The sequence below is a fragment of the Paenibacillus sp. FSL H3-0457 genome (assembly GCF_037981725.1).
GTDB classification, from domain to species: domain Bacteria; phylum Bacillota; class Bacilli; order Paenibacillales; family Paenibacillaceae; genus Paenibacillus; species Paenibacillus amylolyticus.
Map to the genome: position 1 here is coordinate 1 of NZ_CP150283.1, position 57,671 is coordinate 57,671.

General features: G+C 47.0%; 53 protein-coding genes, 3 rRNA genes and 1 riboswitch (1 of these 57 running past the window's edge). Of the genes, 52 read left to right on the forward strand and 4 right to left on the reverse strand.

The annotated features are described in order from the left end of the window. The 6 genes from dnaA (at position 1) to gyrB (ending at position 6,353) form a co-directional block, all read left to right on the forward strand. Positions 1-1,347, forward strand: coding sequence for a chromosomal replication initiator protein DnaA (gene dnaA, locus MHH25_RS00005; protein WP_036611990.1), 1,347 nt, complete (start codon positions 1-3; stop codon positions 1,345-1,347). A 220-nt stretch (positions 1,348-1,567) separates the two neighbouring features. Continuing rightward, a complete protein-coding gene (dnaN, locus tag MHH25_RS00010) occupies positions 1,568-2,710 on the forward strand; it encodes a DNA polymerase III subunit beta (protein ID WP_017691408.1) in 1,143 nt (380 codons plus the stop codon). A gap of 16 nt (positions 2,711-2,726) precedes the next feature. Further along, positions 2,727-2,942, forward strand: coding sequence for a S4 domain-containing protein YaaA (yaaA, locus tag MHH25_RS00015; protein WP_036611994.1), 216 nt, complete (start codon positions 2,727-2,729; stop codon positions 2,940-2,942). 57 nt (positions 2,943-2,999) lie between these two features. Then, the gene (gene recF, locus MHH25_RS00020) at positions 3,000-4,112 is read left to right on the forward strand and encodes a DNA replication/repair protein RecF (RefSeq protein ID WP_017691406.1); all 1,113 of its coding nucleotides are present in this window, start codon (positions 3,000-3,002) and stop codon (positions 4,110-4,112) included. A gap of 14 nt (positions 4,113-4,126) precedes the next feature. Continuing rightward, the gene (locus MHH25_RS00025) at positions 4,127-4,375 is read left to right on the forward strand and encodes an extracellular matrix/biofilm biosynthesis regulator RemA family protein (RefSeq protein WP_017691405.1); all 249 of its coding nucleotides are present in this window, start codon (positions 4,127-4,129) and stop codon (positions 4,373-4,375) included. Positions 4,376-4,442: 67 nt separating this feature from the next. Then, positions 4,443-6,353 (forward strand): DNA topoisomerase (ATP-hydrolyzing) subunit B, encoded by a 1,911-nt coding sequence (gene gyrB, locus MHH25_RS00030; RefSeq protein WP_036611997.1) that lies wholly within the window; start codon positions 4,443-4,445, stop codon positions 6,351-6,353. Between the two features lie 93 nt (positions 6,354-6,446). Here gyrB and MHH25_RS00035 read toward each other — a convergent pair whose 3' ends face one another. Beyond that, on the reverse strand, positions 6,447-7,394 hold the full coding sequence (locus MHH25_RS00035) for a YheC/YheD family protein (RefSeq protein ID WP_340018837.1): 948 nt from the start codon (positions 7,392-7,394) through the stop codon (positions 6,447-6,449). Positions 7,395-7,821: 427 nt separating this feature from the next. Between MHH25_RS00035 and gyrA the strand changes: the two genes are divergently transcribed. From gyrA to MHH25_RS00065, 6 genes are all read left to right on the forward strand, one after another. Then, the gene (gene gyrA, locus MHH25_RS00040; protein WP_074092904.1) at positions 7,822-10,386 is read left to right on the forward strand and encodes a DNA gyrase subunit A; all 2,565 of its coding nucleotides are present in this window, start codon (positions 7,822-7,824) and stop codon (positions 10,384-10,386) included. A 222-nt stretch (positions 10,387-10,608) separates the two neighbouring features. After that, a complete protein-coding gene (locus MHH25_RS00045; RefSeq protein ID WP_340018838.1) occupies positions 10,609-11,727 on the forward strand; it encodes an HD-GYP domain-containing protein in 1,119 nt (372 codons plus the stop codon). A 466-nt stretch (positions 11,728-12,193) separates the two neighbouring features. Next, a 16S ribosomal RNA gene (locus tag MHH25_RS00050) occupies positions 12,194-13,746 on the forward strand. A gap of 308 nt (positions 13,747-14,054) precedes the next feature. Next, positions 14,055-16,980, forward strand: a 23S ribosomal RNA gene (locus MHH25_RS00055). A gap of 79 nt (positions 16,981-17,059) precedes the next feature. After that, positions 17,060-17,176 (forward strand): 5S ribosomal RNA (gene rrf / locus MHH25_RS00060). Together the 16S, 23S and 5S rRNA genes form the textbook arrangement of a ribosomal RNA operon. Positions 17,177-17,388: 212 nt before the next feature. Then, positions 17,389-17,829: a hypothetical protein gene (locus tag MHH25_RS00065; protein ID WP_017691399.1), complete on the forward strand. Its 441-nt coding sequence runs from the start codon at positions 17,389-17,391 to the stop codon at positions 17,827-17,829. A gap of 642 nt (positions 17,830-18,471) precedes the next feature. Here the strand turns inward: MHH25_RS00065 and MHH25_RS00070 are convergent. Then, complete coding sequence (locus MHH25_RS00070; protein ID WP_036606136.1) at positions 18,472-18,996, reverse strand: hypothetical protein; 525 nt, start codon at positions 18,994-18,996, stop codon at positions 18,472-18,474. A gap of 499 nt (positions 18,997-19,495) precedes the next feature. Between MHH25_RS00070 and MHH25_RS00075 the strand changes: the two genes are divergently transcribed. The 12 genes from MHH25_RS00075 to rsmI all read left to right on the forward strand — a co-directional run bounded on the left by MHH25_RS00075 (position 19,496) and on the right by rsmI (position 29,467). Continuing rightward, entirely contained in the window at positions 19,496-19,681 is a 186-nt protein-coding gene (locus tag MHH25_RS00075; RefSeq protein ID WP_017691396.1) for a sigma factor G inhibitor Gin, read from the forward strand. Positions 19,682-19,939: 258 nt separating this feature from the next. Then, entirely contained in the window at positions 19,940-21,769 is a 1,830-nt protein-coding gene (locus tag MHH25_RS00080) for an aminotransferase class I/II-fold pyridoxal phosphate-dependent enzyme (protein ID WP_340018839.1), read from the forward strand. A 509-nt stretch (positions 21,770-22,278) separates the two neighbouring features. After that, on the forward strand, positions 22,279-22,707 hold the full coding sequence (locus MHH25_RS00085) for a CidA/LrgA family protein (protein ID WP_340018840.1): 429 nt from the start codon (positions 22,279-22,281) through the stop codon (positions 22,705-22,707). After that, the gene (locus MHH25_RS00090) at positions 22,677-23,369 is read left to right on the forward strand and encodes an LrgB family protein (protein ID WP_051449580.1); all 693 of its coding nucleotides are present in this window, start codon (positions 22,677-22,679) and stop codon (positions 23,367-23,369) included. The genes MHH25_RS00085 and MHH25_RS00090 overlap by 31 nt, the downstream gene beginning before the upstream one ends. 217 nt (positions 23,370-23,586) lie before the next feature. Next, the gene (tmk, locus tag MHH25_RS00095) at positions 23,587-24,234 is read left to right on the forward strand and encodes a dTMP kinase (protein ID WP_017691392.1); all 648 of its coding nucleotides are present in this window, start codon (positions 23,587-23,589) and stop codon (positions 24,232-24,234) included. A gap of 61 nt (positions 24,235-24,295) precedes the next feature. Beyond that, positions 24,296-24,625 (forward strand): cyclic-di-AMP receptor, encoded by a 330-nt coding sequence (locus tag MHH25_RS00100; RefSeq protein WP_017691391.1) that lies wholly within the window; start codon positions 24,296-24,298, stop codon positions 24,623-24,625. A 342-nt stretch (positions 24,626-24,967) separates the two neighbouring features. Next, positions 24,968-25,411: a YaaR family protein gene (locus MHH25_RS00105; RefSeq protein ID WP_017691389.1), complete on the forward strand. Its 444-nt coding sequence runs from the start codon at positions 24,968-24,970 to the stop codon at positions 25,409-25,411. 9 nt (positions 25,412-25,420) lie between these two features. Then, complete coding sequence (gene holB, locus MHH25_RS00110; RefSeq protein ID WP_036606132.1) at positions 25,421-26,392, forward strand: DNA polymerase III subunit delta'; 972 nt, start codon at positions 25,421-25,423, stop codon at positions 26,390-26,392. Positions 26,393-26,509: 117 nt separating this feature from the next. Next, entirely contained in the window at positions 26,510-27,310 is an 801-nt protein-coding gene (locus MHH25_RS00115) for a stage 0 sporulation family protein (protein ID WP_017691387.1), read from the forward strand. A 28-nt stretch (positions 27,311-27,338) separates the two neighbouring features. Then, positions 27,339-27,707 (forward strand): DNA replication initiation control protein YabA, encoded by a 369-nt coding sequence (gene yabA, locus MHH25_RS00120; RefSeq protein WP_017691386.1) that lies wholly within the window; start codon positions 27,339-27,341, stop codon positions 27,705-27,707. A 95-nt stretch (positions 27,708-27,802) separates the two neighbouring features. Further along, positions 27,803-28,582 carry a tRNA1(Val) (adenine(37)-N6)-methyltransferase gene (locus tag MHH25_RS00125; protein ID WP_074092913.1) on the forward strand — a complete coding sequence of 260 codons (780 nt, stop codon included), beginning with the start codon at positions 27,803-27,805 and terminating at the stop codon, positions 28,580-28,582. Next, the gene (gene rsmI, locus MHH25_RS00130) at positions 28,583-29,467 is read left to right on the forward strand and encodes a 16S rRNA (cytidine(1402)-2'-O)-methyltransferase (protein ID WP_036668474.1); all 885 of its coding nucleotides are present in this window, start codon (positions 28,583-28,585) and stop codon (positions 29,465-29,467) included. 282 nt (positions 29,468-29,749) lie between these two features. Here rsmI and MHH25_RS00135 read toward each other — a convergent pair whose 3' ends face one another. Next, positions 29,750-30,004: an AbrB/MazE/SpoVT family DNA-binding domain-containing protein gene (locus tag MHH25_RS00135; RefSeq protein ID WP_024633700.1), complete on the reverse strand. Its 255-nt coding sequence runs from the start codon at positions 30,002-30,004 to the stop codon at positions 29,750-29,752. Between the two features lie 317 nt (positions 30,005-30,321). Between MHH25_RS00135 and MHH25_RS00140 the strand changes: the two genes are divergently transcribed. From MHH25_RS00140 to MHH25_RS00205, 14 genes are all read left to right on the forward strand, one after another. Beyond that, positions 30,322-31,599 carry an HD domain-containing protein gene (locus MHH25_RS00140; protein ID WP_036606129.1) on the forward strand — a complete coding sequence of 426 codons (1,278 nt, stop codon included), beginning with the start codon at positions 30,322-30,324 and terminating at the stop codon, positions 31,597-31,599. A 333-nt stretch (positions 31,600-31,932) separates the two neighbouring features. Continuing rightward, positions 31,933-32,703, forward strand: coding sequence for a TatD family hydrolase (locus MHH25_RS00145; protein WP_179087975.1), 771 nt, complete (start codon positions 31,933-31,935; stop codon positions 32,701-32,703). Positions 32,704-32,944: 241 nt separating this feature from the next. Then, positions 32,945-33,198, forward strand: a riboswitch (cyclic di-AMP (ydaO/yuaA leader). Positions 33,199-33,471: 273 nt separating this feature from the next. Beyond that, positions 33,472-34,656: a ubiquitin-like domain-containing protein gene (locus tag MHH25_RS00150; RefSeq protein ID WP_340018841.1), complete on the forward strand. Its 1,185-nt coding sequence runs from the start codon at positions 33,472-33,474 to the stop codon at positions 34,654-34,656. A 155-nt stretch (positions 34,657-34,811) separates the two neighbouring features. Further along, positions 34,812-35,357, forward strand: coding sequence for a ribonuclease M5 (rnmV, locus tag MHH25_RS00155; RefSeq protein WP_017691379.1), 546 nt, complete (start codon positions 34,812-34,814; stop codon positions 35,355-35,357). A gap of 4 nt (positions 35,358-35,361) precedes the next feature. Next, on the forward strand, positions 35,362-36,264 hold the full coding sequence (gene rsmA / locus MHH25_RS00160; RefSeq protein WP_340018842.1) for a 16S rRNA (adenine(1518)-N(6)/adenine(1519)-N(6))-dimethyltransferase RsmA: 903 nt from the start codon (positions 35,362-35,364) through the stop codon (positions 36,262-36,264). 59 nt (positions 36,265-36,323) lie between these two features. After that, the gene (yabG, locus tag MHH25_RS00165; RefSeq protein ID WP_017691377.1) at positions 36,324-37,220 is read left to right on the forward strand and encodes a sporulation peptidase YabG; all 897 of its coding nucleotides are present in this window, start codon (positions 36,324-36,326) and stop codon (positions 37,218-37,220) included. A gap of 153 nt (positions 37,221-37,373) precedes the next feature. Then, on the forward strand, positions 37,374-37,649 hold the full coding sequence (locus MHH25_RS00170) for a Veg family protein (RefSeq protein WP_017691376.1): 276 nt from the start codon (positions 37,374-37,376) through the stop codon (positions 37,647-37,649). A gap of 257 nt (positions 37,650-37,906) precedes the next feature. Then, the gene (locus MHH25_RS00175; protein WP_017691375.1) at positions 37,907-38,083 is read left to right on the forward strand and encodes a small, acid-soluble spore protein, alpha/beta type; all 177 of its coding nucleotides are present in this window, start codon (positions 37,907-37,909) and stop codon (positions 38,081-38,083) included. Between the two features lie 149 nt (positions 38,084-38,232). Next, complete coding sequence (gene ispE / locus MHH25_RS00180) at positions 38,233-39,087, forward strand: 4-(cytidine 5'-diphospho)-2-C-methyl-D-erythritol kinase (protein WP_339196306.1); 855 nt, start codon at positions 38,233-38,235, stop codon at positions 39,085-39,087. 97 nt (positions 39,088-39,184) lie between these two features. Further along, complete coding sequence (gene purR / locus MHH25_RS00185) at positions 39,185-40,012, forward strand: pur operon repressor (protein ID WP_017691373.1); 828 nt, start codon at positions 39,185-39,187, stop codon at positions 40,010-40,012. 188 nt (positions 40,013-40,200) lie between these two features. Then, positions 40,201-40,485, forward strand: a complete 285-nt coding sequence (gene spoVG / locus MHH25_RS00190; RefSeq protein WP_017691372.1) for a septation regulator SpoVG — start codon at positions 40,201-40,203, stop codon at positions 40,483-40,485. A gap of 83 nt (positions 40,486-40,568) precedes the next feature. Continuing rightward, positions 40,569-40,763: a hypothetical protein gene (locus MHH25_RS00195; protein ID WP_133120450.1), complete on the forward strand. Its 195-nt coding sequence runs from the start codon at positions 40,569-40,571 to the stop codon at positions 40,761-40,763. Positions 40,764-40,831: 68 nt separating this feature from the next. Then, on the forward strand, positions 40,832-42,232 hold the full coding sequence (gene glmU, locus MHH25_RS00200) for a bifunctional UDP-N-acetylglucosamine diphosphorylase/glucosamine-1-phosphate N-acetyltransferase GlmU (protein WP_076320276.1): 1,401 nt from the start codon (positions 40,832-40,834) through the stop codon (positions 42,230-42,232). 101 nt (positions 42,233-42,333) lie between these two features. After that, positions 42,334-43,287, forward strand: coding sequence for a ribose-phosphate diphosphokinase (locus MHH25_RS00205; RefSeq protein WP_017691370.1), 954 nt, complete (start codon positions 42,334-42,336; stop codon positions 43,285-43,287). 206 nt (positions 43,288-43,493) lie between these two features. Here the strand turns inward: MHH25_RS00205 and MHH25_RS00210 are convergent, their stop codons facing one another. Further along, positions 43,494-43,694 carry a hypothetical protein gene (locus MHH25_RS00210; protein ID WP_024633712.1) on the reverse strand — a complete coding sequence of 67 codons (201 nt, stop codon included), beginning with the start codon at positions 43,692-43,694 and terminating at the stop codon, positions 43,494-43,496. Positions 43,695-43,833: 139 nt separating this feature from the next. Between MHH25_RS00210 and pth the strand changes: the two genes are divergently transcribed. The 14 genes from pth to spoIIE form a co-directional block, all read left to right on the forward strand. Further along, positions 43,834-44,394: an aminoacyl-tRNA hydrolase gene (gene pth / locus MHH25_RS00215; protein ID WP_036606126.1), complete on the forward strand. Its 561-nt coding sequence runs from the start codon at positions 43,834-43,836 to the stop codon at positions 44,392-44,394. A gap of 97 nt (positions 44,395-44,491) precedes the next feature. Further along, a complete protein-coding gene (locus MHH25_RS00220) occupies positions 44,492-44,722 on the forward strand; it encodes an anti-sigma-F factor Fin family protein (RefSeq protein WP_017691368.1) in 231 nt (76 codons plus the stop codon). Positions 44,723-44,994: 272 nt separating this feature from the next. Further along, complete coding sequence (gene mfd, locus MHH25_RS00225) at positions 44,995-48,522, forward strand: transcription-repair coupling factor (protein WP_036668468.1); 3,528 nt, start codon at positions 44,995-44,997, stop codon at positions 48,520-48,522. Further along, complete coding sequence (locus MHH25_RS00230) at positions 48,506-49,666, forward strand: peptidylprolyl isomerase (protein WP_036668467.1); 1,161 nt, start codon at positions 48,506-48,508, stop codon at positions 49,664-49,666. Before mfd ends, MHH25_RS00230 begins: the two co-directional genes overlap by 17 nt. A 330-nt stretch (positions 49,667-49,996) precedes the next feature. After that, positions 49,997-50,539, forward strand: coding sequence for a stage V sporulation protein T (gene spoVT / locus MHH25_RS00235; RefSeq protein ID WP_036606123.1), 543 nt, complete (start codon positions 49,997-49,999; stop codon positions 50,537-50,539). Between the two features lie 166 nt (positions 50,540-50,705). Next, positions 50,706-52,454, forward strand: a complete 1,749-nt coding sequence (locus MHH25_RS00240) for a polysaccharide biosynthesis protein (protein WP_340018843.1) — start codon at positions 50,706-50,708, stop codon at positions 52,452-52,454. Positions 52,455-52,603: 149 nt separating this feature from the next. Beyond that, positions 52,604-54,097, forward strand: a complete 1,494-nt coding sequence (mazG, locus tag MHH25_RS00245) for a nucleoside triphosphate pyrophosphohydrolase (protein WP_340018844.1) — start codon at positions 52,604-52,606, stop codon at positions 54,095-54,097. Positions 54,098-54,407: 310 nt separating this feature from the next. Further along, positions 54,408-54,680, forward strand: a complete 273-nt coding sequence (locus MHH25_RS00250) for an HU family DNA-binding protein (RefSeq protein WP_017691362.1) — start codon at positions 54,408-54,410, stop codon at positions 54,678-54,680. Continuing rightward, the gene (locus tag MHH25_RS00255) at positions 54,680-54,958 is read left to right on the forward strand and encodes an RNA-binding S4 domain-containing protein (RefSeq protein WP_017691361.1); all 279 of its coding nucleotides are present in this window, start codon (positions 54,680-54,682) and stop codon (positions 54,956-54,958) included. Before MHH25_RS00250 ends, MHH25_RS00255 begins: the two co-directional genes overlap by 1 nt. A 172-nt stretch (positions 54,959-55,130) precedes the next feature. Continuing rightward, complete coding sequence (yabP, locus tag MHH25_RS00260; RefSeq protein ID WP_036606119.1) at positions 55,131-55,415, forward strand: sporulation protein YabP; 285 nt, start codon at positions 55,131-55,133, stop codon at positions 55,413-55,415. Next, positions 55,412-55,981, forward strand: a complete 570-nt coding sequence (gene yabQ, locus MHH25_RS00265) for a spore cortex biosynthesis protein YabQ (protein WP_017691359.1) — start codon at positions 55,412-55,414, stop codon at positions 55,979-55,981. The genes yabP and yabQ overlap by 4 nt, the downstream gene beginning before the upstream one ends. An 11-nt stretch (positions 55,982-55,992) precedes the next feature. Next, positions 55,993-56,328, forward strand: a complete 336-nt coding sequence (locus tag MHH25_RS00270; protein WP_017691358.1) for a septum formation initiator family protein — start codon at positions 55,993-55,995, stop codon at positions 56,326-56,328. Between the two features lie 198 nt (positions 56,329-56,526). Continuing rightward, positions 56,527-57,057: a S1 domain-containing RNA-binding protein gene (locus MHH25_RS00275; RefSeq protein ID WP_017691357.1), complete on the forward strand. Its 531-nt coding sequence runs from the start codon at positions 56,527-56,529 to the stop codon at positions 57,055-57,057. 473 nt (positions 57,058-57,530) lie between these two features. Further along, positions 57,531-57,671 carry the start of a stage II sporulation protein E gene (gene spoIIE / locus MHH25_RS00280; protein WP_340018845.1) on the forward strand. It continues 2,367 nt past the right edge of the window, so 141 of the gene's 2,508 nt are visible here — the first part of the coding sequence; it begins with the start codon at positions 57,531-57,533; the stop codon falls past the right edge of the window.

The following is a 57,671-nucleotide window of genomic DNA, read 5'->3' on the forward strand; positions in this document are numbered from 1 at the left end:
GTGGACAGCCATACTTCTGATTTATGGCAGCAAATTTTATCAATCATACAAAACAAACTCAGCAAACCCAGCTTTGACACCTGGTTCAAAGCAACCAAAGCCACCAAGCTGAATGACCGTTCAATCGTCATTTCCGCACCAACCACGTTTGCCGTCGAATGGCTGGAGAGCCGTTACACCAAATTGGTTGGCTCGACGGTATACGAGTTGCTTGGCAAGCAAGTCGATGTGAAATTTGTCATCGAAGAGAACAAGCCTGCTGAACCGGACCCGCAACTGCCGGCTCCAACGCCTACAGTTGTACAGGAAGAAGCCGTACTCAGCATGCTGAATCCGAAATATACGTTCGATACATTTGTCATCGGGCCGGGCAACCGTTTTGCCCATGCCGCATCGCTGGCGGTCGCTGAAGCGCCCGCCAAAGCTTACAATCCTCTCTTTCTGTATGGAGGAGTAGGTCTCGGTAAAACTCACTTGATGCATGCGATCGGACATTATGTTCTGGAGCATGATCCGGGCAGCAAAGTCGTTTATTTGTCGTCTGAGAAATTCACGAACGAATTCATTAACTCGATCCGTGACAACCGCGGGGAGAGCTTCCGTAACAAATACCGGAGCGTCGACATTTTGCTCATTGATGATATTCAGTTCTTGGCGGGAAAAGAATCAACACAAGAGGAATTTTTCCATACGTTTAATGCGCTGCATGAGGAACGGAAGCAGATTATCATCTCCAGCGACAGACCACCGAAGGAAATTCCGACATTGGAAGAACGGCTTCGTTCTCGCTTTGAATGGGGGTTAATCACGGATATCCAGCCTCCAGATTTGGAGACAAGGATCGCAATTTTGCGGAAAAAGGCACGTGCGGAAAACTTGGATATTCCGAATGAAGCGATGATGTACATTGCCAACCAGATTGACACCAACATCCGTGAACTGGAGGGCGCCCTGATTCGGGTCGTTGCTTATTCTTCACTGACTAATCAAGATGTAACCACTCATCTGGCAGCTGAAGCACTGAAGGATATTATTCCTTCCAGTCGTCCCAAAATGATCACTATTCATGACATCCAACAAAAGGTCGGCGAGTATTATAGCCTTAAGCTTGAAGATTTCAAAGCACGGAAACGTACCAAGGCAGTTGCTTTTCCAAGACAGATTGCCATGTATCTCTCTCGTGAACTGACAGACTTTTCTCTGCCCAAAATTGGGGAAGCATTCGGAGGACGAGATCACACCACTGTCATACATGCTCACGAAAAAATCTCCCAAGCGATTAAAAACGATCAGGATCTCTATAAAGTTATCAACAACTTAACCGAAAAAATAAAGAATCCAACCTGAACAAGTCCCAAGCCTATGCACAACGTATACACATGTGGATAGGCTTGGGTGTACGGGTTTATACCCACTTATCCACATATTCAGTGCCCCTATTACTATTATTACTAAAAAGATCTTAAAGATATCATCTCCAAAATAGCCATTTCGGAGCTTAGCCTTCGGCCTTTGAAAAACACCTTTTAACACCCCAACACCCAAAAAAACAGCTAGGAGTGAAACCATGAAAATCAGCATAATGAAAAACTACTTAAACGATTCCATACAGCAAGTATCCAAAGCGATCTCAAGCCGTACGACGATTCCGATCCTGAGCGGTATTAAATTCGACGTCAATCATCAAGGTGTAACGTTGACAGCAAGTGACACCGATATATCCATTCAATCCTTCATCCCGCTTGAAGATGGAGATAAAAGCGTAGTTCAGGTAGATCAACCCGGCAGTGTAGTTTTGCCAGCCAAGTTTTTTGTGGAGATCATCAAGAAGCTGCCATCACAGGAAGTGCACATGGAAGTCAAAGAGAACTTCAACACCTTTATCTCCGCAGGTGCTACCGAAATTCAACTGGTAGGTCTGGATCCGGAAGAATTCCCGGTACTGCCAAGCATCGAAGAAAACCAAACCGTCTCCATTCCAGGAGATTTGCTGAAAAATATGATCAAACAAACGGTCTTCTCCATTTCCACACATGAGACTACTCCAATCCTGACAGGTGTACTCTGGAGTTTGGGTGACAACGAATTGAAATTTGTGGCAACAGACCGTCATCGTCTTGCTACTCGATCAGCAATGCTGGATAATGCAGAAGGTATCCGCTTTAACAACGTGGTCATTTCCGGTAAAACGCTGAACGAGCTCAGCAAAATTGTTCCGGATCAAAATACCCTTGTGGATATCGTTGTTGCAGATAACCAGGTTCTGTTCAAAATCGACCGTGTATTGTTCTACTCCCGTATTTTGGACGGAACATATCCGGATACTTCTAGAATTATTCCAACGTCATACAAAACAGAACTTGTTTTAGATACAAAAAAATTAAGTGAATCCATTGACCGGGCTTATTTGCTGTCGCGTGAAGAGAAAACAAACATCGTGCGTATGCAAACGATGGATTCGGGATCCGTTGAAATTTCTTCAAGCTCTTCCGAGCTAGGTAAAGTAAGAGAAGAAATCGAACCTGCCGAGTTTACAGGAGATCCGTTAAAAATCTCGTTCAACTCTAAATACATGCTGGATGTGCTGAAAGTTGTTGAAAGTGAGCAACTGATGATCGCTTTTACAGGAGTCATGAGTCCAATCATCTTGAAACCGCTGGATGACAGTCACAGCCTTTACGTGATATTGCCATATCGGACGACCAACTAACGAAAGGAAGATCATAGTGAACCAAGTTACGATTCGTACGGAATATATTAAGCTTGATCAATTTTTGAAACTGGCTGATTGCATCCCAACTGGAGGTATGGCCAAAGCTCTGCTTCAGGAAGGACTTGTACGTGTGAATAAAGAGCCTGAGGAACGCCGGGGACGTAAGTTATACCCTGGGGATATCGTTGAAGTGGACGGAGAAGGCACATTCGAAGTTGCTGCAGAATAAGAAGACCAGTTCGATCCTGCTGCCTCCTGACGGACGGGATAAAAGGGAGGTTACCGCGTGTTTGTGAACAGCATTGATCTGCAGAATTTCCGCAATTATGAACATCTGAGACTGGATTCTTTTGGTCCCGTAAACTTGTTGATCGGGCAAAATGCCCAAGGCAAGACCAATCTTGCAGAGGCGATTTTTGTACTTGCACTCACCAAGAGCCACCGTACATCCCGTGATAAGGAGTTAATCCGTTTCGGTGAGGAACGTGCCAGACTTGCAGCAGAGGTCGACAAAAAGTACGGATCGGTCAAGCTTGAACTATCTTTGTCGCAACAAGGCAAAAAAGCAAAGATTAACGGCCTGGAGCAGCGCAAGTTAAGTGATTTTGTCGGAGCGCTCAATGTGGTGATGTTTGCACCGGAGGATCTGGAGATTGTAAAAGGCACACCGGGGGTCCGCCGCCGGTTTCTTGACATGGAGATTGGACAGGTTGCACCTGGCTACCTGTACCACCTGCAGCAATACCAAAAAGTGCTCGTCCAACGAAATAATTTGCTTAAGCAGTTATGGGGAAAAGGGGCATCGGCCCAGACCATGCTTGAGGTGTGGAACGAACAACTGGTCGAGCATGGTGTTAAAATCGTCAAAAAAAGGAAACAATTCATAAAGAAACTGCAAAAGTGGGCAGAAACGATTCATCAGGGGATCACCGGAGGCGGAGAAGTCTTGCGGCTGGCCTACCTTCCTTCCTTCAGCGAAGCCGCTGAGGAAGATGAAGCTGTCTTAATGGACCAATTTATGATAAAATTATCACAAATGAAAGAGCAGGAGATTCGCCGAGGCACAACCCTTAGTGGGCCGCATCGGGATGACCTGTCCTTTTTCATTAACGATCGGGAAGTACAAACATATGGCTCGCAGGGGCAGCAGCGCACAACGGCGTTGTCCCTTAAACTTGCGGAAATTGAACTGATTCATGAAGAAATCGGAGAATATCCAGTTCTGTTGCTGGATGATGTTCTGTCCGAGCTGGACCCTTTTCGCCAGACGCAGCTGATCGAAACGTTCCAGAGCAAGGTGCAAACCTTTATTACGGCTACGGGGATCGAGAGCCTGAACGTTGACAAGCTCAAAGATGCCAGTATTTATCACGTTCATGCCGGACAGGTTGAACGCTAAGGAGTGAGGGGCTTATGTACATTCATCTGGGCGGTGAGAAGATCATCCGTTCTTCCGAATTGGTCGCTATTTTTGATATATCGATTGAAAAATCCTCAAAGATCTCCAAGCAGTATGTCACGCATGCCGAGCAGGAAAAAACAGTGGAACACATCGGCGAAGAGGAAGCAAAGTCCATTGTGGTGACCAAAAACATTGTGTACTACTCGCCTATTTCCTCAGCCACGCTGAAAAAGCGGGCTCACATTTTTCCGGATCTCTAGCGTTGTGTGGCATAAAATTAGTTAACGCATATTTACGATATTGAATCTATAGAAGTAGGTGAAAGGCATGTCTATGAATCAACCGTCATATGATGCGAATGAAATTCAGGTCCTTGAAGGATTGGAAGCCGTACGGAAGCGTCCGGGCATGTATATCGGTTCCACCAGTTCCAAGGGCCTGCATCATCTGGTCTGGGAAGTAGTGGACAACAGTATTGACGAAGCGCTTGCAGGTTACTGCGACCACATTGAGGTCAGTATCCATGAAGACAATAGCGTGACTGTAGTCGATAACGGACGGGGTATTCCTGTCGGCGAACATACCAAAATGAAACGTCCTGCACTTGAGGTAGTTATGACTGTCCTCCATGCAGGGGGAAAATTTGGCGGCGGCGGATATAAAGTATCCGGTGGTTTGCATGGTGTTGGTGTGTCCGTTGTGAATGCACTCTCTGAAAAAGTGGTTGTAACGGTTAAACGTGAGGGACATATCTATCAACAGGAATATCGCCGTGGAGCTCCACAGTATGACCTGAAAGTGATCGGTACAACCGACGAAACAGGAACAACGGTTAGATTCCATCCAGATCCTGAAATTTTCACGGAAACAAGAGTGTTCGAATATGACATCTTGCTTGCCCGGATTCGTGAGCTGGCATTCCTGAACAAGGGCATCGGTCTTACATTGACGGATGAGCGTACAGGTGCAACCAACTCGTTCATGTACGAAGGCGGCATTATCGAATACGTCTCCTACCTGAACCAGAAGCGCGAAGTCCTGCATGAGAATCCAATTTACGTCGAAGGTTCCAGAGATAACATTCAGGTGGAAGTTGCCCTGCAATACAATGACAACTACACCGAGAATATCTATTCCTTCGCGAACAATATCAACACGCATGAGGGCGGAACGCACGAATCAGGTTTCAAGAGTGCCCTTACACGGATCATCAACGACTATGCTCGTAAGGCGGGTGTAATCAAGGACAGCACGGGGAACCTTTCCGGAGATGACGTGCGTGAAGGCTTGACAGCTATTATTTCGGTCAAGATTCCGGAACCGCAATTTGAAGGACAGACAAAGACCAAGCTGGGCAACAGCGAAGTGCGTGGGATTGTCGAATCCTTGTTTGCCGAGAAGCTGCAGGAGTTCCTGGAAGAGAATCCTTCCGTATCCCGTCGCATTTTGGAAAAAGGTCTGCAAGCAGCACGTGCGCGTGAAGCTGCCCGTAAAGCCCGTGAACTGACACGTCGTAAAGGTGCACTGGAAGTGAGCTCACTTCCAGGTAAACTGGCAGACTGTTCATCCAAGGATGCTTCAATCAGCGAATTGTACATCGTCGAAGGTGACTCTGCAGGCGGATCAGCAAAGCAAGGTCGGGATCGTCATTTCCAAGCGATTTTGCCACTGCGTGGTAAGATTTTGAACGTGGAAAAAGCTCGTCTCGACCGGATATTGGGTAATGCGGAGATTAGAGCAATTATTACGGCAATGGGTACCGGTATTGGTGATGACTTCGATATTGCCAAAGCACGCTATCACAAAATCATTTTGATGACCGATGCCGACGTTGATGGTGCTCATATCCGAACACTATTGCTGACATTCCTGTATCGGTACATGCGTAAAATCATTGAGGCAGGTTATGTATATATTGCACAACCGCCATTGTTCAAGATTGAGCGTAACAAAGTGATTCGTTATGCCGGTTCCGAGAGAGAGCGCGATGAAATTATTGCAACGCTCGGCGAAAATGCGAAATTCAACGTTCAGCGTTACAAAGGTCTTGGCGAGATGAATGCCGGACAATTGTGGGAAACGACGATGGATCCGGAGAGCCGGACCATGATGCAAGTATCGATTAATGATGCCATACTTGCTGATACCATGTTTGACACCCTGATGGGGGATAACGTTGAACCGCGTCGTGACTTTATCCAAGAAAATGCAAAATACGTGAAAAACCTCGACATTTAACATATTCGAAGAGGCGCCTGAGAGGGCGCCTTTTTTATATTAGGGAAGGTATGGAACAGGGAAGGCGTATACTTAGATATCCATATCCCTTTGTTATCTGCGTACACGTTTTTTGGCAGATGAAGCCTGTGCTTTAGGGGATGGCCGGGAGCTCTTACCCTTTTTGGAGGGCAAACGACCGTACGCAATCGCATAACGTTTGATCTTCCGGTACGCCTCCTTGTCCGGTAATAAGCCAAAGGCATAAATGCCTGGCAGTGTGTTGACTTCAAGAATCCAGGGACGCCCTGCTTCGTCTAGCGCAATATCAATACCAATCTCTTTGAGTCTTGGAAATGATGTTTGCAATTGCACAGCGGTATGAATACCTAAGCGGTACAGCTCAGTGCGAAGTTTTTTGAAGCCATCCTGGTGAAGATGGGGGAGTACGAGTTCTTCAAACGTGGCCAATCGCCCACCGCCATGAATGTTGGTGATGATTTTACCAGGGGCAGCAATACGTCCCAGAACACCTGTTGTTTCCCAGTTGTGTTGCAGATTTTTCTGAGTTAACACACGCAAGTCAAAAGGCAAATCTTCATGCTTCATCAGCGATATTCCCTGTTGAATGATATAATCACGTTCCTGAATGCGATCATTCAGTGCTCGTTCGAGTTCGTCCAGAGAATGAAATGATCTCTCCTCTGTACCGTATTGGAGATGATATATTGTTGTGAGATAGGTAGCTCTGGAGATAATAGCACTTGCTTCGGGTTCATCAGGCAGGTTTCGATCATTGGTTTCTTCCGAAACCTCTGCATCTGTGGTGGAATCTTCGGAATTAACAACAGGTTCGTATAAACGGGTTGTTCTCACCCGCATAACGCCATTACCGTAAGTGCCACGGTCCGGTTTGATATAGTTGGACTCAAATAATTCAGTCATTCGTTCCAGAGTTTGACGGCTATATTTTCGGGTCACTGGGATATATTCATTCACAATGCGACTGCGTTGTAACACGGCTGTTTTGGCCCATTTGCTGGAGACGCGTTGGATACCCAAGATTCATCAGTCCTTTCATGTTTTGTTCAGTTCTAAAGAGGGACCAGACACGGAGAAATCAAAGGACAAGAGACGATTTCAGTGGTATAATAGAGAAATATGGCGTTTTGTGCGATGAGCTGCACAATTTGTAGTTTGATCGTAGGACGGGAATGGCTTTAGCCTCGGTAGGCACAGTACATATGCCGTTTTTCTAGCATTGTATGTGCAATTGGGGAGGAAGGCAGGGCGTATCCCCAGACACGCAGAAGTTCCCGGAAGAAAGGCTATTGCCCAGCGGACGTTTAATTGTGTAACTTTTGTGAAAGTAATATAATAAAGAGTAGCGTTCTTGCGCGGTTTTAGCCTTGTTAGGCTTTTCACATATAATCAACTTTTTTGCATGACGGAATGGAACGTTTGTTGAAGGACAAGAAGGAGGTCCAGCATGGCGGAAGAAATGAACTCTCAGATTACAGATCGGGATATAGGCGTCGAGATGCGTGAATCGTTTATGGATTATGCGATGAGCATCATTGTTAGCCGTGCCTTACCTGACGTGCGTGATGGATTGAAGCCGGTTCACCGGCGTATTCTGTACGCGATGTCAGAGCTCGGCATGACACCCGACAAACCACATAAAAAATCAGCCAGAATCGTCGGCGAAGTTATCGGTAAGTATCACCCACACGGTGACTCTGCTGTTTACGAGACGATGGTACGGATGGCACAGGATTTCTCCCTGCGTTATATGCATGTAGATGGACATGGTAACTTTGGATCGGTCGATGGTGATATGGCAGCAGCCATGCGTTATACCGAAGCACGTTTGTCCAAGATTGCTATGGAAATGCTCAGAGATATCAACAAGGATACGATTGATTTCCAACCAAACTATGACGGTGAAGAACATGAGCCAATCGTTCTGCCTGCTCGTTTTCCTAACTTGCTTGTCAATGGGGTCGGCGGGATCGCGGTAGGTATGGCTACCAATATTCCTCCTCATAACCTGGGTGAGGTCATTGATGGTGTACAGGCCATGATTCAAAATCCGGACATTACATCCATGGAACTCATGGATTACATTCAAGGACCAGACTTCCCTACGTCCGGCTACATTTTGGGCCGCTCAGGCATTCGCCAGGCGTATCAGACCGGACGTGGTTCAGTAACAATGCGGGCTAAAACCAACATCGAAGAGAACAACAACAAGGCACGAATTATCGTTACAGAGTTGCCTTATCAGGTAAACAAGGCGAGACTCGTTGAGAAAATCGCCGAGTTGGTACGTGATAAAAAGATTGATGGTATTACTGACCTTCGTGATGAGTCTGACCGTAATGGTATGCGGGTTGTAATTGAGCTTCGCAGAGACGTGAATCCGGGTGTTGTCCTGAACAACCTGTACAAACATACATCGATGCAATCCACTTTCGGGATTAACATGCTTGCGATTGTTAATAAAGAACCTAAAATTCTGAACTTGCGTGAAGTGTTGTATCACTACCTGCAGCATCAGATTGAGGTTATTCGCAGACGTACGCAGTTTGAACTGAAAAAGGCTGAAGCTCGTGCACACATTCTAGAAGGTTTACGTATTGCGCTGGATCATATCGACGAGATTATTACGTTGATTCGTTCATCCAGTAATGCGGATGCAGCAAGAGAAGGTTTGATTGAGCGCTTCTCACTCAGTCATGATCAGGCTCAAGCTATTCTCGATATGCGTTTGCAACGACTCACAGGTCTGGAACGCGAACGTATTGAAAATGAATATAACGAACTGATGGTCAAAATCAGAGAGTATCGCGAAATTCTGGCCAATGAGCATCTGGTGCTTGAGATTATCAGTACGGAACTGCAAGAGATCCGCGACCGCTTCAGCGATGATCGTCGTACGGAGATCACTGTAGGTGAAGAGAGTATTCTGGATGAGGACCTGATTCCACGTGAAGAGGTTATCATTACGATTACTCATACAGGCTACGTGAAACGTCTGCCGGTATCCACATACCGCAGCCAGAAACGTGGTGGACGTGGAGTCGTGGGTATGGATACGAAAGATACCGACTTTGTCGAGCATCTGTTTGTGACCAACTCCCACAATTACCTCATGTTCTTCACTGACAAAGGTAAAGTGTACCGTCTCAAAGCTTACGAGATTCCAGAGCTTGGACGTACCGCACGGGGAACGCCGATTATCAACCTGATCCAGATCGAGCAGGGCGAATCGGTCAATGCCGTAATTCCGGTCCAGGAATTCGAAAGTGACAGATACTTGTTCTTTGCTACCCGCCAAGGGGTTGTGAAGAAGACGCCACTTGAGGATTACACCAATATCCGCAAAGGCGGCTTGATCGGTATTTCCTTACGTGATGATGACGTTCTGATCGATGTTAAGCTGACCGATGGATTGCAAGAGATCATCATGGGTACAGCTCACGGAATGTCTATTCGATTCTCGGAAGGTAATGTACGTTCCATGGGACGTAGCGCAACCGGGGTCAAAGGGATTACATTGGATGAACAGGATGCTGTTATCGGCATGGATGTAGTTGATAAAGAGCTTGATGTTCTGATCGTTACAGCCAAAGGTTATGGTAAACGTACACCTGTCAATGATTATCGGATGCAGACTCGTGGCGGTAAAGGGATCAAGACTATTAATGTCACAGAGAAGAACGGCTCAGTAGTCAGTCTCAAAATGGTTAAAACCGAAGAGGATCTGATGATTATCACGTCCAGCGGTACGTTGATCCGGATGAGCATGGAAGGCATATCCACTATGGGTCGATACACGCAGGGTGTGAAGCTGATTCATATTCGTGACGAGGATTCAGTAGCTACAGTCAGCCGAATTGACAAAAATGAAGAGGAACCAGACGATGAGTCGCTTGAAGGCTTGGAAGGCGAGGAGTCCCAAGCTCCGGTAGTAAGCTTGGAAGAAGGCACCGTTTCTGACGCTGAGGTTAATGAAGTTGAGGGCGACGACGATTCCGGTTCGGAAGCATAAAATAGAATTTTATAAAGACTGATCTCTTTGAGATTGGAAGAAGATTGCGAGGGCTCCCACGGGGAGCCCTTTTGTTTGTATAAAGGAATCTCTTCTTTTATTCTTCCGAATCTGGGATGTACAGCCTGATTCCTGAGTAATATAATGGGAAATATCATGAAAAACCGGGACTATGGTCTTGTTTGTATTAACATAGAAGAACGATGAGTGAGGGGAATACACATGGGATTAATCACCCTGTCAGAAGTAAAACCAGGACTCAAACTTGGGAGTGATGTGCAAACACTTCGCGGCAACGTTCTGCTTCAGAAGGGAAAAGTCATTTTACCCAAGGATATGGAAGTGCTCAGAGCCTTTATGATTCAACAGGTAGATATTGAACAAGAAAGAATGGTGTCGAGTAGTACAGGAACCAAAGGTGCATCTGTGTCCGCAGGAAGTTCTGCGAATGACAACAATGGTGAACGGGCAGGGAAGACAGGGAACGTCACCACAGCTCCTGTAGTAACGTCTTTGCAGGATGAGTATGAGAAGATGGTCGGACTAACGAAAAATGCTTTCCTGTCCTCTCTGGCGGCTGAATTACCGGTCTATGAGTTACGTACACAGTTGGAGGCAGTGTTTGCACATCTCAAACAATATAATGTGCTTACCTTCAGTCCACGAGTAATGCAAGAACATGATTATGTATATCACCATGCCGTACTGAGTGCGATCACATCCTATCAACTGGCTCAATGGATCGATCTCCCCTCCAAGGATTGGATGCAAGTGGCTTTTGCAGGCTTGTTCCATGATATTGGTAACAACAAGGTAGATCCGCAGATACTCCATAAACCATCCACGTTGACGGCTACAGAGCAGGAAGAGATTCGTCAGCATACGAAATATGGTTATCAGATCCTTAAACAGGCAAAGGCTATTAATGAGGGAGCCAGACTTGCAGCTTTACAGCATCATGAAAAAGTGGATGGTTCAGGCTACCCGTTGCAGCTTAGTGGGACGCAGATTCATATTTATGCCAAGATTGTAGCTATCGCTGATATTTTCCACGCCATGACGCTGGAGAAGATCTACCGCAAGGCACAATCACCATACCTAGTCCTAGAACAGATCCAAAGTGAGGCATTTGGGAAATTGGACCCTGCAATTGTAAGAGTATTTGTTCAACGATCGACCCAGATCCATAATGGCATCCGAGTAAAACTCAGCAATAACCAGATTGGAGAGATCGTATTCTCTGATCGAGATCATCCTACACGGCCTATGGTGTCAGTAGAAGGAACCATCATTAACCTGATGCAGCAACGGCAGCTTCACATCCAAGAGGTTATCGGATAACAATAGATATTAAAGTAACTTGATGAGAGGGCCTTTCTTTTATAGAGAGGCTTTTTATGTGAGATAAATGTGGAAATGTAGAAAAAGCAGAAAGATTGTAGAGTTATATATAATTACTCAAAAAAAGACTTGCATTCAAAATCTCTACATGGTATATTCTAATTCCGGCCAAGAAAACACGGTTTACACGGTGTGGCAAGCAAATGAAATAAGCTTCGAAAGAAACTTAAAAAAAGAGCTTGCAAAGTTGGTTCGGATGTGATAAGATATAAAAGTTGCTGAAGAGAACGACATTCGGTAACAAAATAAGTTTGATCTTTGAAAACTGAACAACGAGTGAGTAAACATTCTGCTTGCAGAATGGACGCGAAAGTTTGAGACAAGCCTTGGCTTGGATCGACTGGAGCACAAATGAGATTTTTAATCTCGTCAGATTCAAAATGAGCTTATCGCTCTTTTCAATACTTTATTGGAGAGTTTGATCCTGGCTCAGGACGAACGCTGGCGGCATGCCTAATACATGCAAGTCGAGCGGAGTTGATAGGAAGCTTGCTTCCTTGATACTTAGCGGCGGACGGGTGAGTAACACGTAGGCAACCTGCCCTCAAGTTTGGGACAACTACCGGAAACGGTAGCTAATACCGAATAATTGTTTTCTTCGCCTGAAGAGAACTGGAAAGACGGAGCAATCTGTCACTTGGGGATGGGCCTGCGGCGCATTAGCTAGTTGGTGAGGTAACGGCTCACCAAGGCGACGATGCGTAGCCGACCTGAGAGGGTGATCGGCCACACTGGGACTGAGACACGGCCCAGACTCCTACGGGAGGCAGCAGTAGGGAATCTTCCGCAATGGGCGAAAGCCTGACGGAGCAATGCCGCGTGAGTGATGAAGGTTTTCGGATCGTAAAGCTCTGTTGCCAGGGAAGAACGCTTGGGAGAGTAACTGCTCTCAAGGTGACGGTACCTGAGAAGAAAGCCCCGGCTAACTACGTGCCAGCAGCCGCGGTAATACGTAGGGGGCAAGCGTTGTCCGGAATTATTGGGCGTAAAGCGCGCGCAGGCGGTCATTTAAGTCTGGTGTTTAATCCCGGGGCTCAACCCCGGATCGCACTGGAAACTGGGTGACTTGAGTGCAGAAGAGGAGAGTGGAATTCCACGTGTAGCGGTGAAATGCGTAGATATGTGGAGGAACACCAGTGGCGAAGGCGACTCTCTGGGCTGTAACTGACGCTGAGGCGCGAAAGCGTGGGGAGCAAACAGGATTAGATACCCTGGTAGTCCACGCCGTAAACGATGAGTGCTAGGTGTTAGGGGTTTCGATACCCTTGGTGCCGAAGTTAACACATTAAGCACTCCGCCTGGGGAGTACGGTCGCAAGACTGAAACTCAAAGGAATTGACGGGGACCCGCACAAGCAGTGGAGTATGTGGTTTAATTCGAAGCAACGCGAAGAACCTTACCAGGTCTTGACATCCCTCTGATCGATGCAGAGATGTATCTTTCCTTCGGGACAGAGGAGACAGGTGGTGCATGGTTGTCGTCAGCTCGTGTCGTGAGATGTTGGGTTAAGTCCCGCAACGAGCGCAACCCTTATATTTAGTTGCCAGCACTTCGGGTGGGCACTCTAGATAGACTGCCGGTGACAAACCGGAGGAAGGTGGGGATGACGTCAAATCATCATGCCCCTTATGACCTGGGCTACACACGTACTACAATGGCCGGTACAACGGGCTGCGAAATCGCGAGATGGAGCCAATCCCAACAAAGCCGGTCTCAGTTCGGATTGCAGGCTGCAACTCGCCTGCATGAAGTCGGAATTGCTAGTAATCGCGGATCAGCATGCCGCGGTGAATACGTTCCCGGGTCTTGTACACACCGCCCGTCACACCACGAGAGTTTATAACACCCGAAGTCGGTGGGGTAACCGCAAGGAGCCAGCCGCCGAAGGTGGGATAGATGATTGGGGTGAAGTCGTAACAAGGTAGCCGTATCGGAAGGTGCGGCTGGATCACCTCCTTTCTATGGAGAATCGTTTCCTGCAACGGAAACATTCAAAACTGCAGCTTAGCTGCAAAACACTCACTCGTTGCTCAGTTTTGAGAGCTCAAACTCTCAAAACAGCTTGCTTTTGCATGGAGCTTGTTCTTTGAAAACTAGATATCGAAACGAAACAAACGCGAATTAGAACATTCCTTTAAGCTGATCTTGTGTAAACAAGTGAAGTGTTTTTATAAGGTAGATTGCACGTACGATGGTATCGAATGGGAGCGACTTTTGGCTTTGCGCAAGCAAAACAAGGGAAGCGAGCAGTCGAAACCGGAGCACGAGGTTAAGCTACTAAGAGCACACGGAGGATGCCTAGGCGCTAGGAGCCGATGAAGGACGTGGCGAACAACGAAACTGCCTCGGGGAGCTGTAAGCAAGCTTTGATCCGGGGGTGTCCGAATGGGGAAACCCAGCTGGGGTAATTTCCAGTTACTCATAACTGAATACATAGGTTATGTAGAGGCATACCAGGGGAACTGAAACATCTAAGTACCCTGAGGAAGAGAAAACAATAGTGATTCCGTCAGTAGCGGCGAGCGAACGCGGAGAAGCCCAAACCAGAGAGCTTGCTCTTTGGGGTTGTGGGACGTCTCACATGGAGTTACAAAGGAACCGGTTAAGCGAAGAGGTCTGGAAAGGCCCGCCAAAGAAGGTAAAAGCCCTGTAGTTGAAAGTCTGTTCCCTCCGAGACGGATCCCGAGTAGTGCGGGGCACGTGAAACCCCGTATGAATCCGGCAGGACCATCTGCCAAGGCTAAATACTTCCTAGCGACCGATAGTGAAGCAGTACCGTGAGGGAAAGGTGAAAAGCACCCCGGAAGGGGAGTGAAATAGAACCTGAAACCGTGTGCTTACAAAAAGTCAGAGCCCGTTTTAGGGGTGATGGCGTGCCTTTTGTAGAATGAACCGGCGAGTTACGTTCCCGTGCAAGGTTAAGGTGAAGAGCCGGAGCCGCAGCGAAAGCGAGTCTGAATAGGGCGACTTAGTACGTGGACGTAGACCCGAAACCGGGTGATCTACCCCTGTCCAGGGTGAAGGTGCGGTAACACGCACTGGAGGCCCGAACCCACGCATGTTGAAAAATGCGGGGATGAGGTGGGGGTAGCGGAGAAATTCCAATCGAACTCGGAGATAGCTGGTTCTCCCCGAAATAGCTTTAGGGCTAGCCTCGGAAAACAGAGTCGTGGAGGTAGAGCACTGATTGGGTGCGGGGCCCGCAAGGGTTACCAAGCTCAGTCAAACTCCGAATGCCATAGACTTACTTCCGGGAGTCAGACAGTGAGTGCTAAGATCCATTGTCAAAAGGGAAACAGCCCAGACCATCAGCTAAGGTCCCCAAGTGTGTGTTAAGTGGGAAAGGATGTGGAGTTGCACAGACAACCAGGATGTTGGCTTAGAAGCAGCCACCATTGAAAGAGTGCGTAATAGCTCACTGGTCGAGTGACTCTGCGCCGAAAATGTAACGGGGCTAAACACACCACCGAAGCTATGGCTTGATGCTTTGCATCAGGGGTAGGGGAGCGTTGTATAAGGGTTGAAGGTGTACCGTAAGGAGCGCTGGACATTATACAAGTGAGAATGCCGGTATGAGTAACGAAAAGATCAGTGAGAATCTGATCCGCCGAAAGCCTAAGGGTTCCTGAGGAAGGCTCGTCCGCTCAGGGTAAGTCGGGACCTAAGGCGAGGCCGAAAGGCGTAGTCGAAGGACAACAGGTCGAAATTCCTGTACCACCGTAAGCCGTTATGAGCAATGGGGGGACGCAGTAGGGTAGTGACGCGGACTGATGGATGTCCGTCTAAGCAGTAAGGCTGATGTGTAGGCAAATCCGCACATTGTAAGGCTGAGCTGTGATGGGGAGCGAAAATTATAGTAGCGAAGGTCATGATCTCACACTGCCAAGAAAAGCCTCTAGCCAGGTGATGGTGCCCGTACCGCAAACCGACACAGGTAGGCGAGAAGAGTATTCTAAGGCGCGCGGAAGAACTCTCGTTAAGGAACTCGGCAAAATGACCCCGTAACTTCGGGAGAAGGGGTGCCCCGGTAGTGTGAATAGCACGAGGGGGCCGCAGTGAAAAGGCCCAAGCGACTGTTTAGCAAAAACACAGGTCTGTGCGAAGCCGTAAGGCGAAGTATACGGGCTGACGCCTGCCCGGTGCTGGAAGGTTAAGGGGAGTGGTTAGGAGCAATCCGAAGCTGTGAACCGAAGCCCCAGTAAACGGCGGCCGTAACTATAACGGTCCTAAGGTAGCGAAATTCCTTGTCAGGTAAATTCTGACCCGCACGAATGGCGTAACGACTTGGGCGCTGTCTCAACGAGAGATCCGGTGAAATTTTAATACCTGTGAAGATGCAGGTTACCCGCGACAAGACGGAAAGACCCCATGGAGCTTTACTGCAGCTTGATATTGAATTTGGGTACGATCTGTACAGGATAGGTGGGAGCCTTTGAAACGTGAGCGCCAGCTTGCGTGGAGGCAACGTTGGGATACCACCCTGATCGTATCTAGGTTCTAACCTGGTACCGTAATCCGGTGCGGGGACAGTGTCAGGTGGGCAGTTTGACTGGGGCGGTCGCCTCCTAAAGAGTAACGGAGGCGCCCAAAGGTTCCCTCAGAATGGTTGGAAATCATTCGAAGAGTGCAAAGGCATAAGGGAGCTTGACTGCGAGACCTACAAGTCGAGCAGGGACGAAAGTCGGGCTTAGTGATCCGGTGGTACCGCATGGAAGGGCCATCGCTCAACGGATAAAAGCTACCCTGGGGATAACAGGCTTATCTCCCCCAAGAGTCCACATCGACGGGGAGGTTTGGCACCTCGATGTCGGCTCATCGCATCCTGGGGCTGAAGTAGGTCCCAAGGGTTGGGCTGTTCGCCCATTAAAGCGGTACGCGAGCTGGGTTCAGAACGTCGTGAGACAGTTCGGTCCCTATCTGTCGTGGGCGTAGGAAATTTGAGAGGAGCTGTCCTTAGTACGAGAGGACCGGGATGGACGTACCGCTGGTGTACCAGTTGTTCCGCCAGGAGCACCGCTGGGTAGCTATGTACGGACGGGATAAACGCTGAAAGCATCTAAGCGTGAAGCCCCCCTCAAGATGAGATTTCCCAGTATGTAAGACCCCTTGAAGACGACGAGGTAGATAGGCTGGGGGTGGAAGTGCAGCAATGCATGGAGCTGACCAGTACTAATCGGTCGAGGGCTTATCCAATTAGCAAGTTGTAATTCGCATGTTTCGTTTCGAATCTAGTTTTCAGAGAACGATCTCTGAATGTAAGCTATGCTATGCGTTTGGTGGCGATGGCGGAGGGGTTCCACACGTACCCATCCCGAACACGACCGTTAAGCCCTCTAGCGCCGATGGTACTTGGACCGCAGGGTCCTGGGAGAGTAGGACGCCGCCAAGCAAAGAACCACTGCCGATGTTATTCGGTGGTGGTTTTTATTTGTTTATAAGGATTAAATATGATAAGTGGAAGCTCTGACATGATCGATACTGGAAGGTAACATTTTTGTTACGGATAACAGCGGCAAAACCAGTATAATAGGACTATGTTAAATATGCTAAAAGTACCTGACCACAGAGCTGGAATGTGCAGCTGTGAAAAGGAGGGTGTGTGTGTTAAGTTGGCGGAGACTTGGACTACAATCATTTCTGTTGCTTTGTCTGACCGTTGTTCTAGCAGGATGCGGTGAAGCTTCAGGATCTGTATGGACTTCATATGAAGGTGCGGTGAACGAGAAGAGTTTTCCGGTGCCGAAAGTAGCGAATAAATCTGACCAGTCTGAAAATAATTCGGATATGGATTATGTTCGATATACGCTATCTGGTATTAGTGAGAGTACTAGCTTGCCTGAGGTATATCTAGACGAGATTAAAAGCTGGGGTTGGACAGAGAGGCAAGCCAAGGGTACATCCAATGAATCCAGTACCTTGCGTGTATTTGCAAAGGAAGGACATACTGTGCATTTAGCAGTACATGATGGTTCCTTTACACTAATGGTTCCTAGAAATGATGCTACTCAAACGACAGTTAAATCATTGGCTGAAGATGATTGAGCTGGTTCAGGTATGGTTTGGTATGATTAATTAACGCTGTGATGTTCCTTATAATATAGTAAAGCTCCCGTGTACTTGATCGGGGGCTTTTTGTTATTTGGCGAATTAGGTTTTAGTAATGATTGGAGAAGCTATCACGTATGGTGGATCAGAGGTCATACAGGTTCAGAAGGAATGGAGCAGCTTCATATGTACACGTATAGGTGGTATTTGTGCTTGAAGCATAGGGGAGTGTAGAGCGCTAAAAGTAGAGGGGGAGAGATATAAGTTGCATAAAGGTATTGAGGTAATGAAAGGCTGATGGAAGCGACCATAAGGGGGATAGAGCTGAGACTGAGTGAGAGATCGCTTAAAGGTGTAAGATCTACGAGATATCTGGGGTTATGAGGATATGGAGCAGCGGGAGGAAAAGAGGATAAGAACGGAGCCACGAGTGGGGATAACTCATTTAACTATGCCCATGCTGTGGATAATGGATGAGAAGGGAACAATAAATAAAGGTTATCCACAGTGGATAACCTTTATTTGCGCATATGAGGAACGATACACGATTATGTTTTTGCATCAGATTATTCGAAGGGCTCAGCGGTTATGTATTACAAGTAAGTAAGGTACATTGAGTATTGCATAAATGAGGGAGTGTTATTGCAGATAATATGAGACATCTTGTTCATTCAATTTGATGAGTCCGTCTTTGCGCTCACGGGAGAGTACCATTACAACATATAAGCGAGGACCCAGCAACCACAAATGCCAGAAGATCAGCGAGAGGGTGAAGGACAATGGCGACCATATCAAACATACTGTAATGATACATAGTCCAATCCAGCTCATGTTAAGGTGTACCCGGACAAACATACGGAAGCTAAAATGCTGATCAGGGATATAACCTAACCAGGGCATACGCATATTCCAGCGCCAGCGTTTGGCGTAAGAGGTACGGACCAGAAGTAATATCGTTCTGGCGATTACATAATGAATCCAGATGGTGATTGGACCTGCCAGTACAAAAAAGAAGAGGCCAGTCCAGGAGAATGCGAGTAGATTGAATAAGAGCATGATGACCGGCAGACACAGATAGCTGTAAATGACACTGCGGGCGATAGCCTTTTTTTTCAGAAGCCGGTATTGATAAAATGTTGCTTTATTCTCCGGTTCGGCGATCATACGATTATATATCCTCCTTCGGATTCACGTTTGTGTGGTTAGGTATTCGTTTTTCTTACACGAGTAAAAGGGAATGAATCATACATGTATGTATATATGAACCTTGTATCTCACGCCATGACGATTGTACAAGATATTGAGATTCGACGGAGCTTATCTCAGTATACTCCCGAATACAAGGACTGTCAGGCTTTGATATCGTTATCATGTATTATATATCGGCTGGGATTCCAAGTTTTTTTAAGGAAATTAAATATAAGTTTGAGTCAGGCCAAGGGATACGTGATGTAGAGGTAAATGCGATGGAATGTAGGATAACTGTATATACATAAGCAGGTGAATGTTCTTGTAGGCAGAATGAATGTATTTTTCGGTACAGACACCCAAGAGGGGGTGGGCGAATATATATATTTTATAGAAAGAAAGCACTATGAAAATGTTTAAAATAATAGAAACTGTGCAATACTGATAGTAAACGTAAAACAAGGTGGGATGGTTCATGGAAGAACATGCCGAACACACATGTATTATCTGCGAGCAAAGAAAAAGAGAAGGCATTTTTATTGTATCTGAATTCATATGTGACACTTGTGAAGCAGAAATGGTTCATACCGACGCGCAGGATGCCAAGTACAATTATTTTATTCATCAAATGAAGCAAATTTGGGTACAAAAAAACGCCTAATAAATGTTGCTAATAGAAGTAGAAGCGAAACATCACATTGTAACGATGCTGATGTGTATAGAGGCCCAATGGGCCTTTTTCTGTTTTTAAGAGGAGAGATTGTCTTGTTTGCCCTCTTGGGAAGGCGTATGCTGATATAATGGTATAGATCATTTGCAGTAACGCGTGTGGAGATGGGGGAAGAAGTGAGTTCCTTGGATTAGGAAGCATTTTGAAGCGCATAGGACGCACATAATATATGTACAGGATGGTTATTTCATGGAACATAAAAATAAATCAAGTAGAGCCCCTTTATATGAAGCGTTGCTTGCGTATCGTGATTCGAAGCAGCGTTCTTTTCATGTGCCTGGGCATAAGAATGGACAAGCTTACCGACATTTGCTGGAACAAGCAGAAGCAGGGCAATCTCCAGCTAAGGATATCGTTAATGAGGAAAACCCGCATAACAGAGAGATCCAGAATGATGGAGAAAAGAATGTTAACCAGAAGGTAGAGCGTTTCAGTTCGGTGGGTGAACATGGGGCTGATCTGGAGAACGGGGAACAATTTGGTGACGAAGGAGTTCGTTCGGAAATAGAACTGGCACCAGTGCGTTCATTTCTGGAAATGATGGAGATGGATGTTACGGAGATTACGGGCACGGATGATTTGCACCATCCGGAAGGTGTAATCCAGGAAGCACAGGAGCTTGCGGCAGATTGTTTTGGCGCCGAGGAGAGTTTCTTCCTTGTGGGAGGCAGTACAGCAGGTAATCTGTCCTTACTGCTCACCGTGTGTGATGAGCCAAACAGTATTGTACTGGTGCAACGGAATGTGCACAAATCCGTTATTCACGGGTTGATGCTGGCGGGTGCAAGAGCTGTATTTCTGGAGCCGTGGGTCGATCCTGCGTCTGGACTTGCGGTCATGCCGTCGGTAGAGACGGTTCAGGCTGCTGTCCAGTCCTATCCTGAGGCAAAGGGCGTATTGGTCACTTTGCCTAATTATTACGGCATGGGCGCTGATCTGACGCCCATAGCCGAGGTATGCCACGCCGCTGGCATACCATTGCTCGTGGATGAAGCGCATGGCGCGCATTATGGGCAGCATCCGGAGCTGCCTGTCTCTGCACTGTCGTGCGGAGCAGACGGTGTAGTGCAGTCGACACATAAGATGCTGACGGCTTTCACCATGGGTGCCATGCTGCACATTCAGGGACCACTGTTAAACCGGTCCCTATTAAGGCAGCGCCTGGCCATGGTGCAAAGCTCAAGCCCATCATACCCGGTGATGGCTTCGCTTGATCTGTCGCGCCGGCTGCTGCATGTGCAGGGCGCGAACACATTCATGGCGGGACTCGCCGCCGTGAATGCCTTTAAGCGCGGCCTCGCGGAGCTGCCGCGCTTCCAGTTGCTGCAGCCTGCACAGCCGCTGCAGCCAGAACCGCCAGCCGGAACAGCGAAGCCGGCTGGCATGTCCGTGTCCGCTGCGCAGCAGACACGGGAGGGTCTGACCGCGGCGGCGATGCCATCTGCCGCGGGGTATACCGCTCAGGACCCATTCAAGGCCGTCATCTATGACGGCGCAGGGGTGCTGAGCGGTTATGGGCTACAGCAGCAGCTGGAAGCATGCGGCTGTGTGCCCGAGATGAGCGACGAACGGTACGTCGTCTTGCTCTTCAGCTTGGGCTCAACGGTGCAAGATGCTCAGCACCTGTTGCAGGCTTTACACCATATCAGCTCTGCCGATGGGCATGAGCAGATCCAACAATCTAATGCAGAGTCATCTCTTCAGCTTGCGAAAGGTTCGGCGCATTATATTTCCACGTGGAACAATTTACAAGAAACCACTCGCTACTCGGAACCGATCTCCTTCACACTGCAACCAATTGTGGAGACGAATACGATCAATGTGCCGATAGAAGAAAGCGTAGGCTGTCGATCAGCTGAGATGGTAGTCCCGTATCCTCCAGGGATTCCGCTTGTATATCCGGGTGAACGTATTAGTACATCGATGGTGGCTCGTATACAACTCCTGCGGGATGAGGGTGCAAAATTTCATGGGGTATCCGATGCATCTCTACAGTCATTGAAGGTTATGAAGGAATGAAGGGAACACATGAGGATCTGAATTGCATTCACCAATAGGTAGGCAATATGACCAATACGGATAGCGATACTGGACCCTACACATGTGAGGGTCTCTTGGTCATTAATCTAGTTGCTAGGGCGTGTCTTCAAAATCAGGCATGCAATACGTTGAAGGATGTCAGGGTCCAACAGCTTGAAGTCAAGGATTGCTGATCCTGGCGAATTGTCCAGACGATTTTCTAAGAAACCGAGGACGTCTTATTTAGCCTTCGAGTCCTCCTTTTATTTTGTAAGGAACCTGAGACACGTTATTAACCATATTGACCTAACAAACACGCTGTAAACGGCTGGTTATTCCAATATACCGTGTTTCAGATTCCTTAGATTGCTGCGGGCGCTTCAAATCGCTGAATAAGACGTCACAGGGTCGTTAGCCCTCCCGCTCCGTGCCCTGCTCCAGACACATTCAGTTTGAAGACACGCTTTAGTTCAACTTATATAGATAGACATAAGAAAGAAGGGAACACTTTGGGTATTCCGCTAAAAAAATATACAGGAATAGTCCTGCAAGTTTTGTTGATGTACGGTTTTTATTGGATTGGCAACTTGATTCAAGCTGTATTACATCTGCCGTTAACAGGCAGTATTGTGGGCATGATGGTATTGTTTGTCACCATTCAACTGGGATGGATCAAAATGAGCTGGGGAGAAGAAGGGTCGACGTGGCTTCAATCTCATCTGCAATTGTTGTTCATCCCGCCAACTGTGGGCATTATTAATCATTTTGATTTTTTTAGAGCGAGCACCTTGTTATTGGTTCTGGGTTTGATCGTTAGCACATTAATCACATGTCTGATATCTGCCAAATTAAGTGAGTGGCTTATGACATGGAGATCGTCTCATTCAGGCAAAAAGGAGGCGATCACTTGTCAGCATTCATCCTCGGAATTGGAATGATCGCGCTAACCATCGCTGTATATATTCCAGCTACTCGTCTATATAAAAGGCTGAAATGGCCGATCCTTATGCCTGTACTCACAACGACTGCCATCCTGATCCTGATCTTGGTAATCTCCGGTATAAAGCTGGATACGTACATGCTGGGTGGAAAATGGATACAGGAGCTCTTGGGTCCAGCAGTTGTATCGCTCGCTTTTCCCTTGTCCAGACATCTGCATGTGCTGAAGCAAAATATCATTCCAATTGTGGGTGGAACAATCGGAGGCAGTATTACAGGCGTCTCCACGGGGGCGTTGATCGCCATTCTGCTTGGCTATCCTCAAGAGATGGTCATCGCTTTATTGCCAAAATCAGTGACAACTCCTGTGGCTATTCAACTCGCTAATCAGGTTGGGGGGAATGCCTCATTCACATCGCTGTTTGTGATGATTGCAGGATTCTCAGGGATATTATTAGGGCCGATGCTCTTGAAATGGGCCAAGGTCCGCAGTAAACATGCCTATGGAATTGGACTGGGTTCAGCATCTCATGCCCTCGGCATGGCAAGGTCTTTTGAATATGGAGAGAATGCGGTAGCCCTCAGTTCAGTTTCCATGATTGTCAGTGCTATTGCCGGATCAATTATGCTTCCATTATGGGTATGGATTATCTACGGTTGAACGCTTTACTTTGTTGTTCATGTTGGAGTAACTGCTGACCTATAGTATGATAGAAAGAAACAAGCTTGTATGATCTTGGTGTTATTAATACGTACCGATATAGCTGTAGCTATACACCTCTGGGCGGGGGATATCATATCTTGTAGCAAGAGGGTCTAAGCATATTCAATTACAGCAGCAATAGATGCAATTATCGACATAGAAAGCAGGGAAGCATATGCAGGGCAGAGGTAAATTCATTACGCTGGAAGGGGGAGAGGGTTCCGGTAAAACAACGATGATCGGTAGAATAGGTTCTTATTTTGAAGAACGGGGTATACCTTACGTAGTTACGCGAGAGCCTGGTGGAATTGAGATTGCGGAGAAAATACGTTCAATTATTCTGGACCCTCTTCATACGGCAATGGATGCTCGAACCGAAGCGCTATTGTATGCAGCTGCACGCAGCCAGCATCTGGCGGAGAAAGTAGAGCCTGCGCTGAGAGCTGGAAAAGCAGTCATCTGTGACCGATTTGTCGATAGCAGTCTGGTCTATCAGGGCTACGCCCGTGGACTCGGGATAGAGAATGTATGGGCCATTAACCGTTTTGCGATTGGTGATCTCATGCCGGATGTGACCTTATATCTGGACATTGAGCCTGAAGTGGGGCTTGCCCGGATCGATGCTCATGATGGCCGCGAAGTGAACCGTCTGGATCTGGAAAATCTGGAGTTTCACCGTAAAGTGCGAGAGGGTTACTTCCTATTAAAAGAGCAGTTCCCGGAACGAATCAGAGTTATCGATGCTTCCATGAAGCAGGAGGATGTCTTGGCAGCAATGATTTTGTCGCTGGAGACAGGGATTTTGAAGGATTTTGACGAGTAATTGTCTAATATATAGACAGGGCATTTGATAAAGGTGCTTATTCTAAAGGAGGTTATGCAGGATGAAACTGATTGTTGCGATTATACAGGATAAAGACAGCAACCGATTATCCAGCGCATTGGTCAAAGCAAACTTTCGGGCGACGAAGCTTGCCAGTACGGGCGGATTTTTGAAGGCAGGCAACACGACGTTTATGATCGGTGTCGATGATGGTCAAGTCGAATCCGTAATGAACGTCATTCGCAGCAGCTGTAAGGTTCGTGAACAGCTCGTGACTCCGGTCACACCGATGAGTGGAACAACCGACTCTTACCTGCCGCTACCTGTTGAAGTTCAAGTAGGCGGAGCTACTGTATTTGTTCTCCCGGTAGATCGCTTCGAACATTTCTAATTAAACCTATTGCATGGATCCCATGAGGGTCCTTCATGATCGATAGCATGTTGGAAACGATGGATGCAAGAAGAGTTAACAGAGTTCGTGCGTGCCACTTACGGAACGCCTTTCTTGACGAGAAGAATCAGCATACTCTTTCCGGATGAGCATTTCCCAGCTGGGAATGGTTCCTTTCGGAAAGAGGTTGACTACAAAGAACAAGTCCTTGATGGTGATGTGTATCTACCATTATATATAGAGTGTGATCAGCATATATAAAAGCCTCATTCTCACGCACAGGCGCAACGCGCACTGTGCTGATGGGCGATTGGCTAACTATGATAGAAAGCGGGCGTATCCATGAAAATCAATCCTGGATTCAGACCGATTCAGAGCGGGATCAGTTCTACTGATTCAGGTTCCAAACCGGTTCAATCCAAAAATTTCTCTGATATGATGAATCACCAGGGGGAACGGGCCTCACAAGCTGAACTGAATCGCCGGTTTAGTGAAATCCAGCTTCAGGGAGATCGCTTGGCACGCTCCATGACGATTCGTGAACTGAAGGCGTATAAGCAACTTGTTAAAAGGTTCCTGGAAGAGACCGTTCGTCGCGGTGTATCCATGAAAGAGACAAGGGGTTGGGATCGTCGTGGCAGAGGTAAGCGGTATAAGCTGATTGATGAAATTGACTCCGCTCTGTTATCCATGGCTGATGAATTGCTGGATACAGAAGAAGGAAAAATCTCTCTATTACAACAAGTAGGCGAAATTCGGGGGATGCTTATTAATTTAAGCTTCTGAGGAGGAAGTATGTCCTTTCAACAAATTATGGGTCAACAAGCGGCCAAGAAAATGTTACAAAGCAGTTTGAGACGTAAGGCAATAAGCCATGCGTATTTGTTTAGCGGTCCAGCTGGTAGCGGGCAACGGAAGACGGCAATTACCTTTGCCAAGGCAATATTCTGTACAGAGCTTGAAGATGACGCTTGTGGGCAGTGTCTTGAATGTCGTAAGGTAGATCATGGTAACCATCCGGATCTAACCATGCTTGCACCAGATGGAAACAACATTAAAATAGATCAAATCCGGGATCTGCAGCGTATCTTTTCATACCGATCAGAGGCAGGCCATCCCAAAGTATATATTATAGAACAAGCCGAGAAAATGACGGTGCAGGCAGCAAACAGTTTGCTCAAATTTCTGGAGGAACCGCAGGTACCAGCAGTCGGCATCCTGATTACAGATAATGGACAGGCCATGTTGCCAACGATCCGCTCACGCTCCCAATTGGTACCGTTCAGCGCACTGAATCCGGAAGAGATGCTGCAATCACTAATTGAGGAAGGGCACCCTGCCAATCTGGCTCGCTCTGCCGTCCATTTAGCGTCAGGATTGGAAGCATGTAGAGAAATTCTCCAGCAGAATTGGTTTGCAGAAATTAGAAACGTAATGTTACAATTAGGGAAGGAGTCCCTGGGTAGAGGAAGTACATCATTGATCTCTGCACAGCAGAAGCTTTTTAAAACCGGACTCTCTGAACACCTGGACATGCTGCTTAGTTTGTTCCATCTATGGTTTAGGGACATGCTGTATGTTCAGTACGATAGGCATGAACATATCGTTTTTATAGATCAGTTAGACATGTTATCTCAGTTGGCACATACCCGCAGCACAGAGCAGTGGGTCTCCTATATGGATATGGCCGCAGCATGCAGAAAAAAATTGCGTTTCAACGTCAATGGCCAGCTTTGTCTGGAGCAATTTTTGATCGGTTTGGCATAAGACTGGGAGAGGGCAAAGTTAGCTCCAATCATATGCAAACGGTTATAACTTCGGCCGGTTCCCTAAGAAGACGGGGCTTCAGACGAAGTGGGGTTGGCTTACAAGGGGGTTAATTTTTTGTACAGTGTAGTGGGTGTCCGTTTCAAAAAAGCGGGCAAAATTTATTACTTCGATCCCCTGGACCTTCCCATTGAGAAAGAAAACTGCGTTATCGTGGAGACAGCGCGGGGGGTTGAGTACGGTAAGGTTGTCGTAGGTAAGAAGGAAGTGGGCGAGTCCGATGTGGTGTTGCCGCTGAAGAAAGTCATCCGCGTTGCGGGCGATACAGATGCCCGTGTGGTTGATGAGAACAAGCGTGCAGCGAAGGAAGCATTCGGTACTTGTTTAAATAAAATCAAAGACCATGGCCTCAAAATGAAGCTGGTCGATGTGGAATTTACGTTTGATCGCAATAAAATTATATTTTATTTTACAGCTGAAGGAAGAGTTGATTTCCGGGAGCTGGTCAAGGATCTGGCAAGCATATTCCGGACACGAATCGAGCTGAGACAGATTGGTGTACGTGATGAAGCGAAGATGCTTGGCGGAATCGGACCTTGCGGCCGTGTGTTGTGTTGTTCTTCCTGGCTGGGAGACTTTGAGCCGGTATCAATCAAGATGGCTAAAGATCAGAGCCTGTCACTGAATCCGACGAAAATTTCAGGGTTGTGCGGAAGACTCATGTGCTGTCTGAAATTTGAGCATGATAACTATGAAAGTGTGAGAGAAGAACTGCCAGCTGTAGGCAAATTGGTCGTCACCTCATTGGGTGAAGGAAAAGTTGTCGGAATTAATGCCGGTAGCCGCACAGTCCATGTTCAACTGTTCGACATCAGTAAAGTCAAAGAACTTCCGCTGGATGACGTCGTTATCAAGTAAACCATAAAGGTTGCTTCGGGGTGGAAACTTGGAAAAGAAAAATCTGTTTACGCACATTCATGAAATGGAAACCCAACTGGGTCAGTTGCACGGTGATTTAGGAGAGTTAAAAATGATTGTGAAGGAGCTGCTTGAGGATAATCAGCGGCTTACCATCGAGAATGAGCAGTTACGCAAACTGCTCAAACGTGAGGCTCCGGCAGATCTGCCGATCTCCTCAGCACTCGCTCCTGTAGCAAGACCAGCAGGTCCGGCTACAGGCGAGGACGTTGTGGGTGAAGGGTATGATAATCTGGCCCGGTTGTATCACGAAGGCTTCCATATCTGCAACGTCTATTATGGACATTTGCGGACGGAAGGCGATTGTCTGTTCTGCCTGTCTTTTTTGAATAAATGAAGTGACCGTAGGGATCCCCTACGGTTTTTTTTCAAGGTTATAAACCTAAACTAAACAAACATGAGATATAGAGTACCGGAGGATGAGCGTAACATATGAAAGCAAATGAAGTTGTGTTACATGAGTCAGAGCGGATTGATGATCTGCTCTCTCATGATCTGAGAATCATTCAAAGTGATGAAGTGTTTAGTTTTTCGATGGATGCCGTATTATTAGCCCGGTTTGCTTCCGTACCTAAACGGGGTCGTGTACTTGATTTGTGTACAGGTAACGGGGTGGTTCCCATTCTGCTTACAACGCGTACGCAGGCTAGTCTGGAAGGGATCGAGATTCAGCCACGTTTGGCTGATATGGCGCGTCGCAGTGTGCAATTAAATGCATTGGATGAATCGATTATGATTCGTGAAGGTGATTTGCGAGAACTGGTGAAAGAAACAGGACATGCTGTATACGATGCAATAACGGTTAATCCTCCATACATGCCCCTGAATGGCAGTGATCTCAAGATGAACACACATCAGGCAATGGCACGTCATGAGATCGGATGTACCCTGGAAGAAGTGATTCAGGCGTGCAGTCGACTTGTACGTAATGGCGGCAAAGTATCGATGGTTCATCGTCCACAGCGCCTTGCAGAGATTATCTCGCTCATGCGCGAATATAAGCTGGAACCAAAACGGATTCGGATGGTACATCCCCGTGCTCATTTGGAAGCCAACATGGTGTTAATTGAAGGAATGAAAGATGGTAAACCGGAAGTTAGGATGCTTCCTCCACTCATTGTCTACAATGAAGAGGGGAAATACTGCGAAGAGATTATGGATATTTACTATGGTCAGCAACATGCTGAGCGTACTACGAAAGGAGGGCTTTAGATGACTTTGCATATTCAAAAAAGCTATGCGGAGCAGCCTGAAGGATCAGGCAAGCTCTATCTGGTTGGAACACCCATTGGTAATCTGGAGGATATGACCTTCCGTGCCATCAAGACATTGCAGAGTTGTGACATCATTGCAGCAGAAGATACACGCCAGACCCGAAAGCTGCTTACCCATTTTGAAATTACACCTTCGATGCTGTTTAGTTATCATGAGCATAATAAGGGGGCGAGTGGACCTGAACTGATACGCTATATAATAGAAGGAAAAAATTTGGCACTCGTCAGCGATGCCGGTTTGCCAGCCATTTCGGACCCTGGTTCTGACCTTGTACAGCTTGCATTGGAAGCCGGAATAACGGTCATTCCCATCCCGGGGCCCAATGCTGCGTTGTCTGCTCTGATCGTGTCCGGATTACCGACGGAGCGTTTTACATTCGGCGGTTTTTTGCCGCGGGAGAAAAAGGACATGCGAAAAGTGCTGGAGGCTTTTGACGAATCCAACGGGACTTTGTTATTTTATGAATCGCCTCACCGTATTCGGAAAACATTAGTCCACCTTGAAGAAATTCTGGGTGATCGCTCGATTGTCCTGGCTCGTGAACTAACCAAGCGTCATGAGGAATTCGCAAGGGGTACTGTGAGGGAATGCATAGACTGGCTTGAAGAACATCCACCTCTTGGCGAGTACTGCTTGCTGGTAGAAGGCATTAAGGAAGAGGAGCGTAAGGCTGAGCGCGAAGCATGGTGGCAGCTCATGTCACTCGCGGATCATGTCAGCCATTATGAGGGTGAAGGACATAACCGCAAAGATGCAATGAAAAAAACGGCTGCCGATCGCGGTCTGGCGAAGCGTGATGTATATAATGCATTAATCGAGTAGTAATCTAACCAAATATCTTCTGTTGTGGGGAACATAACCTGAAAAGAAGCTTATATCCAACCTTAGTGGAATATTAAAAAGAGCAGAGTGGCTAAAAAAAATTCCGAACAAATTTCATCGTTCTCTCCCAGTTCGCGTGTGACAGAATCATTTTGGGTAATGGAACCCATAACAAGGCAAAAAAATACCTTCCGCGGTGGGGTTCACACCGGGAAGGTCATTAAGGAATATTAAAAAGGTTAGAAATAACAATTTAGATAAGTCCAGTATACCTGGTTTTTCTTATTTTGTCACAGGTGCAGGGATTTCGGAAATACATTCGTTACAAACAATTTTACCTTTGAAGTAAGTAACGTTCTCTGCATTACCACAGAAGATACAAGCAGGCTCGTATTTTTTCAACATGATGCGCTCGCCGTCAACGTAGATTTCCAGAGCATCTTTTTCACCAATACCGAGCGTACGGCGCAATTCAATTGGAATAACTACCCGTCCCAGTTCGTCCACTTTTCTTACAATACCTGTTGATTTCATCATTATAATCAGTGCTCCTCTCAGCTAACTATCTTTGTCATTATTCGACATTATTTTATGTTTTATGATACTCATCATACCAACGATTCCCAAATCAGTCAACCTTAAAATTAGCTTAAAATTAAGGCTGTTTTTCACAAGGTTACTGGTGGTAAGGGATTGGAAGCCATTTTTCGCATTTAAACCTCAATGTCAGCTTTGTCGATTTGGAAAACGACAAAACTACTTCATTCGACAAAGTTCGTCATATGGTGTCGAATCTTAGGTGAATCGCAGAGCTCAAAGCGTTAATATAAAAGAAATTAAAGGAGTGAGTCGACATGGAACAACGTTTAACGGAAGAGAAAGTATTCAAAGATCCGGTACATAATTATATCCACGTGCAAGATCCGGTTATATGGCAGTTAATTAACACCCCGGAATTTCAGCGTTTACGCCGGATTCGTCAACTAGGTACTTCTTACCTTACCTTTCACGGAGCAGAGCATAGTCGGTTCTCACATTCACTAGGTGTTTATGAGATCACACGCAAGATCATCTCTCAATTTGAAAGAAGTCATTATTCGGATTGGCCGAAGGAAGAAAAGATTGTAGCACTGTGTGCAGCTCTACTTCATGATCTCGGGCATGGGCCATTCTCTCACTCCATCGAGGAAGCTTTTGACATGAATCACGAAGATTGGACTTGTCGCATTATTACAGGTGATACCGAAGTAGGGGCGATCTTAAGACGGTATGCTCCTGATTTTCCTGAGAAAGTAGCGTCTGTCATTCAAAAAACGTATGAAAAGCCGATTGTGGTGAACTTGGTGACCAGTCCGCTTGATGCAGACCGAATGGATTATTTGCTCAGGGATGCCTATTTTACAGGTGTAAATTACGGCACGATTGACCTTGATCGTATCCTTCGGATGCTGCGTCCTTATCATGGGCGGATTGTAGTCAAGGAGTCAGGCATGCATGCTGTGGAGGATTACCTAATGTCTCGGTATCAGATGTATTGGCAGATTTATTTCCATCCGGTAACTCGTAGTTCTGAAATTATATTGCGGCAAATATTCAAGCGAGCGAAAACACTCCTACAACATGGTTTTCAATTCCGCTTCATGATTGATCCACTCCCTCAACTATTTGAAGGAGAATTATCCGTGGATGAATATTTGCAGTTGGATGAAGCATTAATCCAGACGGCATTTACGCAGTGGCGCAAGGAGGACGATACTGTTCTGAGTGAGTTATGCGAACGTTTTATGGATCGCAAGTTATATAAGTATGTAGAGCTTGAACAGGTCGACTTGACAATGATGGAAGAGATTCGGGAAGCTTTTGTACAGGCTGGCCTCGATCCCGAATATGATCTTGAAATTGATTTTCCTTCGGATAATCCGTATGATGTGTTTCGTCCGGATGAATCCACAGATAAGCAGATTCTTCTTCTGGATCGACAGGACAATTTACGTGAGTTGTCAGAAGTATCTGACATTGTCCGTTCCATCAGTGGGCTTCACCGAGGGAAACATCATTTGTATTACCCGCAAAACAAGGTGGATGCGATTATTCACGAATTACCGTCACATATACGCCCCTATTTCTTGTAATCGTGTGAGTATAATCCGATGAAGAATTTCGATATCAAAACACTTTCTAAAAGAGCTATTTTTCATGATACAGTAATCTGCTTTAATGGGGAGTATATGTAGATCGACATAATTTTGTAAATGGAAGCAGGCAGAATGAGTACAATCAGCAATATATAGATCAGAATATCCGTATATCTTCTATATATTGTAGTTGTGAAGAAACAAACGTAATGATGTAATACACAGATTACCCAAAATGTTTTATGTATGAGTCATTAAATTATTGAATTTTACAAATTGGATTTTGAAAAAGAAGATAGTCGTTATTTCGACATGAAGGGAGATACAGACATGATGCTGTTCGACACACATACACATCTGGATGCACCACAATTCGACGAGGACCGCGAGGACATGATTCAGCGTGCTGTAGATGCAGGAGTTGGTCGCATGATCAACATTGGTTTTAACCGGGAGACGATTCCAACCACAATGAAACTCGCCGAAACATATGACTTTATATATGCAGCTGTAGGGTGGCATCCCGTAGATGCGATCACAATGCAGGAGGGCGATTTGGAGTGGATTGCATCTTTATGCAAGCATGAAAAAGTGGTTGCGATCGGTGAGATTGGATTGGATTATCACTGGGATACTTCACCAAAAGAAATACAGCATCGCGTATTACGACAACAAATTGCTTTGGCGCGTGAAGTGAACATGCCAATTGTCATCCATAATCGGGATGCACATGAGGATATCATAAGAATTTTGCGTGAAGAGAAGGCGGGAGAAGTTGGTGGTGTGATGCACTCGTTCTCGGGCAGTTGGGAAACAGCAAAAAGTTGCCTCGATATGGGCTTCCATCTCTCCTTCGGAGGACCGATCACATTCAAAAATGCAAAGCAACCCAAAGAGGTGCTGGAGAAGGTTCCTATGGACCGGTTTTTCATTGAAACAGATGCTCCATATTTGACACCGCACCCTTATCGTGGGAAGCGAAATGAGACAGCGCATGTACGTCTGGTTGCAGAGGCAGCTGCGGAAATTAAAGGCATTTCGGTGGAGGAAATTGCTGCAATAACAACCAAAAATGCCATGGAACGATTTGGGATTCGTTAAAAAAACGAGCAAATGAGGTGAAAAAGGCAGGTAAGCGGAGGTAATTTGCCCTTTGATCCAAATAAATCAAGAATATTACAATATTTTAACCAAATATTCAGAAAAACGTACTTGATCAACGCTTTACAACATGCATCAAAACAGGATATCATCTTTTCAGTGAATTGTTGTGCGGAAAATTGGACAGATGTTCGGGGGATGAACAAAGGGACACTTTCCGATGAAACAACATTACTTTCATGAATCAGTCTCGCTGAGTCTCCGTTAACGGAGAGCGGGGGAACCAATAGGGCTTAAACATCGGTGTATTTGGCCGATGCGCAACGTTCGCTGACCCAAAAGCAGCGAAGGGAACTGCGAAGCCGTATTTGATTTCTTCTTTGGGTCTCGGGGTGAATTCAAGGGCGTCCGCCATGAGCGGGTGACCCAAGATAGGGCGGCTCTCTTTCGCCCGAACCCGACAGCTAACCTCGCAAGCGGAAAAAGAGAGGCAACCTCGTGCATGAATTTCCGATATTCAAAATCATTCGGAAGCCACGAAAGAGTTCCTCTTACACTCTTTCTTTGGCTTTTTTGTTTTTGAATAAAAGAAATATTGTCATCATACGGTAGGTATTCAGGAGGATGACATCATGTTGCGAAGATTGATTCATGGTGCAGAACCGGATTATGTTGGTCCAATCTGTGTTCTGTAGAAAATTTGGTATAGTCACGTCAAAGACATCATGCATTACTTTAGACGGCGAGGCTATGAAGGAGGACGGAGAAGTGGGCACATTCCAACCAGAAGAGACCCATGAGTCACGATCATCCAGTAAGTCTTTCGCGTTGCGGTGGAAGCATGAGAACATGCGTCAAATGGCATTGATCGCGATTTTCTCAATTGCGCTTACAATCATGATCTTGTTAGTCGTTTACGGTCAGGCCGGGAAACAAATTTCACTGGTTATTGATGGCAAAGCTCAGGTGGTAGAGACTCGTACAGGAATGCTTCAGGAAATGCTGGAGGAGCAGTCGATCACAGTCAGCCCTCACGATAAGGTATCCATGTCCATGAATGGGGCGTTAACAGATGGAGACCGAATCGTTATTGAGCGGGCCGTTCCAGTTAACATTACGGCAGACGGAGACACCAAGACTCTGTATACAACCGATTCATCGGTAGAAGATGCAATTCAAAAATCAGGTATTCAAGTTGAAAGTAATGATAAAGTGTATCCGGCGCTTGGAACTACTATCAAAGCGGAGATGAAGATCCGTGTAGTGCGCGTAACAAAGCGTACAGTGGATGTAGAGCAACCGATCGCTTACAAAGTCATTAAAACGGCTGACCCTAGCTTGTACAAAGGGGATAACCGTGTCGTTGTGAACGGCAAAGAAGGCACAATTGTGCAGCATATCGAAAAGGTATTTCAGGATGGAGAATTGGTCTCCAAAAAAATGGTCGGCAAATCTGTCGCGAATAATCGTGTAGATAAAGTGATCGCTGTCGGCACCAAAGCAAAACCGGTCGTGAAAGAACCTGAGATTCAGACCGTATCGGCTCAAACGTCAACAACCAAAAAGGCTACAACAACGAACTCGAATAAAACATCTGCCTCGGGCAGCAAAGTGATTACCGTATCCGGGACTTCTTTTAAATACTCCAAAGTACTTAAAAATGTATCCATGACTGCCTACTCTTCCGAAGAGCCTGGCATTGGAACTAAAACAGCTTCCGGTACTCGTGTAACGGAAGGACGCACCATTGCGGTTGATCCCAAAGTCATTCCAATTGGCTGGTGGGTATATATCGAAGGTCTGGGATTCCGTCGTGCGGAAGATACAGGCGGTGCCATTAAAGGCAACAAAATTGATGTGTATTATGACAGTGTGAAGCATGCCCTGAATTTTGGACGTAAGAAAGGCAAGACGGTCTACGTGATCGGTCCGGTGAAGCCGGAAGCGAACTAAAATCGTTTTACTTTGAAATGGGAATGCTATAAAATAGTTGCATGAATGATTCATGCGGAATATGCGGCGGAGGAGTCTGAATTCAGTCTCCCCCGCCGTTTGGCAGAGAAGAGGATATTCCTCTTCTTTTTGCGTTAGAAAGGAAGAAATGGAACATGATAAAAGAAGTCATTGTGGTGGAAGGCCGTGACGATACGGTAGCTATCCGTCGGGCCGTGGAAGCCGATACCATAGAAACAGGTGGATCAGCAATCAACCAACGCATTCTGAAGCGGATTGCGCTTGCTCAGGAGAGACGGGGAGTCATTGTACTGACAGATCCGGATCATGCTGGCGAACGCATTCGAAAAATTATTGCGAACAAGGTGCCAGGCTGCAAACATGCCTTCATTCCGGAAGCCGATGCAACGCGCAAAGGGGACATTGGGGTGGAGAATGCCTCACCAGAGGCGATCCGTCATGCTCTGGCGCGCGTACATACTTCATACGAAGGTGCTCCGAGCCTGATCGATTGGGAGGACCTGATCGCGGCAGGACTTATTGTGCATCCGCAGGCTGCTGCACGTCGCATGGAGATGGGCAATCTGCTGGGCATCGGATATTGTAACGGAAAGCAGTTCCACAAACGTCTCAGTGTATTTCAGATTACACGGGAAGAATTCTCTACAGCATTAGCGCAAATTGAACGTGAAGGATTGTGAGCATATGAAGAACATGGAAGAGACGATTGAAATTGCAACGCCCAAGCGTACGAAAGAGATTATTCAAAGACACGGATTCTCATTTAAGAAAAGTCTGGGTCAGAACTTTCTGATCGATCAAAATATACTGAACAAAATTGTTAATGCAGCCGATCTGGACGAGTCTAAGGGCGCACTGGAGATCGGGCCGGGTATTGGAGCCCTCACGGAGCGACTGGCTCGGGTAGCCGGTCCCGTCACAGCCGTAGAGATTGACCAGCGTTTAATCCCAATCCTGGGAGAAGTGATGCAGCCTTATTCAAATGTACGTGTACATCATGGGGATGTGTTGAAGCTTGATCTGGCTGAGTTGTTTAATACGGATTTTGCATCCGTGGACAAAGTCAGTGTTGTGGCTAACCTGCCTTATTATGTAACGACTCCAATCATGATGAAACTTTTGGAAGAGAAACTGCCGGTAGACAGCATTGTTGTCATGATCCAAAAAGAAGTGGCTGAACGCATGGCTGCTGCACCTGGATCAAAAGACTATGGCAGTCTGAGCATCGCAGTTCAGTACTACAGTATGCCGGAACTTGTGTGTATTGTGCCTCCTACGGTCTTCATTCCGCAACCTAATGTGGAATCAGCTGTCATTAAGCTGAAAGTGCGTGAGCAGCCGCCAGTGGAGATTCCGGATGAATCACACTACTTCGAAGTGGTACAGGCTTCTTTTGCCCAGCGGAGAAAAACAATCTCAAACAACTTGAAGGCACGTTTCTTCACAAAGGAGAACCGGGAACAGGCAGACATTCTGCTGGAGCAGGCAGGTATTCAACCGTCCCGGCGTGGAGAGACATTGAGTCTGCAAGAGTATGCCACACTCAGCACCGTAATGTGGGAAGCAGGGGTACGTGCAGCGCTGTAAAATTTGAATGAACCAAACCGGGTCTCTGCCCATACGATGGGGTAGAGGTGATTACGTTGATGAATATCGGAGACTTGGTCGTTCGGAAGTCATACGGCGGCGATGTGACTTTTCGGGTGGAAGGCCTCCAGTTGGATGCTGCGGTCATTAAAGGGACTGAGTTCCGGCTGATTGCCGATTCCCCGGTGGACGATTTGATACAGGTTCCCTACGAACCACAAAGCGCCAAGACCAGACAGGCGCATATTAAAGCACATCAGACCCTGTCCCGTCTGCAGCAGAATCGTATGGAACAGGCTGAGCGGAATCGTGAAGGTCTGGTACAGGATTGGTCTGCCCAGCAGGAACCGGCTTATTTTGAAATGCCTGGAAAGGTGCTTCATCTGGATGGAGATCCGAACTATTTGAAAAAAAGTATGGATCTCTATGAGCAACTTCGTGTACCCGCAGAGGGACAGTATGTCCATGAATCGGCAATGGCAGATACCTTATACCGCTTATTACCCAAAGTACGTCCGGATATCGTAGTTATTACGGGTCATGATGGGGTGTTAAAGACACGTCAGCCCTATGACTTATATAGTCTTGGTAGCTACAAGAACTCGCAAAATTTCGTATCGGCCATTCAGGTGGCCAGACAATATGAACGCCATCTGGACGCCCTCACTATTGTTGCAGGGGCCTGTCAGTCCCATTTTGAGGCACTGCTGCGCGCTGGAGCAAACTTTGCCAGTTCCCCAGGCAGAATTCTCATTCATGCACTTGATCCGGTCTATGTGGCAGCCAAGGCCTCCTTTACTTCTGTGCGCGATACGGTCAACATGAGTGATGTTCTGCACAATACCATCAGTGGCAGCCAGGGTGTGGGTGGTGTCGAGACACGGGGGAGTTACCGGGTAGGTCTGCCTGGGCTGAATGATTTATCTACGCTAAAAGTGAACCCGTCGGCAGTCTGATGTAGGCCATTTAAAGTCCCAATTTGGGGCTTTTTTTGTTTGCAAAAAAATTCATTGACAACAACTTTTTGATGCTGATATAATAATTAGTTTTGATTTGACAATGACTGTAAAATCCGGTATAATGGACAAGAAAAGAGGTGGTCGTCGACAATGGCTAAAAACACGCTGTTGGATATCAAACGCAATCTCGATGCACATATTGGTCAGAAAATTATGTTGCGGGCTAATGGTGGCCGCCGTAAGACCATTGAGCGTACGGGTGTATTGGAAGAAACGTACCCTTCTGTTTTTATTGTTAAGCTTGATGAGGAGCAAGAAACCTTCAAGCGAGTATCTTATAGTTATGCGGATATACTTACGGAATCGGTGGAAGTCATGGTTTATGACCCGGGCAGCCAGACGCATAGCTCCTATATGGAGACGTAAGTATCGATTTACAGGCGATTCGCCCCACAAGGCGGATCGCTTTTTTGTTTTCTTTAAACACCAATTCTCCCTCTAACGTAACCCATACATACTCAGGAATGAGCGAGGAACGGTCGCGGCATACTATATGGACAGGTGAAGGGACAGTTTCTTAAGCAATGCAGGAAACTGAATATGGCCTGGTGACAAAATGTTAAAAACGTGAACGAACAACGAACTCATCACATTATGAAGGATACTTTGGAGGAGGATGGTTCATGAGTCGCAGAAGAAGAAGTGTCATGTCAGAGGATCTGAAGAATGAGCTCGCGAAAGACCTGGGCTTCTATGATACGGTGCAACAGGAAGGTTGGGGCGGAATTAAAGCCAAGGATGCAGGAAACATGGTGAAAAGAGCCATTCAACTTGCTGAGCAGGCTGCCCGCAAATCTTAATCCGGTTCAAGCAGACTGAAAAGCGGGGAAATCCGTCAGGAATAACCCCGCTTTTTCCCCTTAGATGCGGAATACAAATGACTTGACAGCCCCATTTTGATATAATATGTTAAGTTGTCTTAGGGAAAAGGTGAGGACGGGTGAACGCCTTGAAAATTTACGAAAAAGCGCCTGCTAAAATTAATTTGATGCTGGACGTTTTACATAAAAGAAGCGATGGATTCCATGAAGTTGAAATGATCATGACCATGGTCGATCTAGCTGATCGGCTGGAAATGTCGGAGCTGCCGCGAGATACTATTTTCATCTCCAGTCAGGCAGGTTATATCCCGCTCGACGAGAAGAATCTGGCTTTCCAGGCAGCCAGACTCATTAAGGAGCGCTATAACGTGCGTACGGGCGTCCATATTCATCTGGATAAAAAGATTCCAGTTGCAGCTGGTCTTGCCGGCGGCAGCAGTGATGCAGCAGCAACGCTGCGTGGATTGAACCGTCTGTGGCGGTTGAATATACCGGATCACGAACTGCAGGAGCTTGGAGCTGAACTCGGGTCGGATGTTCCATTCTGTATCACAGGAGGGACTGCACTCGCTACAGGCCGTGGTGAGAAGTTAACTCCCATTCCTAATCCGCCGCAATGCTGGGTAATTCTGGCCAAGCCTCCGATTAATGTGTCTACAGCCGATGTGTACGGAAGGTTCCGCAGTGACAAGATTGTTCGTCATCCGAGTGCAGCTAAAATGGAGCAGGCTATTCGCAATCAATCATTTACGGAAGTCTGTGACCAGATGGGCAATGTGCTTGAAGATGTAACGTTGAAGCTGTATCCGGAAGTTCAGCATCTGAAGGATGCCATGATTCGATTGGGTGCAGACGGCGTGTTAATGTCTGGTAGCGGTCCAACGGTATTTGGTCTGGTTTCCAAAGAATCCAAGGTTGCCCGGATATACAATGGTCTGCGTGGGTTCTGTAAAGAAGTGTATGCTGTACGTATGTTAACGTAAAATTCGCTTTTATAATGTACAAACACGTATAAAGGTGTTATATTCTTAAATAATTATTCGGATTTGGATGTTTCCGTGATCGTGAGGATGGATCTCTGTGAAGAAGTTAAAACGAAGCGCAAGGCTGGTTGAAATGACGCAATACTTATTGTCCAGACCGCATACGGTTATTCCGTTGACCACATTTGCCGAACGTTATGGTGCCGCAAAGTCTTCAATTAGTGAAGATTTGGCGATTATCAAGGAAGTGTTCGAAGAAGGTGGGTCAGGAGAACTGCATACACTGGCTGGAGCAGCCGGGGGAGTAAGATGGATTCCGAAGGTATCCCGAGAACTGGCATTGGCATTTGCGGAGCGGCTCTCGACCCAGCTCGCGCAACCTGATCGGATCTTGCCTGGAGAATACCTGTACATGTCCGACTTGCTTGGTCAGCCCGCATTGATGAATGAAGCCGGCAAGATTTTTGCAACGGCCTTTGGCAATATGAATATTGATGTGGTTATGACGGTAGAAACCAAAGGAATTCCACTGGCTTATGCGACCGGTGCTCAGCTCAACCTGCCTGTCGTGCTCGTACGCAGGGACCATCAGGCTACAGAAGGATCGGCCGTAAGTATCAATTATGTATCCGGGTCCCACAAAAGTCTGCATACCATGTCCCTGTCCCGCAGGGCGATGCGTGAGCATTCCAGGGTACTTATTGTGGATGACTTCATGAAGGCCGGGGGTACGGTGCAAGGAATGATCGATCTTTTGGCCGAGTTTAATGCTACAGTAGCCGGGGTAGGGGTACTGGTGGAATCTGGTTCTGTAGATTCAGAAGAACGCCTGTTAACAGATTACGTATCTCTGGCGAAACTGACAGCGGTTGATGCCAAGAGCAGACAGATTTCCGTCAAGCCTGGCAACTATTTTGACCTGTAGAAAGATGACGAATGTTATGTCGTTAAAAGGTCTTTTCCATCGACCTGGCACTAACGTTGTCGAATTGTGTATTAAATAAAAAAATTCCTGAAATTAGGAAATTTTTGTGGTTATAAAAAGAAGGAGTTCGTATATGCTGTGTGGAATTATACACCAAGTTCTGATGGAAAAAGGTGGTGAACACACACATGCAAATTACGGATGTCAGACTCCGCCGTGTTAACTCGGAGGGGAGAATGAAGGCTATCGCATCCATTACCATCGATAACGAATTCGTCGTTCATGACATTCGTGTCATTGATGGTAACAACGGAATGTTTGTTGCTATGCCGAGCAAACGTACTCCTGATGGAGAGTTCCGTGATATCGCCCACCCGATCTCTTCTGGTACGCGTGAGAAGATTCAGGCAGCAGTTTTGACTGAATACGATCGTGCGGCAACTGAGGAAGAAGTCATTGAAGAAGGTGCCTGAGAACATTATTGGGGTTCGAAGGAAAAGAGAGCCATGTCTTATGGCTCTCTTTTCTTTTTGACCGGAATAAGATATATTCAGTATTGAGTTTATTAGCAGAGAACAAAAAGCGCATCGTGCGCTTGGTGGCAGGGCGGCATCTTAGGAATTATTGGGATTCGGTTAAGCTCGCAGGTACACGGCGTATACATATAGGTCACGATTCGTTGGTGTCCGCGTTGTTACGTGTGATTACAGAGACAGCAGGCGATGAACAGGACCGGCTTGAAGCCGGCTGAACGATACTCATTGGATATAGATCAGCAATGCATTTCAATGGGATTTTCAGAACAGGAGGTCGTTAATTTTGAAACGAATGGCAATCGTTCTTGCCGCAGGGCAAGGAAAACGAATGAAATCAAAATTGTACAAAGTACTGCATCCCGTATGCGGTAAACCTATGGTTGGACATGTGCTGGATGCAGCACTCAGCGCAGGCGTTGAACGCAGTGTAGTTGTAGTCGGTCATGGTGCCGAAGCGGTGCAGTCATTTTTGGGTTCCAGAGCGGAGTACACACTTCAGGCGGAACAACTGGGTACAGGTCATGCAGTGAAGCAGGTTAAATCCTTGCTTGGCGGTGAAACTGGCTCTACGATTGTGGTCTGCGGAGATACACCACTTGTGACCAGTGAGACGTTGGAAGGTCTGATGAAGCTGCATGAGAGCAGCGGAGCAGCAGCCACAGTTCTTACGGCTCAGTTGGACAATCCCAAAGGTTATGGCCGCGTCATTCGCGGAGAAGATGGATCTGTACAACGGATTGTGGAACAAAAGGATTGCACAGAGCAGGAAGATGCTGTGAATGAGATTAACACAGGCACATACTGTTTCGATAATGCAAAATTGTTCGCTGCCTTGGAAAAAGTGACGAACCAGAACGCTCAGGGAGAGTATTATCTCACAGACGTAGTTGGCATTTTCCGCAATGATGGAGAAGTGGTTGAAGCTTACATGTCGGATGACATCGCAGAATCCATCGGGGTTAACGACCGACTTGCACTTTCACAAGCCGAAGCCTTCATGCGTGAACGTCTTGCCGTACGCCATATGTTGAACGGTGTGACAATCATTGATCCGTCATCGACATATATCGGAGCGGATGTTACGATTGGATCAGATACAGTTCTGTATCCGGGGACGATCCTCAAAGGCACAACTTCCATCGGTGAAGCATGTCATATTGGTCCTCAGGCAGATGTGGAAGACAGCGTTATTCAGGACGGAGTTACGATTAAACATTCGGTAGTATCCAATGCCGAGGTTGGTTCTGATGCAACGGTAGGTCCATTTGCTAATTTGCGTCCAGGGACTAAGCTGGGTCGCAACGTAAAAATTGGTGACTTTGTTGAAGTGAAAAATGCTACAATTGATGAAGGTTCCAAAGTATCTCATCTCAGCTATATTGGAGATGCCAAAGTAGGGAAAAACGTAAATGTTGGATGCGGGGCAATAACTGTCAATTATGATGGTTATAATAAAGCTGTGACAACGATTGAAGATGATGCTTTTGTAGGCAGCAACGTCAATCTGATTGCACCGATTACGGTAGGAAAAGGCGCTTATGTGGTTGCTGGCTCCACCGTTACCCATTCCGTTCCCGAGAATGATCTGGCCATTGCTCGTCCACGTCAGGAGAATAAACCTGGTTATGCGGAGAAGATTCGCGGACGTGCCAAAGCCAAGAAACAAAATGCCAAACCCCAATAAGGGGTTTTGATAACAAGATTGCCTCCCGAAGATCGGGGAGGTGCCGACATGTCGCAGACGCTTATTGATTCCAATGAACCAGCACGGAGGGTTTTTATTTTATGACTTATTTTGATTCGAAATTAAAAATATTTACTTGCAATTCTAACCCCAAGCTTGCCCATCAAATTGCTGATTATATCGGGATCCCCATGGGTGAATCTCACACAACCAGCTTTAGTGATGGCGAGATTCAAGTGAAACTCTCCGAGAGTGTTCGGGGTTGTCACGTTTATATCGTGCAGTCCACTTGCTTGCCGGTTAATGATAACCTGATGGAAATGCTCGTTATGATTGATGCACTCAAACGGGCATCTGCCAAGACGATTAACGTCGTTATTCCTTACTATGGCTATGCAAGACAGGATCGCAAGGCACGTTCACGTGACCCGATTACAGCGAAACTGGTTGCTAACCTGATTGAAAAAGCGGGTGCAACCCGTGTCATCGCGATGGACTTGCATGCAATGCAGATCCAGGGATTCTTCGACATTCCAGTCGACCATTTGCTTGGCGTGCCAATTCTGGCTCAATATTTCCGGTCGAAACAGATCGAAAATCCGGTTGTTGTGTCGCCTGACCACGGTGGCGTAGTGCGCGCACGTAAACTGGCTGATTTCCTGAATGCACCCCTGGCGATTATCGATAAACGTCGTCCTGAGCCAAATGTGAGCGAAGTGATGAACATTATCGGTAACATCGAGGGTAAAACAGCTATCCTGATCGATGACATTATTGACACGGCGGGAACGATTGTACTGGGAGCGAATGCTCTGATGGAAGGCGGCGTAAAAGAAGTATACGCGTGCTGTACTCACCCGGTATTGTCCGGACCTGCGATGGAACGTTTGGAGAATGCACCATTGAAGGAAGTCATCGTAACGGATACTATTCCAATTACGCATGCTAATCCGACAAGCAAACTCAAAGTGTTGTCTGTAGCGCCTTTGCTCGGAGAAGCGATTATCCGGGTTCATGAGGAATTGTCAATCAGCAAGCTGTTTGAAATTGAATAAGGATGTCTGCATAAAGTAGTAGAGGGGTTACGTTTTCCGGTTCAATGGAAAATGTAACCCCTGTCGGCGTGCCGTTTTATTAAAAGTGAAACAGACGCTGTTCAGTCCATATAAGTTGAACTACTAATTTACACGATAACAGCGATCGGAAGATGTTTCTGCACGCGCAGTGATCCAGTGTAAAATGGTTCGTTCATCTTATATGGTTAATACCCGGGGCGGGAGATAAATCGGAAACGACGCCGATGAAAAAGCGTGTCGGCAATTTCGACGAATTGATTATCGAAACGTGTGATTAGACCAATCTCAATATGGGTGTCGCGGTCGTATACCTGTACAGGTACGTGATATTCGAGATGATAGATAAAATCGCTATGTTGAGTCAGTTGTCCATTGTCTTCGCGCAAAACCCGCTCACCTTCCTGGGTCGATAAAATATTAACTGTGAACACTACAGTAAATCGATCTTTACTTTCTTGATATTATATGAAATATAAGATTCGAAGTCTATGCCTCACCTCAGGCTAATCCGAAGGAGGGAACAAGATGAAGTGGATTGTCGGACTTGGAAATCCAGGCTCGAACTATGCCAAAACCCGTCATAATATCGGTTTTATGGCACTGGATCGGTTGGCTGATCGTCATAATATCTCCATTACACAGAATAAATGTAAAGCGCTGATTGGAGAAGGCAATATTGGCGGTGTGAAAACCGTACTGATCAAACCAATGACCTATATGAACTTGTCTGGTGAATCGGTTCGAGCATATATGGATTTTTATAAAGTTAGTCTTGAAGATCTGATTGTTGTGTACGACGACATGGATACAGAGATTGGCAAAGTCAGATTGCGTTACCAAGGTAGTGCAGGCGGACATAATGGAATCAAGTCCATTATTCAGCATACCGGTACACAGCAGTTTAACCGGGTGCGCATGGGAATATCCCGGCCTGAACCAGGACATGCCATTGTTGATTATGTACTGTCGACATTTATGAAGAAAGAAAAGGAAGCCCTTGATCAGACCATTGAGCAAACATGTGATGCTCTGGAGCATAGCTTGACTCATACGTTTGAACAAACAATGGCGAAGTTTAACGGTTAATTTTGTAAGGCATACTGGTAAAATGATCATAAAGACGGGTTCGATTCAGCCATACTGGACATACTGGATGTATAAACCATGTTCAGGAGGCATAAACATGTCAGTGAATTACGTATGTAGGCATTGCCGTACCTTTATTGGACGAATCGATTCTGCCCGGATAACGGAAGTAGAGCTCGGCTTTCATTTCTTGACCCCCGACGAGCGGAGGGATATAATAGCGTATAATTCCGGTGGTGACATTACCGTTCGGATTACATGTGATTACTGTAAGGAAGCCCTGGAGCACAATCCGGAGCTTAGCCTGCTCGCGAGTCCGCTTCAGTAGACATCGCCTGTACAGGATCGAATGACAGTTGAGGGCGGTTGCGTAATAACGCTCCACCTTTTATAGCCTTGGCAGCCTGCTGAGGCTTCTTTTCAGTTGGCATGAAAGTCATGGCTATCTCGAAATCAGGCTCAGCCGCATCAACAGATGTGGCAATGTTGCGAGTAATCCGATATGATGAAACAGGACAAAAAGGAATTTGTATCCATTTTAATAGTGATGCTACGCGTATGCGTGAGATAATCAAGTAAGTTATAAGAGAGGTGCCCCTTTTGTTACAAGCACTTATACAGGCTTTTTCCAAAGATCCGGACTTCGGATCCATTACAGCCGGAATCAAGTCCGGCATGAAGGAACAATTGGTTTCGGGTTTATCCGGCTCGGCGCGTCAGATTATGCTGGCTGCCTTGCATCAGGAAATGAACCGACCATTGCTCGTAGTAACACACAATATGTTTTCAGCTCAAAAAATTGCAGAAGATTTACAGGAAGCGCTTTCACCTGATCAGGTGTTGATCTATCCTGCCAACGAACTTGTCGCTGCGGAAGCTGCTGTTTCCAGCCCGGAAACATTGGGTCAGCGTATTGATGTGTTGGTCCGTTGCGCCCAGGGATTCAGGGGCGTTGTTGTTATTCCTTTTTCCGGGGTAAGACGTTATGTTCCGCTTCCGGAAGTGATGGCCAATGCTCGAATTTTGATCAAACAGGGTAACACACTTCAACTGGACTCCTTCCTGCTGGAGATGGTAAAGCTCGGATACGAGCGTGTGGAACGCGTGGAATCTCGTGGTGAGATGAGTGTACGCGGAGGTATCATCGACTTCTATCCGGTTACTTCATCGATCGCATATCGGGTGGAGTTATTTGATGATGAGATCGACTCCATTCGGACATTTGATCCAGCGGATCAGCGTTCGATTGAACGGATTGAAGAAATTACGGTTTTACCATGCAAGGAGTTAATTGCAGATCGTGAACGTATGGAAAAGGCTGCCGATGCGGCTGCTCTTTTGCTGGAGCAACAGCTGGAGAAAATGACGGACCGGCAGGCGAAGCTGCGTCTTCGTGAGGAAATTCACCGGGAGATCGAGCTTTTGCGGGAACACGTGTATTTCTCCGAAATGTATAAATATATTTCTCCGCTCTATCCGGAGAACAAAACGATCTATGACTATATGCCAGAAGATACCCTGCTGGTTCTTGATGAGCCTGCCAGACTATCGGAGACATCGAAACAGCTGGACCGTGATGAATCAGAGTGGAACCTGCATTTGATGCAAAACGGAAAAACACTTCCGGATCTTCCATTATCCGCAGACGGTGATGAACTCTTGTATGAGCGTCCATTCCAGACGCTGTTTATGTCGATCTTTTTGCGCCAAGTTCCACACACTCAACCACAAAACATTCTGAACTTCATCAGTCGTGGTATGCAGGATTTCCATGGACAGATGAACGTACTGAAGGCAGAGATGGAGCGTTGGCAGAAGGCCGGAGTCAAAGTGCTCATGCTGGCGAACGGTGAGGAGCGACTCGAGCGGATGCGCCGGGTACTGATGGACTATGATATTCTAGAGCCAGAGATGATGATCGGTAATTTGCAAACGGGATTTGAAATGCCGTCCATTCATTTGGCTGTTGTGACCGAGGGCGAGATGTTCTCGCAAAAACAGCGTAAAGTACGCAAACCGATTCGGAATGTGGATAATGCTGAACGGATCAAATCCTATAGCGAGCTAAAAGTGGGCGATTATGTCGTTCATCAGAACCACGGGATTGGTAAGTACCTGGGGATCGGCACCCTCGAGGTTGGCGGTATTCATAAGGACTACATGCATATTCTCTATGCGGGTGGAGACAAACTGTCTGTACCTATTGAGCAGATCGATCTGATTCAAAAATATGTTGGATCCGAAGAGAAAGAACCGAAAATATACAAGCTAGGCGGCAATGAGTGGACACGGGTCAAAAATAAAGTCCGCACATCCGTACAGGATATTGCTGATGATCTAATTAAGCTGTATGCAGAGCGTCAGACCTCCAAAGGGTTTGGATTCGACAAGGATTCTGCGGAGCAGCAGGAGTTTGAGGACATGTTCCCTTACGATGAGACACGTGATCAGGTGCGTGCGATCGAAGAAATCAAAAAGGACATGGAACAAAACCGTCCAATGGATCGTTTATTGTGTGGGGATGTTGGTTACGGCAAAACCGAGGTGGCTATTCGGGCTGCATTTAAAGCAGCTATTGAAGGCAAACAGGTGGCTGTACTCGTGCCAACAACCATTTTGGCACAGCAGCATTTTGAGACGTTCCGTGAGCGCTTCTCCGGTTATCCGTTCAACATTCATGTGCTTAGCCGGTTCCGCTCCCGTAAAGAGCAGAATGAAACAGCCAAAGGCATCAAGGCAGGTACAGTGGATATTGTCATCGGGACACATCGATTGCTGTCGCAGGATCTGGTGTTCAAAGACCTGGGACTGCTCATTGTTGATGAAGAACAGCGCTTCGGTGTAACCCATAAGGAAAAACTGAAGAAGCTGAAAACCAATGTAGACGTGCTGACACTGACGGCAACGCCGATTCCGCGTACGCTTCATATGTCCATGCTGGGTGTGCGTGATCTGTCCGTTATTGAGACTCCACCAGAGAATCGTTTCCCGGTGCAGACCTATGTGGTTGAACACAGCCAGGCGCTTGTTCGTGAAGCCATTGAGCGTGAGCTTGCCCGTGGTGGGCAAGTGTATTACCTCTACAACCGTGTTCAGGGAATCCAGGAGATGGCAGCCGAAATTTCTGAACTTGTGCCTGAAGCCAAAGTTGGTGTAGGACATGGTCAGATGTCGGAAACAGAGCTGGAGAAAACGATTCTGGACTTCCTGGATGGTGAATATGACGTGCTTGTGAGCACAAGTATCATCGAGACCGGGGTAGATATTCCGAACGTAAATACACTGATCGTACATGATGCGGATAAAATGGGACTCTCCCAGCTGTATCAACTGCGCGGACGTGTGGGTCGTTCCAACCGTATTGCGTATGCCTATTTTACGTACCAACGGGATAAAGTGCTTACTGAAGTTGCTGAGAAACGTCTGCAATCAATCAAAGAATTTACCGAACTGGGTTCAGGATTCAAAATTGCCATGCGTGACTTGTCGATTCGTGGTGCGGGAAATCTGCTAGGAGCGGAGCAGCATGGTTTCATCGCTTCCGTCGGGTTTGATCTGTATTCCCAGATGCTTGCAGAGGAGATCAACAAACGCAAAGTTACGATGCTTGGCGAAGAGCCGGTACCTTCAGACCAGTGGAACACAACCCTGGATCTCAGTATCGATGCCTACTTGCCGTCCGATTATATCTATGACAGTATTCAGAAGATTGAGATCTACAAAAAAGTGGCGGTCATTGCATCCTTCGACGATGCGATGGAGTTGGAAGACGAATTGGTTGACCGATTCGGTGATCTTCCGGAAGCCGTCATTAACTTGCTGGCTGTTGCGCGGATGAAAGTATACGGCAAAATCTACGGTATTGAGTCCATTTCCCAACGTGGTGAGGACATTACCGTGAAGTTCTATGAAGGGCGTGAACATGCCTTTGAACTCTCGAAAATCGCGCACATTGGAAATCAGTTCGAAAGACGTGTACAATTTGAACAAGGACCCCATATGCTGATTCACGCTAAAGGCAAGGGGCTTGGGGATAAGCAACTGATGGAGCTGGTAGAGAAAATTCTGGAGTCCATGAAAACTGCTTTTAAATCAAAGGGGGAACTAAAGGATGTTACCAAAGTATAAAAAAGTAGGAAAAGTACTGTCTGTGAGCATGGTCGCAGTACTATCCTTATCACTGCTTGCTGCATGTGGCAAGAAAGAAGAAGCAAAAACACCGGAATCGACGGATACAAGTGCTGTAGTCGCTACGTATGATGGTGGTACTATTACAGCCAATGAATTCGATATGGAGCAACGTGTCATGAAATTCCTCTATCCGGAGTATGCACAAATGATGGATATGGACGATTTCAAAGAGTATCTGGTGAAACAGGAAGTTGCTTATGAATATCTGAGTGGTAAAGCAAGTGAAGAAGCCAAAACAGCAGGTACAAAAGCGGCAACTGAGCAATTCGATAAAATGAAAGCTTCTGTTCAGGCAGATCAATGGACAGAAATGCTCAAAGCTCAGAAACTGACTGACGACAACATTAAAGACTACATGACTCGGATCATGACAGTAATCAAAGATAAAGAAACAGGCGTTACGGACGATGCAATCAAGGCTGAGTTTGAGAAAAACAAAGATCAGTTCACAACGGCTTCCGTTCGTCACGTGCTGATTAACTTCACAGATCCAAAAACGCAAAAAGAGCGTAAAAAAGAAGATGCACTTAAAATTGCAAAAGAAGTAAAAACCAAGTTGGATGGCGGAGCTGATTTTGCTGAAATTGCAAAAAAATATTCCGAAGATCCAGGTTCTGCTGAAAAGGGTGGACTGTATGAAAATACACCTGTAGGTAGCTGGGTGGAAGCATTTAAGGAAGCTGCAAAAACATTGCCACTGAATAAGATCAGTGATCCAGTAGAGACAGAGTACGGTTACCACGTCATGAAAGTGGAAGCTCGTACTGAAGCTGACTTTGCCAAATTGACGGCTGAACAAAAAGAAAGTCTGAAGAGCCAATTGGCTGCAGCCGAAATCGATACGTTCATGCAAAATGAATTGGACAAAATCGTAAAAGAAGTTAAACTGCCAAAAACAGAAAAAGCTGAAGAAGGTAAGACTGAAGGCACAACTGAAGGCACTACGGGTACAGGAACTGAAGGAGAAAAAACAACCGAACCAAAAACGGATGACTCCACAGGTACGGATACCAAGACTGACCAAGGTACGACTGGAACAGACAAAGATGCAACTACAGATGAAGGTACAAGCAGCAAGTAAGCTGGTAAAATTGCTGTGTTAGCATACGTTCAGGGTTGAATTCGCCCGAATGAATGCCTTGTACTTCGTAAATATGGACAACCATGCAGAGAAGCAAGGGGAGGACTTAGGACCTCCTTCTTGCTTCTTCTTGTATACATTCAAGCCGTATGGGTACATGGTCGCCTTCTTCGAAAGTTACACAACTATATTCTCCGAAGCATGTATAAGGAAATGGGAACAGATGAATACTATGGTCAAGATATCACACTAAACGTTCTGGGACTTTCCTCTACCCATTAAGGAACAGTAGTTGAAAAATCTTCTCGAGAAAGTGGGGCAACATGTGAAATGAAAGCTACTGGTATTGTCCGCCGTATAGATGACCTTGGTCGTGTGGTCATTCCAAAAGAAATCCGCCGTACGTTACGTATTCGTGAAGGTGATCCACTGGAAATTTTCGTGGATCGTGATGGAGAAGTTATCCTTAAAAAATATTCGCCAATTGGCGAACTTGGTGATTTTGCCAAAGAATATGCAGAATCCCTGTATGAGAGTACAGGACATGTAACGATGATTTCTGACCGGGATACCATTATCACGGTGGCAGGCGGCTCCAAGAAAGAATATTTGGACAAGCAGGTAGGTCAGCTGTTAGAGGGATGTATGGAAAACAGGAAGACCATTCTGGAAACAAACAATGGTTCTTATGAACTTAGCAAAGATCATGACGAGACGTTATCCTCTTTTGTTATTGCGCCGATTATTTCAGGTGGTGACCCCATCGGAACGGTTATCCTGTTTAATAAGGATGAATCGGTGAAGATGTCTCAGATGGAAGTGAAGATGTCTGAGACGGCTGCTGGTTTCCTTGGCAAGCAAATGGAACAATAGACCGCAGATCAACTCCTGGTGCCCTGTCTTGGGCATACGGGAGTTTTTGCATTTTAAGGGACAACAAAGTTAATCCGGATGATTGTGATGGGGGAGGGTTAGTCTGTGTGCCTTCAGGCAGTTATAATAGCAAGGTATGCTTAAAAGGATTACGCGGGAGGGACTTATGAAACAGCCGTCTACAGGCTCAAGGCTGCTACAGGGTGCATTTATACTTGGGCTTGCTGCCATTATCTCTAAAATCATTGGTGCTTTTCAGAAGATTCCGCTGCAGAATCTGGGGGGAGACGGTGTATTTGGCATCTACAATACGGTGTATCCGTTATATATGCTCATTATCACGCTTGCTACTGCAGGGCTGCCGCTGGCCGTATCCAAATTCGTAGCAGAACAGAACGCACTCGGAAGACCAGACGAGAGCAGAAGAATTATTCGACTATCTTCCCTACTGCTCGGGGGAATTGGAATTATAATGGCGCTCTTGATGTATGCAGGTGCGCCGCTGATCGCTGACATGATTGGCAACCGCCATGTGGTTCCATCGATTCGTGCTGCTTCATGGGCGTTATTATTCGTACCGGTGATGACAGGGCTGCGTGGATATTTTCAGGGATTACAGCAGATGGTTCCAACAGCAGTATCACAAGTGGTGGAGCAGACGATACGTGTCACCGTCATGATTGTTCTTCTTCTGTGGTTGATGAGACGGGATGCTTCGCTTGAGACTATTGCTGCTGGTGCCATGATGGGCTCCGTTGCTGGTGGAATGGTTGGACTGTTAACCATGTTAGGTTACATGGTCCGTCATCGGCGGAAAGGCAGGGAAGTCGTCACCGAACAATTGGATTCGGAATGGAGCAGTAAAGGCGGGGAGGTTGGATCAGATCGTCATGAGCGTCAGGAGAATACACCGGTTACGCCGCTGAAAAAAACGGTGAGTGCTATTAACCCGACTCTGGCAGAAAGATCACGATCCAATGGGGAGTGGATCAAGACGCTACTCATGTATGCCATTCCCGTCTGTCTCGGGTCACTCGCCGTGCCGTTGATGAATCTGGTGGATACCTTCACCGTGCCACGGCTTCTACGAGGAGAAGGGCTGGATGAACTTCAGTCGATGGTTTCCTTCGGCATCTATAACCGTGGATTGCCGCTGGTTCAACTGGTGACGATGCTGGCCACGTCACTATCTGTGCTCTTTATTCCGGCGATGGCGGAAGCCCGGTTAAAGGGCGGGCCAGAAGCCGTCCGGCAGCAAGCAGGCCTCGCGCTGCGCTGGTTCTGGTTGATCGGCCTGGCGGCATCCGCGGGTCTCGCGGTGCTGGCGGAGCCGATTAACCGCATGCTGTACGGAGATGCCGCAGGCACCGAAGCACTGCGGTACATGGCGCTGACGGCTGCGGGCAGCACCGTCAGCATTATTGCGGCGGCGCTGCTGCAAGGCCTCGGCGCCGTGCGCGCACCCGCGTTCAGCATGCTGGCCGCCGCAGGCGTCAAGGCGCTGCTGAACGTTATGCTTGTGCCGGCGCTGGGCATCAGCGGCGCGGCTCTGGCAGGCGCAGTCGCCTACATGCTGGCGGCTGGCCTGAATGTGGCGCTGCTGGCGCGGCTTGTCGCGCTGCGCCCTGCCCCTGGCGCCGTTCTGGCGAAGCCGGCGCTGGTGATCGCCGCCATGAGTCTGGCGGCGTTAGGCACTGCCTGGGCCGCCGAAGCCGTGCTCGGCGGCATGGGGATCGCGGCCAACCGCAGGCTGGCCGCGATGGGCGTGAGCCTGCTGGGCATTGCCGCAGGCTCGGCCGTGTTCTTGCTGGCGGCGGCCCGGACAGGGCTACTGACTGCCGCGGAGCTGGCGGCTGTGCCTAAGTTGGGGCCTCGCCTTGCCAAGCTGCTGCGCAGACTGCGTGTGCTGCGCTAGCTCCATGCTCACAGTGCTTCTACACCCAGCACAGCGAATATGCAATTATAGGATATCGAATGATTCTGGTATAATACGTGTAATTAGTCCTGTTCAGGCATGATGAATCATTGAGCCTGGACAGGATAGTCCGGATGGAGGTTTACGTAATGAGTGCAGCTTTAACCGTAGTGGGTCTTGGATCTGGAGATGCAGACCAACTGACCGTAGGTATTATCAAAAAAATGAAACATGCAGCTACGCTGTATGTACGTACCCTGGATCATCCCGTATTGAATGATCTGAAGCAAGAGGGGCTGGAGATGACATCATTTGATGCCATCTATGAGGCGAAGTCCTCCTTCCCCGAAGTATATGATGAGATCGCGAACCAACTGATAGAGGCTGCTCGCAAGGGTGAGGCCGGAACCGAAGTTGTGTATGCCGTTCCGGGTCATCCCATGGTGGCAGAAGCAAGTGTGCGCCTACTCAAAGAGCGTTGTCCGCAGATGGGTATTTCACTGCGTGTGATGGGCGGGGAGAGCTTCCTAGATGAAGCTTTTATACGACTTGGATTCGATCCAATCGAAGGTTTTCAACTTCTGGATGCCAGCAGCCTGAACACGGAACTGGTACAACCACAGCTACATACGTTGATCGGACAAGTCTACGATGTGTTCACTGCTTCGGATGTGAAGCTATGCCTGATGGAGGTTTACCCGGATGATTATCCGGTATTTGTGGGTCATGCGTTGGGTGTGCAGGGTCAGGAGGTCATTCACAAGATTCCATTGCACGAACTGGACCGGATCGAAGGGTACGGCAATCTGTCACTGATCTATGTACCGAAGAACACCGATGATGCCTTGCGTCGCAGATCCTTTGCGCGTTTGCATGAGATCGTCAATATTCTTCGCAGTCCGGGTGGCTGTCCATGGGATCAGGAGCAGACGCATCAATCCATTCGCAAAAACCTGATTGAAGAGACCTATGAGGTCATTGAGACGATCGATGAGGATGACCCCGACCATATGAAAGAAGAACTGGGTGATCTGCTGCTGCAGATTTTATTGCACTCCCAGATGGAAGAAGAGGTTGGTACATTTAATGTGTATGATGTCATCGAAGGTTTGAATGATAAGCTGATCTTCCGCCATCCACATGTTTTTGGCGATAATCAGGCAGAAGATGCGAATGAAGCTCTTCAGAACTGGGAACAGATGAAGGCAGAGGAGAAGAAGCGCAAAGGCCAGGATCAACAGAAGGTTTCCGTGCTGGATGGTATACCGCGTGACTTGCCTGCATTGATGAAGGGATACAAGTTACAGAAGAAAGCAGCCAAAGTAGGCTTTGACTGGGATGATGTTGAAGGCGTGTTTGCCAAGATCGAGGAAGAACTGGCGGAGTTGAAAGAAGCGGTGCAACAAGGCCAGTCTGCGGAAGAACGGAAGCTCGAACTGGGTGATTTATTATTCGCAGCCGCGAACGTTGCAAGATTCATCGATACGGACCCGGAAGAGGCGCTTGCTGCGACCAACCGCAAGTTTGTCGGGCGGTTCCAGTACATCGAAGAGCGTCTTCGCGAACAGGGAAGAACACCAGCAGAAAGCAATGTAGAAGAGATGGAGCAATTCTGGCAGGATGCGAAGAAGGCAGGATTATAACAGGTTCAATTTTCTGGGAAAAGCCAGATAACCTTATTCCATTCATGCTATGCAGTGTGTTATGATAATACGAACATGTGTTCATCTGTGTAAACTGGGGTTGGTGTTTAGCGACGGATGGTTTCGGGTACTGGTCTTAGACTGTTGCCTGCGGACCATCGACAAAAAGCTAAAAAAAGTCGCGGACTAAGGCAGGATTTCAGATGCCAAGCCAGAATACATGTGTAGTAACCTTACGCGAAACCAGTGGCAATCGATGTATTGTCAGGAATCGCAGATACTTTTTTTTCAATTTGGGAGGCTTTTAAAAATGAACAAAACAGATCTGATTAACAACATTTCAACCAAAAGTGGTTTGACTAAAAAAGACGTTGAGTCCGTATTGAACGGCTTTTTGGGAGAAATTACAGATGCACTTGCCAGCGGAGACAAAGTACAATTGATCGGCTTTGGCACTTTTGAGACCCGCAAACGTTCCGGTCGTACCGGACGTAACCCACAAACAGGGAATGAAATCGTGATTCCTGAGTCCACTGTTCCTGCATTCAAAGCAGGCAACAAACTTAAAGAAGCCGTAAAATAATGCGTCTTGATAAATTCCTGAAGGTCTCCCGGCTAATCAAACGCCGCACTGTGGCCAAGGACGTCTCTGAACAGGGACGTGTTCTGGTGAACGGACGTGAAGCTAAGCCCAGCGCCGCTGTCAAAGTGGGCGATGAGCTGACGGTTCAGTTCGGTCAGAAACTGGTCACTGTGAGGGTGGAACGAATTGCCGAGAGTACCAAGAAGGATGAGGCGAGCAGCCTCTACACCTTGGTGAAGGAAGAGCCGATCGCCAAGGATAACGGAATGAACTGGTAACAGTACATCTGGTATTAAATATTCATTCAATGCAAGTTGAATCGAAACGTCCTCCTGTAACAGGGAAGGGCGTTTTTGTTTTTACTGGATGCCGGGTTATTTGTTCAACAACGCTGGTTCTATTCCAACCTCCACACCCATAAGCTAGGTGTAAGAAGGAGGGGTACATGCCATGGTTGAGCACGGTAAGGCCAAACAGCATCATCTGAGCATGCAGAATCGGAAACTGCTGGATCTGACGGGTGTCTCCAACGTGGAGAGCTTCGACAGTGAGGAATTTTTGCTGCAGACTGAACTTGGGCATCTGACCATCCGGGGGCACAATTTACATATCAAAAACCTGAGCCTGGAGGAAGGTCTGTTATCCATTGAAGGCACAGTCAGTTCGCTCCAATATCTGGACCCCGGTTCCCAGTCCAAAAATGGTAAAGGCCTGTTTGGCAAGATGTTCCGATGAGTCCGGATACTCAATGGATCACATTGATGTGGATGCTTACCTCGGGGGTCGTGATGGGAATGGCCTACGACAGTTACCGGGTACTGTCCGGACAGCTGCGGTTTCCGAGATGGAGTATTCACACGCTCGATCTGTTGTACTGGGTTGCTTCCGCGCTGTTCGTTTTTCGGATGCTATACGCCGGAAACCACGGACAGTTGCGGTTTTATGTCTTTTTGGGGCTGATTATAGGGGTTTGCTTCTATTTTTGGCTTTTAAGTGTTACAACCCAGCGTTTTGTGGTAATGTTAATTAAACTCGCAAGAACGCTGATTCATTGGTGTGGACATATCCTTAACATCCTGATCGTTATGCCGGCTAAAGGAATTTATAAGTTAATTCGCGTATTATTCGGTTTTGTAATTGCGATACTATTATTCCTGGGCAGGCTGGTGCTGCAATGTTTGGTACCTTTCGGCAAGTTGTTCCGCTGGATGTTTAGGCCGCTCCTGAAACATTGGGTAACGCCACGCTTCATGATCCGTGTGGGTACAAGAATTGCAGCGATGTGGAAACGCTGGTTTTAAGGAGGTCCGTAATGGGTAAAACACCTGTGGGCAGATCAAAGGCTCCAACTAACCAAGGAAAATCTGCCGGTGCAAAAAGGCGCCTCATGCTTTGGATGACGTTTATGATTGTATTTGTAATATGGGCAGGATATACATTCCTTGTGCAGACTGCACAAATTTCGGACAAGAGTTCTCATCTGGCCACTCAGCAAGCTTCAAAGGAAGATACGTTGAAGAAGCTGGAACAGTTGAAGTACGAAGTCAGCCGGTTGAATGACCCTGAATACATAGGACAGCTGGCACGGAAAAAAGGATATTATCTTCCTGAGGAAACGCCGATCCAGGTTGAAGAGTCAGGGAACTGATGGAATTCGGTCTATTACCGAGCTAGGTTTGTTATCCGTGTGTCTGAAGCCGTTAAACCGGAAAAAATAGGCTCTCTGATGGGGTAGTGTTCAGTTGACCTTGGTTTATGGCATAAGGTATAATTACATTAGCGCAGCATTGATTTTGGCATTCAAAAAATCGGGTTGTATATTTTTAAGGGAGGATCATTTTATTCTATGGCAATTGAAGTGGGCACCAAGTTAGAGGGCAAGGTGACAGGAATCACGCATTTTGGAGCATTTGTGGATCTGTCAGGAGGTGTCACGGGTCTCGTTCACATCTCGGAAATCGCCGACAATTATGTCAAAGATGTCAACGACCACCTGAAGCTGAATGACCTCGTTACAGTGAAGGTTATCAACGTTGACAAGGATGGCAAGATCGGACTTTCCATTAAGCAAGCTGTTGACAAACCGGTTGAGCAACAAACCCAATCTAGACCCCCGAGAGCTCCTAGACCGGAACGCAGTGGAGGAGATCGCGAACGATTCAGCGGCGGAGGCCCAAGTGGTGGCCAAGGTCGTGGTGGTGGCGGCGGTGGATTTAACCGTGGTGACCGCGGAGGCCGTTCTTTCAAGCCCGCAGCAGGCAAACCTTCATTTGAGGATAAAATGTCACGCTTCCTGAAAGATAGTGAAGAGCGGATCTCTTCGCTTAAGAAGAACACAGAAGGCAAACGCGGAGGCCGTGGAGCCAAGCGTGTGTAATCTGTCACAACCTGATCTAAACATATAAGTAAAACCGTTAGCCCATGGGCTAACGGTTTTTTTGCGTTTCTTTCACAGATAAGTAGTTGAATAGCTTTTTTTGTAAGGTGAAGCTCCATATCCCCAGTTTTTCTGCACGGCAAAATGAAACCATAAGAACATTTGTCGTCTACCATTTTTTACCGACAGGTTTCCGTGGCATTCCACAGTTATCCTGCTCAAATGGTGGCGAGACCAAACCATCTCCGGTTCAAAATCAGACATTCCGATTGTCGGAATCAAGTAGGAGAATGAATGAAACCACAATAAGGCCGGGGGTTTCGCTCCACCGCGCCAGGCTTGTTTCTTTTGTCGTAAACTTTTTGGACCCTGCCCACCTATTCTGACAAACTACGTCTTCTAATCTATCTATAATCAGAACCATCGAGAACGAAACACGAAAATTCAAATTAATCGAATGGGGTGCCTTGAGGATGATGGAAAAGTGGAATGTCATTCAATTTCCGGGAATGAAAGCAGGTAAAGGAGGTACGGAAGCTCGGGAGGAGCTGTCGGTACGTCTGAAACAATGGCTTGGCTCCCGCAAGGCTGTCCAGATGGTTGCTTCCCGCAAA

Coding starts and splice junctions, on each gene's coding strand:
- dnaN (WP_017691408.1), top strand. CDS start 1,568: ATGAAAATCAGCATAATGAAAAACTACTTAAACGATTCCATACAGCAA.
- MHH25_RS00025 (WP_017691405.1), top strand. CDS start 4,127: ATGTACATTCATCTGGGCGGTGAGAAGATCATCCGTTCTTCCGAATTG.
- gyrB (WP_036611997.1), top strand. CDS start 4,443: ATGTCTATGAATCAACCGTCATATGATGCGAATGAAATTCAGGTCCTT.
- gyrA (WP_074092904.1), top strand. CDS start 7,822: ATGGCGGAAGAAATGAACTCTCAGATTACAGATCGGGATATAGGCGTC.
- MHH25_RS00045 (WP_340018838.1), top strand. CDS start 10,609: ATGGGATTAATCACCCTGTCAGAAGTAAAACCAGGACTCAAACTTGGG.
- MHH25_RS00070 (WP_036606136.1), bottom strand. CDS start 18,996: ATGATCGCCGAACCGGAGAATAAAGCAACATTTTATCAATACCGGCTT.
- MHH25_RS00075 (WP_017691396.1), top strand. CDS start 19,496: ATGGAAGAACATGCCGAACACACATGTATTATCTGCGAGCAAAGAAAA.
- MHH25_RS00080 (WP_340018839.1), top strand. CDS start 19,940: ATGGAACATAAAAATAAATCAAGTAGAGCCCCTTTATATGAAGCGTTG.
- tmk (WP_017691392.1), top strand. CDS start 23,587: ATGCAGGGCAGAGGTAAATTCATTACGCTGGAAGGGGGAGAGGGTTCC.
- MHH25_RS00100 (WP_017691391.1), top strand. CDS start 24,296: ATGAAACTGATTGTTGCGATTATACAGGATAAAGACAGCAACCGATTA.
- MHH25_RS00105 (WP_017691389.1), top strand. CDS start 24,968: ATGAAAATCAATCCTGGATTCAGACCGATTCAGAGCGGGATCAGTTCT.
- holB (WP_036606132.1), top strand. CDS start 25,421: ATGTCCTTTCAACAAATTATGGGTCAACAAGCGGCCAAGAAAATGTTA.
- MHH25_RS00125 (WP_074092913.1), top strand. CDS start 27,803: ATGAAAGCAAATGAAGTTGTGTTACATGAGTCAGAGCGGATTGATGAT.
- rsmI (WP_036668474.1), top strand. CDS start 28,583: ATGACTTTGCATATTCAAAAAAGCTATGCGGAGCAGCCTGAAGGATCA.
- MHH25_RS00135 (WP_024633700.1), bottom strand. CDS start 30,004: ATGATGAAATCAACAGGTATTGTAAGAAAAGTGGACGAACTGGGACGG.
- MHH25_RS00140 (WP_036606129.1), top strand. CDS start 30,322: ATGGAACAACGTTTAACGGAAGAGAAAGTATTCAAAGATCCGGTACAT.
- MHH25_RS00145 (WP_179087975.1), top strand. CDS start 31,933: ATGATGCTGTTCGACACACATACACATCTGGATGCACCACAATTCGAC.
- rnmV (WP_017691379.1), top strand. CDS start 34,812: ATGATAAAAGAAGTCATTGTGGTGGAAGGCCGTGACGATACGGTAGCT.
- rsmA (WP_340018842.1), top strand. CDS start 35,362: ATGAAGAACATGGAAGAGACGATTGAAATTGCAACGCCCAAGCGTACG.
- yabG (WP_017691377.1), top strand. CDS start 36,324: ATGAATATCGGAGACTTGGTCGTTCGGAAGTCATACGGCGGCGATGTG.
- MHH25_RS00170 (WP_017691376.1), top strand. CDS start 37,374: ATGGCTAAAAACACGCTGTTGGATATCAAACGCAATCTCGATGCACAT.
- MHH25_RS00175 (WP_017691375.1), top strand. CDS start 37,907: ATGAGTCGCAGAAGAAGAAGTGTCATGTCAGAGGATCTGAAGAATGAG.
- spoVG (WP_017691372.1), top strand. CDS start 40,201: ATGCAAATTACGGATGTCAGACTCCGCCGTGTTAACTCGGAGGGGAGA.
- MHH25_RS00205 (WP_017691370.1), top strand. CDS start 42,334: ATGACTTATTTTGATTCGAAATTAAAAATATTTACTTGCAATTCTAAC.
- pth (WP_036606126.1), top strand. CDS start 43,834: ATGAAGTGGATTGTCGGACTTGGAAATCCAGGCTCGAACTATGCCAAA.
- MHH25_RS00220 (WP_017691368.1), top strand. CDS start 44,492: ATGTCAGTGAATTACGTATGTAGGCATTGCCGTACCTTTATTGGACGA.
- MHH25_RS00230 (WP_036668467.1), top strand. CDS start 48,506: ATGTTACCAAAGTATAAAAAAGTAGGAAAAGTACTGTCTGTGAGCATG.
- spoVT (WP_036606123.1), top strand. CDS start 49,997: ATGAAAGCTACTGGTATTGTCCGCCGTATAGATGACCTTGGTCGTGTG.
- MHH25_RS00240 (WP_340018843.1), top strand. CDS start 50,706: ATGAAACAGCCGTCTACAGGCTCAAGGCTGCTACAGGGTGCATTTATA.
- mazG (WP_340018844.1), top strand. CDS start 52,604: ATGAGTGCAGCTTTAACCGTAGTGGGTCTTGGATCTGGAGATGCAGAC.
- MHH25_RS00250 (WP_017691362.1), top strand. CDS start 54,408: ATGAACAAAACAGATCTGATTAACAACATTTCAACCAAAAGTGGTTTG.
- MHH25_RS00255 (WP_017691361.1), top strand. CDS start 54,680: ATGCGTCTTGATAAATTCCTGAAGGTCTCCCGGCTAATCAAACGCCGC.
- yabP (WP_036606119.1), top strand. CDS start 55,131: ATGGTTGAGCACGGTAAGGCCAAACAGCATCATCTGAGCATGCAGAAT.
- yabQ (WP_017691359.1), top strand. CDS start 55,412: ATGAGTCCGGATACTCAATGGATCACATTGATGTGGATGCTTACCTCG.
- MHH25_RS00270 (WP_017691358.1), top strand. CDS start 55,993: ATGGGTAAAACACCTGTGGGCAGATCAAAGGCTCCAACTAACCAAGGA.
- MHH25_RS00275 (WP_017691357.1), top strand. CDS start 56,527: ATGGCAATTGAAGTGGGCACCAAGTTAGAGGGCAAGGTGACAGGAATC.